The organism is Tsukamurella sp. M9C (assembly GCF_020169415.1).
In the GTDB taxonomy this organism is placed as follows: Bacteria; Actinomycetota; Actinomycetes; order Mycobacteriales; family Mycobacteriaceae; genus Tsukamurella.
Genome location: NZ_JAIULG010000007.1, coordinates 1 through 53,489, shown reverse-complemented (window position 1 = coordinate 53,489; position 53,489 = coordinate 1). Strand labels below are relative to the sequence as shown.

Sequence of the window (53,489 nt, the reverse complement as noted above, 5' to 3'; positions counted from 1 at the left end):
TCACCACGCGTCCCGGGCGGGCGCTCATCACCAGCACGCGGGTGCTCAGGAACACCGCCTCCTCCACCGAGTGGGTGATGAAGACGATGGTCTTGCCCGCCTCCCGCCAGATCTTGAGCAGGTCCACCTGCAGCCGCTCGCGGGTCAGCGCGTCGAGCGCGCCGTAGGGCTCGTCCATGAGCACGATCGCGGGATCGTTGACCAGGACGCGGGCGATCTGCGCGCGCTGCTGCATGCCGCCGGAGAGCTCGTAGGGCCGCTTGTCGCCGAAGTCGCCGAGGCCCACGAGGTCCAGCAGCTTCTGCGCCTGCTCACGCCGCTCGGCCTTGCCCACGCCACTCACCTTGGGCCCGAACTCGACGTTGCCGCGCACCGTCAGCCAGGGGTACAGGGTGGGGGCCTGGAAGACCACGCCCCGGTCGGCCGACGGTGCCGTCACCCGCGCGCCGCCGACCTCGACGACGCCCTCGGTCGGGTCCTCGAAGCCGGCGACGAGCCGCAGCAGCGTCGTCTTGCCGCAGCCCGAAGGGCCGACGATGGAGACGAACTCGCCCGGCTCGATCGTGAGGTCCGTCGGCTGCAGCGCGATGGTCTGCCCGCTCGCGGTGTCGTAGGTCTTGCCGACCCCCGTCAGCTCGACGCGTTCGGTCCCGGTCACTTGGAAACCCCCTGTGCGGCGGCGGCGTAGACGCCGTCGGTGTAGTGCTGCGCCGGAGCGACGCCCTGGACCTGGCCCTGCTGGAGCAGGAACTCGGCGGTCCGGCGGATGTCGGCGCCGAGCTGCCCGCCGAGATGGTCGGGGCCGCCCTGCGTCTTCGCGTCGAAGTAGGCGTAGCCCTTGATCTGCGTGAGGACCTGGTCCAGCGGCACGCCGAGCTGGCCCGCGATGTGCTCGGCCGCCTTGTTCGGATCGGTGTTCAGCAGGTTCGCCGCCCAGCCCTGCGCGGCGGTCCAGATCTTGAGGAAGGCCGGGTTGTTCTTCACGAAGTCGCCGCGGGCGCCCTCGAGATCGTAGGTCGGCGCGCCCTGCTCGGCGACCTGGGCGCTCGTGGTGAGCACGGTGCCCTTGAGCTGGCTCAGCGTCGGCTCCCAGATGTACGTGGCGTCGATCTGCCCGCCGCCCCACGCGCCGCGGATGGCGTCCGGGGCCAGGTTGATGACCTGCGCGTCGGTGACGCCCGCCTTGTCCAGGGCGGTGAGCAGGCTGTAGTGCGCGGTCGACGCGAAGGGCACGGCGATGCGCTTGCCCTTGAGGTCGGCGACGGTCTTGATGCCGTCGCCGCGGGCGACGAGCGACTCCGCGGCCCCGATCCGGTCCTGGATCCAGATGACCTTCATGTCGATGTTCAGCGGCGCGCTGAGCGCCTTCGCGGCGGGCGCGCTGCCGAGCAGGCCGACGTCGAGGCTGTTGGCGCCGAACGCCTGGATCACGTCGCCGCCGGAGGCGAACTTGCTCCACACGACGTTCACGTTGGGCAGGCAGGTCTTGAGCAGGCCGGTGTCCTTGACGACGAGGTCGCCGTTCGGGATCTCCTGCCAGCCGATCCGGACGGTGCCCGTCACCGTCGGGTCCGGGTCGACGGGGCACGCCGTGGTCCCGCCGATGGAGCGGGACTGTTCGGCGCGGCCGGATTCGACGATGCAGCCGGTCAGGGTGAGGCCGACGGTGCCGACCACGAGCGCCGTGCGCGCGAGGCGCTTCAGGCGGTTCATGCCTTCCCCTTCCACGGGACGGCCAGCAGGCCGATCCACTTGATGAGCGAGTCCAGCAGCAGCGCGGTGACGCCGATGACGATGATGCAGGCGATCGTCAGCGGGGTGTTGAGCTGCTGGCCGGCGAGGTAGGCGAGGCCGCCGATGCCGGGGATGCCGTTGTTGAGCTCGGCCGCGACGACGGTGGTCCACGCGAAGCCGACGGCGATGCGGATGCCGTTGATGACCTCGGGCAGCGTCGCCGGGACGATGACGCCGCGGATGGTCTGCAGCCGGTTCGCGCCGAGCGCGCGGGCGGCGTTGATCTGATCGATGCTCACGCCCTGCACGCCGTTGACGGTGGAGATCGCGATCGCGGGGAAGGCGGCCAGGAAGAGCAGCCAGATCTTCGACGTGTCGCCGATGCCGAACCACACGATGAGCAGGCCGATGTAGCCCAGTGGCGGCAGCGCGCGCAGGAAGTTCAGGTAGGGCTCGATGATCGTGTTGATCGTCTTCGAGGTGCCCATGGCGAAGCCGAGCAGCGGGCCGATGATGATCGCGGCGCCGACGCCGGCGAAGATCCGCTGCAGGCTGGCGACCAGGTGCTCCCAGAGGAAGTAGTTCTGTTCGCCGAGCACCTCGCGCGGCACGCCCGGCGCCACCTGGTGCCACGTGCTCGCGCGCACCGCGGCGTCCCAGACGGCCTTCGGCGTGGGCAGGAAGGTCTCGTCGATCAGGCGCAGCCCGCTCACCAGCCACCAGGCGGCGACGAAGACGAGCAGCGCGATGATGCGGACGAGCCACGACCTGACCGCCAGCGGCAGCGGTTCGATGACGGCGTTCTTGACCCTCAGTAGCGGGGGCTCCCCGGCCATGAATTCCTCTCCGGCGCCCCAGTGGGCACACGAACAGGAAACTCTGTCAGGCCGCGGTTCGCATCGGAACCGTTCGAATCGTGGTGATCGTTAGGTGCGGTGCACGTTGCGGGCGGCTATCTGTCGGGAGGCATCGGGGTGGCTCAGACGTTCCTCCGGTGCACATTGCGAGCGGCTACTTGGTCCCGGGGCATGATCTGGATCGAGTCGATGTTCACGTGCGGCGGGCGGGTGACGGTCCAGGTCACGGCGTCGGCGATGTCGTCGGCCGTGAGGTTGTCGACGCCCTCGTAGATCTTGTCGGCCGCGGCCCGGTCGCCGCCGAGCCGGACCACGGAGAACTCGGTCTCCACGAGGCCGGGATCGATCTCGATGACGCGGATCGGCTCGCCCTTGAGCTCCAGGCGCAGCACGCGGGTCACCGCGCGGGCGCCGTGCTTGGCGGCGTTGTAGCCGGCGCCGGTCTCGTAGGCCTCGAGCGCGGCGACGGACCCGATGGTCACGACGCTCGCGGCCGGCGACGCCCGCAGTTTGGGCAGCAGCGCCTGGGTGACGCGCAGGATCGACAGGACGTTGATGTCGTACATGCGGGACCAGTCGGCCTCGTCGGCGGTCTCGATCCGGTCGACGCCGAGCGCGCCGCCGGCGTTGTTGACCAGCACGTCGACCTTCTCGATCGCGTCGGTGAAGGTCTTCACCGAGTCCACGTCGGAGACGTCGAGTGGCAGCGCGGTGACGATCCGCTCGGGGTACTCGGCCTCGAGCTGCCGCTTGAGGTCTTCCAGCCGCTCCACGCGACGGGCTCCGATCACCACGTCGAACCCCGCGCGCACCAGGTGCCGCGCGGTGGCGGCCCCGATCCCGCTGCTCGCTCCGGTGACGACGGCGATTTCAGCCATGCGTGTTCTCCATTCCCACGTCGATGCGGTGGTGTTCCAGGTCGTGCAGGGCGTAGACGGCGAAGGACTCGACGGTGAACGCGGAGCCGTTGGAGCGCAGGCCCGTCCGCGCCCAGTCCTCCTCGCCGACGGTGGCGTAGGCCTGCGCGAACGCCGCCGCCGCGTCCGCGAGCTCGTCGGCGACGGTGCTCGGGTCCTGGGTGTCGTACTCGTCCTCGACCGCGGTCACGTCCTGATCCCAGTTCGCGAAGGTCGCGCCGTCGCGGGCGAGCATGAGGTTCAGCCGTTCGCGCATGATGAGGTGCACGTCGCGCAGGTGGCAGCCGTATTCGAGCACCGACCAGGTCTGCTCGTCGGGCCGGACCCGCGCATCGGGCCGCGCCAGCGCGGCGTCCCAGCCGACGGCCGACCGCGCGATGCGATCGGCGACGTCCTCGCGACGGACCGTCGACGGGTCGAATCCGCAGGCCGGGCAGGCCCGCTCGATGACCCACGTCCAGTCCTTGGTGTCCGGTGTGATCGCCACGGGATTCAATCTACTTCGGCCCCGGTTTCCTGTCGGATCCGCCCGCTATCGTCCGAGAGTGCTCACTGCGTGGGGAGACGAGAGCGGGTCCAGGCCCGACCTTGATCCGGGCGCGTACCTGCTCGCCGCGGCGTTGATCGAAGAGGCCGATCTGCCCGTCGTTCGATCCACGATGCTGGAACAGCAGGGCAACGAGGACAAGGTCCATTGGTACTCCCGGGACGCAGCTCGCCGATCGGAGCTGGTCGAGGTTGTGGCATCGCTGCCCGTCGCAGCCTTCTGCGTCGTCCATGAAGAGATCGGGGCGACCGATCGACGACACCGCCGAAAGTGCTTGGAGTTCCTGCTCCCACATCTCGCCGCGATGCCGTGCGCAGCGATGACCTTCGAATCACGGGCGAATCTGGACGCCAGCGACATCGCGACGCTGCAGCTACTGCGATCACGCCGGGCAATCGAGTCCAATCTGCGGATCAGTCACGTGGTCGGACGAGACGAGCCCGCACTCTGGGTGGCAGACGCAGTTTGTGGCGCGATCGTTCAGAGCCGCATCGGCCAGCCGAAACACCTGACTCGTCTGGGTGGCTCCGTCGAGGTGCACGTGATCTGAGCACGGCATCACATGCGCGAGCCGCAGGCCTCACCATACGGCGAGTAATCCTGCGGCTCACTTCCAACCCCACCGCGATGGGGCGGCTACATCTCCACGATACGACCACCGCGAGCAGCGTGCAACGCCGTTCCAACGGCTCACGATTTCGGGGTCTGCGCAGGTACACCTGCTCTGGCGCACGCGTACCGCGCTAGAACGCGAATTCGTGAGCCATCCCCTCAGCGCAGCGCGGCGGCGAGGTCGTGTAGCACCGAATCGGAGGTGGCGAAGTCCATGCACTTGTCGGTGACGGACTGGCCGTAGACCAGCGGGCCGGGGCCGGGCTGCTGCGCGCCGGCGACGAGGAAGGACTCGAGCATCACGCCGGAGATCCCCTTCTCCCCCGCGGCGAGGCGGCCTGCGATCTCGCGCGCGACCTCGGCCTGACGGACGTGGTCCTTGCCCGAGTTGGCGTGCGAGCAGTCCACCATCACCGACGGGGCGAGGCCGGCCTTCTCCAGCGCGCCGACGGCGGCGGAGACGGAGGCGGCGTCGAAGTTCGGCCCACCGCGGCCGCCGCGCAGGATGACGTGGCAGTTGTCGTTGCCGACGGTCTCGACCACGGCGGCGGCGCCCTCGTCATCGGTGCCGAAGAAGACGTGCCGGGCGGCGGCCGCCTGCACCCCGTCGATCGCGACGGAGACGTTTCCGTCGGTGGCGTTCTTGAAGCCGATCGGCATCGACAGCCCGGACGCGAGCTGGCGGTGCACCTGCGACTCCGTGGTACGAGCGCCGATCGCGCCCCAGGCGACGGTGTCGGCGATGTACTGCGGGCTGGTCGGCTCGAGGAACTCGCAGCCCACGGGCAGGCCGATCTCCAGGATGTCGAGCAGCAGCTGCCGGGCGGTGCGCAGGCCGCGGGGCACGTCGTAGCTCTCGTCCATGCCGGGGTCGTTGATGAGGCCTTTCCACCCGACGGTGGTGCGCGGCTTCTCGAAGTACACGCGCATCACGACGAGCAACTCGTCGGCCAGCTCGTCCGCGATCGGCTTGAGCCGGCGGGCGTAGTCGAGCGCGGCCTCGGGGTCGTGCACGGAGCAGGGGCCGACCACGACGAGGAGCCGCTGGTCACGGCCCGCGATGACGTCGGCGACCGCGGCGCGATCGGCCTCGACCTGCGCGGCCAGACGGGGTGCGAGCGGCAGCTCGTCGCGCAGCTGCGCGGGCGAGGGGATCGCGTGGAACGCCGAAACCCGACGGTTCGATGTCGACGCCGGTGTATCGAGTTCGATGGTCATGAGAAACCTTCCTGGTGGCGGCACCAGATCCCTTCCGGTGCCATAGAAAAAGGCAGCGAGTGATCTCGCTGCCTTCGGCTCCGGGTTCGTACGGTCGGGATTATCCGCGCATGCGCGCATCACCGCCGGCTCCACCCGGAGCCTCGGTAAAGCGCCAATACGCGTTCATACCCACGAGCCGAACATAGCACAGCTATCGCGCGATCTCTGTGGCGAGCGTCTCACCGTCGGTGACCGGCAGGGAGCAGACGGTGCCGTGGCAGACGTACGCCGCCGCCCGACCGTCGACGGGGCCGCGCCCCTCCAGCAGCGGATGCGAATCCTTAGCTCCGGCAATGACTACCGCGCCGCCTGGGGCGAGGCGGCGCGCCTCCGCCACCAGGGCGGCGGCGCCCGTCCCGTCGGCGACGGCGATCTGGAGCCCCGCCGCGGCCTGCTCGGCGACGGCGAGGTGGTGCCCCGCCCCGCGCGGCACCCGGCGGATCAGCTCCCCGGAGCGGGCCCGGGTGGCGGCGGCGAGCGGGGCGTAGCGCTCCCCGAGCAGCGCCTCGGCGTAGGTGAGGGCCTCGGCGACGATGCTCGCGCCGGCGGGGGTGGCGCCGTCCGCGGGGTCGCGCGGGCGGGTCAACAGCGTCTCGCCGTCCGACGGTGCGTCGTACCAGCTCCCGTCCGCCGCGGGGTCGGCGAAGCGCACGATCGCGGCGTCGAGGATCGCGGCTGCCGCTGCGGCCCAATGCGACTCGTCCGTGTCGGCGGCGCCCGCGTGCTGCGCCAGCGCGAGCAGGCCGGTGACGAGGGCGGCGTAGTCCTCCAGCATGCCGTCGGCTTCGCCGACCGCGCCGCCGAGTGAGCTGCGGCGCAGTCGCGCACCGTCCCAATGGGTTCCGAGGACGTAGCGCGCGACGGACGCGGCCTCGTCGACCCGGCCGGCCTCCGCCAGCGCGGTGATCGCGAGGCCGTTCCAGACGGTGACCACCTTGTCGTCGCGGCCGGGCTGCGGGCGCCGTGCCCGGACGTCGTAGAGCCGGCGTCGCACGTCGGCGAGGCGCACCGGGTCGGGCTCGCCCTGCAGCTGCAGCGTGGACGTTCCGTGCTCGAAGGTGCCGCCCGCGGTGACCGCGAAAACCTCGGCGGCCCAGGCGCCGTCGGCTTCGCCGAGCACCTCGACGAGCTGCGCCGGCGTCCACACGTAGGTGGCGCCCTCGACGCCGTGCCCGTCGACGACGGTGTCCGCGTCGAGCGAGGAGGCGAGCCCGCCACCGTCGACGCCGAGGTCGCGGATCAGGAAGTCGGCGGTCTCGTCGGCCACCCGCAGCGCCAGGGGTGAGCCGGTGCGGCGCCCGAGGTGGGCGTAGAAGCGGAGCAGAAGGGCGTTGTCGTACAACATCTTCTCGAAATGCGGCACCACCCAGTCGGCGTCCACGGCGTAGCGGGCGAAGCCGCCGGCGAGCTGGTCGTAGATGCCGCCGCGGGCCATCGCCTCGGCGCACCGCACGGCGACGCCGTAGGAGGCCGGGTCCCCGGTGCGCTCGTGGTGCCGCAGCAGGGCCTCGACGGTGGCCGACGGCGGGAACTTCGGCGCGCGGCCGAAGCCGCCCGACGGGTCCTCGTCGGCGCAGATCGCGCGCACCGCCCCGGCCAGGTCCTCGGCGGAGGGGGCGGCACCGTCGGGCAGGCCGGCGGAGGCCTGCCGCAGGTGCGCGGCCACCTGCCCGGAGACGCGGCTCACCTCGTCGCGCCGGTCGCGCCAGGTGTCGGTGATGGCCTCGAGGAGCTGCGGGAAGCTCGCCTGCCCGTTGCGAGGCTCCGGCGGGTAGTAGGTGCCGCAGTAGAAGGGCTCGCCGGACGGGGTGAGGAAGCAGGTCATGGGCCAGCCGCCCTGGCCGGTCATGGCGACGGTGGCGTTCATGTAGATCGCGTCGAGGTCGGGGCGCTCCTCGCGGTCGACCTTGATGCACACGAAGCCGGCGTTCATCTGCGCCGCGATGGCCTCGTTCTCGAAGGACTCGTGCGCCATCACGTGGCACCAGTGGCACGCGGCGTAGCCGATGGACAACAGGACGGGCACATCCCGCTCCGCCGCCTCCGCCAGCGCGGCCTCGCTCCACTCCTGCCAGTGCACGGGGTTGTCCGCGTGCTGGCGCAGGTAGGGGCTGGTCGACTCGCCGAGACGGTTCATGATTTCCATCATGCCCTCAGGCTCCCCGGAGCCGAACCCCTGCAGCCCCGAGGCCACGGCTCACCCCTTCACCGCGGTCAGCCCCGCCGCCGGACCGCCAGAACCTGACCGGTCCGGGCCACGTGCACTTCCTGATCGGAGTACAGATCGACCTGCACGAAGACGAGCGACTCCCCCTCCTTCGTCACGGACCCTCGCGCGACGAGGAACTCGCCCTTGCCCGCCTTCAAGAAGTACGTCGTCGATTCGACGGTCGTCCACAGATCACCGTCGTTCAAGCTGAGCGCGGCGGTCACCGCTCCGACCACGTCGGATGCGCCCATGATCGCGCCGCCATGCAGCCCGCCTCCCATGGTCGACAACTCCCCGCGATAGGGCAGTCTCGCCTCGACGCTCCCATCGGAGATGGACGTGAACTCCATCCCCAAGGTCCGGGCGAACGGCACCATGTCGAGGATCTGGTCGGACGTGAACTTCATGGTCGAGCTCCTTCGTTGCGGACGATCTCGCCGACGCCTACTCCACCCCCACACCGGTAGGTTTACATCTGTATGCTTACACCTGTCAATGACTCCGACGACCTTATCCACTACGGAGAAGCGCACATGGACACCGACCGGACGCAGCGCCCACGATCACCGCGCGGCGAAGGTGAGAGCCTTCGCGGCGACATCCTCGCCGCCGCCGATGAACTGATCACCGAAGCCGGAAGCGGGTCCGACCTGTCCCTGAGGGCGATCGCTCGACGCACGGGTGTCAGCCCCATGACCCTGTACCGACATTTCGACACGCTCGAAGCGATCGTCGACGAGGTGCAGCGACGGCACTATCTCGAGCTCGTCGAGGTACTGAGGGACCACGTCGAGAACAGCGACGACGGACTGTCGGCGTTCGCTCAAACCTTCGTCGGATACGGGCTGTCGAACCCCGGCCGATTCCGTCTGATGTTCGCGATGCCCCTCAACCCCGAGCGCGTCGTGCCCGACGACAAGCAGATACTCGGAACCCCGGCCCTCGAGCTGTTGGTCGGCACCATGCGCGCTCACCTGACTAAGCATCGACTCGAGCGCGACCCGTGGCGGGCGGCTACCACGCTCTGGGCGACGCTCCACGGCATCGTGCACCTGCGCCTCTCAGTCGGCATGCGCGGCGACTACGCCTGGCCGCCCGTTGAGACTCAGATCGCCGACGCGCTCGCCCCCTTCACCGTCGCCACCGCATGACACCGCAGTCACACTCGTCGAATCCGCGAAGCGACTACCGTCCAAGGTCATGAAGTGCACGACCTCGATCGAGATCGCGCTGCCACTGCAGCAGGTCGCGCAGCTGCTCTCCGACCCGGCGCACCTGCCGATGTGGCTGCGGGGCATGGAGGTCCACGAACCGGTGAGCGGGACGCACGGCGAGGTCGGGACGGTCTCGCGCGTCGTACTGCGGTCGGGGAAGCAGACGATGGAGCTCACCGAGACCATCACCCGCCGTGAACCGGCGGACCTGCGCACGCTCCCCGCAGGGACCGTCGTGCGGTACGAGCGGGAGATCGAGGGCGCGGGGATGTGGAACGCCGCGCGCGAGCGGCTGACGGAGGCCGGCCCGGACCGGACGTTATGGGAGAGCGAGAACGGGTACCGCTTCCGCAATCCCCTGATGCGCCTGATGGCGCTCCTGATTCCCGGCGTCTTCCGCAAGCAGCAACTGCAGCACATGGAGGACTTCAAGGCCTTCGCCGAGCAGGGAACGGACGTCCGCGACCACGGGGCCTGATCGTCAGGTGGGCGGGTAGCGGTCCGCGAGGACGATCGCCCGAGCACGCAGGGCGGCCCGCAACTCCTCGGGCGCGAGAGCCTCGGCGGCGGTGTCCAGCTGCCACACAGCCCACACCGCGTGACGCAGGTCCTCGAAGGAGACGTCGAGGCGGATGCGCCCGTCGGGCTCGGTGACTTCGGCGCGCACCGCGCGCGCGTGGTTCAGCAGTTCGTCGCGCCGCGCCGCCTCGACGCGGACGAGGACCGGAAGGTGGTTCTCGGAGAGGAACTGCGCGCTCCGCTCGGCCCAGATCCGGTCGAGGTCGACCTGCGCCGGTCGCTGCGCGGAGTCCGCGAGCGCCTCGGCCGCGAGCATCCGCGACACCCGGTACGTGCGGTCGTCACCCGCCTTCGCCGCGAGCAGGTACGTGCGCCCGCGCACCGTGACCAGGCCGATCGGATCGACGGTGTGCCACCGCGGTTCCTTCTCCGGCGCGGCGTACCGGAAGCGGAGCACGCGCCCCGCGAGGACGGCGCGACGGACCTCGCCCATGACCGCCGGGTCGAACTCCTCGGCCGCCGCGCGCCGGGACAGCAGGTCCGTCTCGGGCTCGACGAGGAAGCGTGACGCGGCCCGATCCAAGTCCGCGCGGTTCCCCTCCGGCAGCGCGTCGACGACCTTGCGCATCGCTGAGGCGAGGGCAGCGTTGAGGCCGAACACCTTCCGGCCCGTGCCCGACCCGGCGGTGAGCAGAGCGAGGGCCTCGTCGTGGGTCAGGCCCGTCAGCTCGGTACGGAAGCCCGGCAGGAGGGAGTAGCCGCCACGGCGCCCGCGATCGGCGTAGACGGGGACCCCGGCGGTCGAGAGCGCGTCGATGTCGCGCTGCACGGTGCGCGGCGACACCTCCAGCTCCGCGGCCAGTTCGTCTGCCGTCATCCGTCCGCGCCGGCGCAGGAGGAGCACCAGCGAAACCAGTCGATCGGCGCGCATGGCTCGATTGTCTCCGAAAATCACGACATGAGGTGACGTGATTCGCTGCGAGCCTGGTCCGTACGGGTATCGACGGATGGCCACGGGGCCGCCGCACGCCCGCCGAACCGAACGGAGAAGTGCCATGGAACGCACGGCGATCAACCCGGTGTCCTGGTCGCAGGAAATCGGATTCAACCAGGGCGAACTGGTCACCGGACAGTCCCGGACCCTGTACGTCTCGGGGCAGACCGCGATGAGCCCCGACGGCCGGCCGAAGCACGAGGACGACGTCGCGGCGCAGCTCGCGCTCGCGGTCGACAACCTCGAGGCCGTGCTCGACGCGGCCGGGATGTCGCTCGCGAACCTGGTGCGCCTGAACGTCTACAGCACCGACATCGACGAGCTGTTCTCGCACTACGGCGTCCTCGCGGCGCGCCTCGGCGCCGCGGGGGTCGCCCCCACCACCACGATGCTCGGGGTGACCCGGCTCGCGATCCCGGGGCAGAAGGTCGAGCTGGAGGGCACCGCCGTCGGTTAGCCCGACGGTGCCGCCCGCGCCGGTCCCACCGGCGCGGGCGCCTGTCCGGCGTGACCGCCGCTCATCTCCCCCGCGGACCGCTCCGGGCCGCGGTTGATTCGGCCCTCGACCGACGTATCCTCGAAGTAGTCGCATTTCATCCGCGAAGGAGGCGCTCGTGACGGAACTTGTCGCGCCGTCGTGGATGCGCTCGCAGATCAGTGCCGAGCAATACGACTCCTGGTCCGAGGAGCAGTGCGCGGGCATCGAGATCGTGGACGGGATGGTCGTCGTGAGCCCGAGCGCATCGAAACGCCACAACCGCCTCGCTCGCCTGTTGGCGAACGCCCTTGATGCCGCGGCGGGCGAGGAGTGGAACGCCGACACTGATTTCGACGTCCGCCTGCAGGACGTACCGCTGACCAATCGGCGCCCCGACGTGATCGTCTACCGCGCGGAGTCGATCGACGTCTCCCCGACCCGGCCCCGTGACGTCCTACTCGTGGTGGAGGTCGTCTCCCCGGGTTCGGAGACAACGGACCGCGTCGTCAAGGCGGATCAGTACGCCAAGGCCGGAATCCGGTTCTACTGGCGCGTCGAGCAGGCCGCCGACGAACCCCCGATCGTGTACACCTACGTGCTCGACCCGGCGGCCCAGGCCTACCGCGACGGAGACGTGTTCACCGGCACGGTGAGCACCGCTGTCCCCTTCCCGGTATCCATCGATCTCCATGCATGACTACGTCACCAACTCGTAGACCGTCGCGCCCCCGACCTTGGTGGCGGTGAAGCTCTTCTCCACCCAGCTCTGGATCTCGGACTTCCCGCCGCCGGGGCGGAAGCCGCCGGAGGAGACGTAGTACGAGATCTTCCCGTCCTTCACCCACTGCTGGAACTGCGCGAGCGTGGGCGCGGGGTCGGAGCCGCTGAACCCGCCGATCGCGATCACCGGCCGCCCGGAGTTCAGCTGCAGCGAACCCTGGCTCTGCGCTCCGTTGACCGCGGCCGCCCACTGCGTGGTGGTGTCCTTGAGCAGGGCGATGAGCTCGGGGTCGGCCTTCTGCTCGCCGGGCCCCTTGCCGGCCTTGATGTCGTCGGCGCTCACGCCCTCCGGGAGCTCCACGCCCGCGGGCAGCTCGACCTTCGCTCCGCCGCCCGACGATGCCTTCCCCTCACGCCCACTCGGCCCGCCGAACATGTCGCCAGACTTCGCGGTCTTCACGGCCGTCGGCACGCCGCCGCTGTGCGCGGTGCTCGCCGTCGAGACCGAGAACGCCGCCGTCGCAACGCCACCGGCGAGCAGCGCGAGCACCAGCGCGGCGGCGACCGCCCGACCGGAACCGCGCCGGGTCACGACCAGCGCGACGATCGCCGCCGCCATCAGGACGCCGACGACGATCCCCAGCCATGGCCAGGCATACCCGGCTCGCCACGCGCGGACGATGCCCCAGCCACCAGCGGCCACCACCAGAGAGGCGAGCGCGAGCGTGCCCGGCACCGTCGACCTGCGGCTCCACGCGACGGCGGCGCCGCCGCCCACGAGCACCGCGATCGCCGGGACGAGTGCCACGGTGTAGTACGGGTGCACGGTGCCGCTCATGTACGAGAAGACCACGCCGGTCACCACGAGCCAGGTGCCGAAGACGGTGAGCCCCAGCGCGAGATCACGATCCAAGCGACGCCGCGCCACCAGCACGAGACCGATCACCAGCACCAGCAGCGCAGCCGGCAGCAGCCACGAGATCTCGTTGCCGAACTCGTTGCTGAACAGGCGCGCGAGGCTCGGCGTGCCGCCGAAGGACGTGCCCGTGGCGCCGTTTCCGCCCGGCCCGCCGCCGCCGAAGCCGCCGGAACCGGAGCCGCCGCTGTTCCCGACGATCCGTGCGAGACCGTTGTAGCCGAGCACCAGATCCATGAAGGTGCCGTCCTTCGACCCGCCGATGTACGGCCGCGACGACGCGGGCCACAGCACCGTCAGCAGCACGTACCAGCCGGCCGAAACGACCACGGCGACAACACCCAGCGCCAGATCCCGAGCCCGCCGCAGCCAGGAGGTCTGCGCGAACAACAGGTACGCGAGCCCGAACCCGGGCAGCACCAGCAGGCCCTGCAGCATCTTGGTGAGGAAGGCGAAGCCGAGCAGCGCGCCGCACGCCACGAGCCAGCGCCACGACGCCGCCTGGCATGCCCGCACGGTGCAGTAGGCCGCGGCGGTCATGAGCAGTACCAGCAGCGCATCGGGGTTGTTGAACCGGAAGATCAGCACCGCCGCGGGGGTCAGCGCGCACACGGCGCCCGCCAGCAGCGCCCCTCCGATCGCGATCCGCGACGGAAGCGAGCCGAGGAGCCGGCGGGTCGTCAGGTACACCAGCCCGACGGTGCCGACCCCCATCAGCGCCTGCGGTAGGAGGATCGACCAGGACGAGAGACCGAGGACCCGCACGAACAGGCCGGTCACCCACAGCGCCGCGGGCGGCTTGTCGACGGTGATCACGTTGCCCGGGTCGAGCGAGCCGAACAGCCAGGCCTTCCAGCTCAGCCCGCCGGCCTGCGCCGCGGCGGCGTAGAAGTCGTTGCCGTAGCCGCTGATCGACAGGTTCCAGCAGTACAGCAGCGCCGTGGCGGCGAGCAGTGCGGTCACGGCACAGCGCCGCGGAGTCATGTACTTCACGGAAGCCACCGTCGCGGGCGGAACTGCGCGCCCCCGGCCCTGAGCCTGGGAAGTCGCTGTGAGGTCCCCTACCGGGGCTCGTCGGCCCCGGCACCGTCGGATCCGCCCGACGGTCCGCCGCGTGCGGGGGTGGGCGCGGGGTCGCGCGTGTAGGCCGACCGGTTCATCGGCGCGCCGCCGTCGGGCGCTGCTCCGCAGCGCCCGCACCGAACGGCCCGTAGGTCTCGGCTCCGAGTCGCGCAGCCTCGTCTATGTAGTGCGCGAGCGCCGCTCGTGATCGGGTCAGCGTGCCGATCTGATCGTCCAGGCGGTCCAGTCGGCCTCGCATGGCCTCGATCAGCTCCGGGCAGCCGAAGAGCTGCGGGGCCTCACCCCTGGCGCAAGGCAGGAGGTAGGCGATGTCGTCCGTCGAGAGACCGGCGGCGAGCAGGTGCCGGATCTGCCGCACCGTGACGACGTCGTCTTCGCTGTAGACCCGGTACCCCGCGGCGGTGCGCCCCGGATCCAGCAGTGCCTGCGCCTCGTAGTACCGCAGCTGGTGGGCGTTGACACCCGTTCGGCGACTCAGATCTCCGATGTGCATTCGTCAGCCCCTTGACCTTCAGACCGGCCTCAACGTTCACCATGGTCGCATGAACTCCTACACACCCTCCCCAGGTGACCGGACGCCCGATGAGAACGACGGCTTCGCCGCACTCGTCGCGGCGTACCTCGCGATGTGGAACGAACGCGACCCGCGGGCCCGGCATGCGCTGGCTGCCGCGGTGTTCACGCCCGACGCGTACTACGTGGACCCGAACTCCGCGGCGCGGGGAATCGCTGCCATCGATGCCTACGTGGCCGGCTGGCAGGCCCAGTTCCCCGATTCCGAGTTCACGCGTGGCGCGCTGCACGGCCATCACCACGTCGTGTACTTCGAGTGGAGCTTCGGGTCGCCCGGGAACCCGCCGGCGGGGAACGGCCGCGATGTGGCCGTCGTCGAGAACGGCCGGATCAGCACCGTCTACGGATTCTTCCAGTAGTAGCGGGCGAACCGCCCCGCCGATCCGGCGGCGTGCGTCGAGCTACCGGGGCTCGTCGCCCCCGGCACCGTCAGCACTGTTCGACGGTCCGCCGTCGCCCTTGGTGAGCGAGGCCCCGTCGGCCTCGATCCCCGCGTGGTCGGTGCCGCCGGCCTCGTCGCCCTCGCCGGGCGCCTCGTCGTCGAAGGACTCGGGGAGGTTCTTGACGTGCTTGTTCATCGAGCGGATGAGCAGGAAGGTCACCGCCAGAAGCGCGACGATCACGGCCAGGCCGAGCGGGCCCGACTTGCCGAACTCCGGCCCCTTGGGCTTCTGCGGGTCCTGCGCGAGGATCGCGACGTCGGTGGCGAGCTGCAGTAGCGGTCCCATCACTTCTCGATCCCGCTGAACAGGTCCTTCTCAGGCATCCTGCTGCTCACAGTGGTCTTCGCCAACTCGTACTCCTCGGTCGGCCACAGGCGCTGCTGCCACTCCATCGGCACCGCGAAGAACGGCCCGTTGGGGTCGATCTGGGTGGCGTGCGCGCGCAGCGCGTCATCACGCACGGGGAAGTACTCGCCGCATTCGACCTGCGTGGTCACGCGGGCCATCATGTCGTTCTTCTCGTCCTTCCACCGCGCGAGCCACTCGGTGTAGGGGTTCTCGAGGCCGTTCTTCTCGAACTCGTCCGCGAAGGCCTGGAACTTGCCGCGCAGGAAGCCGTGGCTGTAGTAGACCTTCGAGATCTGCCAGGGCTCGCCGGCGTCGGGGAACTGCGCGGGATCGGCGGCGGCCTCGTAGGCCGCCATCGAGACGGTGTGGGTCATGATGTGGTCGGGGTGCGGGTAGCCGCCGTTCTCGTCGTACGTGATCATCACGTGCGGGCGGAACTCGCGGATCAGGCGCACCAGCGTCTCCGTGGGCACCTCCACCGGCTCCAGCGCGAAGCAGCCGTCCGGGAGCGGGGGCAGCGGGTCGCCCTCGGGCAGCCCCGAGTCGACGAAGCCGAGCCAGCGGTGCTCGACGCCCAGGATGGCGGCGGCCTTGGCCATCTCCTCGCGGCGCACCTCGGGCAGGCGGTCCTTGACGCCCGCGACGTCCATCGCGGGGTTGAGGATGTCGCCCCGTTCGCCGCCCGTGAACGTCGCGACCAGCACGTCGTTCCCCTCGGCCGCGTACCGCGCCATGGTGGCGGCGCCCTTGCTCGACTCGTCGTCCGGGTGCGCGTGAACGGCGAGGAGGCGGTATCCGGTCATGACCCCCAGTGTTCCACGATCGGGCGCGGGCCCGCCGCGCCGGGTGTGCTTCGATGGAAGCATGTCGACCGCCCCTGTCCGCCCCTCCGATCGCTACCCCGACGAGCGCGATCCCGCGCGCACCCGTCGTATCGGACTCATCGGGCTGGTGGTGGTCGTGATCCTCGGCGTGGGCCTCGCGTGGATGGGCTATCAGAAGTTCTCGCGGCAGCCGGTCACCGGCGAGACCGCGGGCTACGAGGTGCTGTCCGATTCGGCGGTGGATGTGCAGGTCACCGTGACCCGCACCGACCCGCAGCAGGCGGTCAGCTGCATCGTCTACGCCAAGAACAAGGCGGGCGACGAGATCGGCCGCCGCGAGTTCTACGTCGCCCCGTCACCGGACCCCGTCGTGGTGGTCAGCAGCGAGGTGCGCACCACGGAACCGCCCGCCGTCGGCGACGTCTTCGGTTGCGGGACGAACGTGCCCGCGTATCTTGACCGTGCGTGAGCACTGACAACTCCCCCACCCCGAAGTCTGGGCAGCCGGCCCGCAACCGCGGTCCGGCCTTCGCCACAGTCAGCAGTTACTACTTCCCCATGCTCGTCGGCCTGTTCGTCGGCGTCATGATCATCAGCAACATCACCGGCACCAAGGCCGTGCTGTTCGCCCCGTCGTTGCACGTCGAGATCCTCGGCCTGCAGATCGACGGCATCGCCACCGACGGCGCCTTCTACCTCTTCCCCCTCGCGTACGTCCTCGGCGACGTGATCTCCGAGGTGTACGGCTTCCGGGCCATGCGTCGCGTGATCCTCACCGGGTTCGCGATCCTCGCGCTCGCGGCGCTGTGCTTCTGGGTGACCACGCTGCTGCCGCCCGCCCCGGGCTGGCCCAACGACGAGGCCTTCAAGACCGTCGCGGGTGTGGTCCCGCGGTTCCTGATCGCCGGCCTCGCGGGCTACCTGGTGGGCGAGTTCATGAACTCCTGGGTCCTGGTGCGCATGAAGGCCTGGACTGGTGAGAAGCACCTGTGGTCGCGGCTGCTCGGCTCCACGGTCGTCGGCGAGTTCTTCGACACCCTGGTCTTCTGCTCCATCGCCGCGCCCGCGCTCGGCTTCACCACCCCGGGTCAGTTCCTCAACTACCTGATCCTGGGATTCGTGTGGAAGACGCTGGTCGAGATCCTCATCATGCCGCTGAGCTACGCGCTGTGCGGCTTCCTCAAACGCCGGGAGCCCACCTACCAGCAGGCGCTCCAGGCCGCCTGATCCGAATACCCGTTTCCGTTTCCCATGCTAGAATCAGCGGATACACGGTTCCGGATGGAGCCGTGTATTGCTGCATTTACGGGCCCCGGGCACCGTTTCGGGGCCGGCCGGCTGTGGGATGGTGAAGCCGCAGCGGGCCGCCGACTACGACGAAGGACGAAGAAATGACGGACACTCAGGTGACGTGGTTGACCCCCGAGTCCCACGAGCGCCTCAAGCACGAGTTGGACGCCTTGATCGCCAACCGCCCCGTCATCGCCGCCGAGATCAATGAGCGTCGCGAAGAGGGCGATCTCAAGGAGAACGGTGGCTACCACGCCGCGCGCGACGAGCAGGGCCAGCAGGAGGCGCGTATCCGCCAGCTGCAGGAGCTCCTCAACAACGCGAAGGTCGGCGAGGCCCCCACGCAGTCCGGCGTGGCGCTCCCCGGCTCGGTCGTGAAGGTCTACTACGACGGCGACGAGAAGGACACCGAGACCTTCCTCATCGCCACGCGCGAGGAGGGCGGGGGCGACGGTGAACTGGAGATCTACTCCCCCAACTCCCCGCTCGGCGCGGCCCTGATCGACGCGAAGGTCGGCGAGACCCGCGAGTACACGATCCCCAGCGGCGCGGTCGTCAAGGTGACCCTGGTCAGCGCGGAGCCGTACCACTCCTGAGCTCCCCGGCACCGTCGAAAGCGGGCCCGCCCCCAGTGGGGACGGGCCCGCTTTCGCGTGTCGGCGTCGCTGCTATCCGGCGCGGCTGCTCTGGAGCTGGCTGACGGTGACGAAGGCGTAGCCCTGGTCGCCGAGCTGCGTCATCATGCGGTCCATCGCCGTCGCCGACGAGACGAAGGTGTCGTGCAGCATCACGATCTGTCCCGGCTTCACCTTCAGCAGCACCTGCGTCAGGCCGTCAGGATCACCCTGGTAGTTGTAGTCCATCGAATCCAGGTCCCAGAGGACCTGGGTGAGGCCCAGCCGCTTGCCGGCGTCCACGACGGACGGCGACGTGTGCCCGCCCATCGGTCGGAACAGCGTGGGCGCGCTTCCCACGGAGCTGCGGATCGCGTCGTTGGTCTGCTGCAACTGCGCGGTGCTGTCGGTCTCGGACAGCGTCGTCATGTCGGGCTGGGTCCAGGTGCCGTTGGCGACCTCGTTCCCGGTGCCGGCGATCGCCGTCATGATGTCGGGGTTGAGGTTGACCTGCGCGCCGGTCACGAAGAACGTGCCCTTGGCGCCGTGATTGTCGAGGATCTGCAGGAACTGCCTGGTCGCGGGCCCGGGGCCGCCGGAGAAGGTGAGCGCGACGCACTTGCTCTTGGCGCAGTCGACGCTGCCGTCCGGCAGGTACACGGGCTTGGTCACCGGCTTCGCCGCCGCCTGCGGGGCGGGCGCGGGGGTCGACGTGCCGCCGCCCTGGCCCGACGGTCCGCCCTCGCCCCGGTTCGCGTCGCCGCCCGCCCCCGCGACGGCAGCCGCGATCACGAGGGCACTCCCCGCGACCGCGTAGTTGCGGACCTTCCGGCTCTGCTTCGGCCTCAAGAACTCACTCCAGCCACTTGTGTCATGTTCTACAACAAGAGCCACTTTAGTCCCACGAACCCTGAAGGGGAAGTCGAAGGTTCAGATGGTGACCGAGTCGTTACTCCGGGCGACCACCTGTGCGGTCGCGGATCGGACATCTTTCGAGGCGGCCGCGCCCACCTAAGGCGCGAACAAGGAGCCGACAAGGACGGCAGCGGACCATCGTGCCGTGCATCCGAACTACTTCGAGCCGTGGCATCGGCGCCACCCCGCCGCCTTCGTCGTCCTGACCGTGACGGCGATCGTCCTGGTCATCCTCACGGTGGGCGCCGGCCTGCTCCTCGGACTGGCCGTGCTGTTCGTGCACGCGCTGTCCGACCCGGTCCCCGTCGACGCCCATGACGAGCGCACGGTGCGAGCGCGGTTCAGCATCTACGCCGACGACGTCGACGCGTCGCGCGACGTGTCGGGCATGTGGTGCACGCGGCTGAAGAACGGTGCCGGGAGCACCCGTTGGTTCCCGCCCGGCCCCCGATCCACCGGCGACGTCACCGTCGACGGCGAGGCCGCCACGATGGTCGTGCACTACTCGCCGCAGGGTGTCCCGAGCGACCCGGACGAGGACCCCGTCCGGGCGAAGACGCTGCTGCAGTTCCGCTACGAGTCCGGGATGTGGCGGTACTGCGGCGTCAGCTGAACGCGTTCTCCAGGTCGGCGACCAGGTCGCCGATGTCCTCGATGCCGACGGACAGCCGCACCAGGTCCTCGGGGACCTCGAGCTGCGAGCCGGCGGTGGACGCGTGGGTCATCGCGGCGGGGTGCTCGATGAGCGACTCGATGCCGCCCAGCGACTCGGCGAGCGTGAAGATCTCGGTCCGCGCGCAGAACCGCTGCGCCGCTTCGCGTCCGCCGGCGAGGCGGACGGAGATCATGCCGCCGAAGCGCTTCATCTGCTTGGCCGCGACCGCGTGGTTCGGGTGGCTCTCGAGGCCCGGGTACAGCACCGTCGACACCTCGGGACGGCCGGAGAGGAACTCGACGATCTTCTCCGCGTTGTCGCAGTGCCGGTCCATCCGGACGCCGAGCGTCTTGATGCCGCGCAGGGCGAGGTAGACGTCGAACGGGCCGGGCACCGCGCCCGCGCCGTTCTGCAGGAAGGCGAAGTCGGTGTCGAGCTGCTCGTCGTTGGTCACCAGCGCGCCACCGACGGTGTCGCTGTGCCCGCCGAGGTACTTGGTCACCGAGTGGAGCACCACGTCGGCGCCGAGGGCCAGCGGGGTCTGCAGGTACGGGCTGGCGAAGGTGTTGTCCACCACCAGCTTCGCGCCGCCGGCGTGGGCCACCTCGGCGAGGGCCTCGATGTCGCCGATGTTGAGCAGCGGGTTGGTCGGCGTCTCGATCCACACCAGCTTGGTGTTGGGGCGGATCGCCGCCCGCACGGCGTCGACGTCGGTGACGGGCGCCGGGGTGTGCTCGATCCCCCACTGCGAGAAGACCTTGTCGATGAGACGGAAGGTCCCGCCGTAGGCGTCATCGGGGATGATCAGGTGATCGCCCGGGCGCAGGGTGGCGCGCAGCAGGCAGTCGGTGGCGGCCATGCCGGAGGCGAAGCCGCGGCCGAAGGTGCCCTCCTCGATCGCGGCGAGGTTGGCCTCGTAGGCGCGCCGGGTCGGGTTGCCGGTGCGGGCGTACTCGAAGCCGCCGCGCATGCCGCCGACGCCGTCCTGGGCGAAGGTGGAGCTGGCGTAGATCGGCACGTTGACGGCGCCGGTCAGCGGGTCGGGCTCGTAGCCGGCGTGGATCGCGCGGGTCGAGAAACCCTGCGCCGCATGCTTGTCGATGGCGCTCTTCTGCTCACTCATGTCGCTGGCCCTTCTACTTGCCGTGGGAGAGGAAGTTCAGCACGTCGTGCCGGGTGATCACGCCGACGGGCTTGCCGTCGTCGATGACCATGAGGGCGTCGGACTCCCGCAGCGCCGTATTGGCGGCCGAGATCGGCTCGCCCGCACCGATCAGCGGGAACGCCGGGCCCATGTGCTTGCTCACCGGGTCGGCGAGGTTCGCGCGGCCCTCGAAGACGGCCGAGAGCAGCTCGCGCTCGGTGACGGCGCCCGCCACCTCGCCCGCCATGATCGGGGGCTCGGCGCCGACGACCGGCATCTGCGAGACGTTGTACTCGGCGAGGATCTCGATGGCGTCGCGGATGGTCTCCGACGGGTGCGTGTGCACCAGGTCGGGCAGCTCGCCCTTCTTGCCGCGCAGGATGTCGCCGACGAGGGCCTCCTGCTCGTTGGGGTCGAGCGGGGCGCGCAGGAAGCCGTAGCTCGACATCCACTTGTCGTTGAAGATCTTCGACAGGTAGCCGCGGCCACCGTCGGGCAGCAGCACGACGACAACGGCGTCGGGGTCGCGCTCGGCGACGCGCAGCGCGGCGACGACGGCCATGCCGCACGAGCCGCCGACGAGCAGGCCCTCCTCGCGCGCGAGGCGGCGGGTCATCTCGAAGGAGTCGGCGTCGGAGACGGCGATGATCTCGTCCGGGATGTCGGGGTCGTAGGCGGTGGGCCAGAAGTCCTCGCCCACGCCCTCGACGAGGTACGGGCGGCCGGTGCCGCCGGAGTATACGGAGCCCTCGGGATCGGCGCCGACGACCTTGACCTTCCCGCCGGAGATCTCCTTGAGGTAGCGGCCGGTGCCGGTGATGGTGCCGCCGGTGCCGACGCCCGCCACGAAATGGGTGATCTTGCCCTCGGTGTCGCGCCAGATCTCCGGGCCGGTGGTCTCGTAATGCGAGGCCGGGCCGTTGGGGTTGGAGTACTGGTTCGGCTTCCAGGCGCCGGGGATCTCGCGGGTGAGCCGGTCGGAGACGTTGTAGTACGAGTCCGGGTGCTCGGGCGCGACGGCGGTCGGACACACGACGACCTCGGCGCCGTAGGCCTTGAGCACGTTGCGCTTGTCCTCGCTGACCTTGTCCGGGCAGACGAAGACGCACTTGTAGCCGCGCTGCTGCGCGACGATCGCGAGCCCCACGCCGGTGTTGCCGGACGTCGGCTCGACGATGGTGCCGCCGGGCTTGAGCTCGCCCGACTTCTCCGCGGCGTCGATCATCTTCACCGCGATCCGGTCCTTGCTGGACCCGCCGGGGTTGAGGTACTCGATCTTGGCCGCGACCAGGCCCGATCCGGGCTTCACCACGGAGTTCAGTCGAACCAGTGGGGTGTCGCCGATCAACTCGCTGACGTGTCCTGCGATACGCATGCCTCCATCGTCCCAGAGCGCCCGGTACGCCTCACGCCCGGTCCACGCCAGGCCGTCTAGATTGGTCTCATGGGGTACTCCCGAAACCGGCTCGCCCGTGACGCGCTGTACACCTCGGCCGCCGCCGTCAGCGGCGCCGGAGCCACCTGGGGCGCCTACGCGCTCCTCACCAAGCAGGCGCGCACCGCGCGCACCGTCATCCCCCACCGCACCGACAAGGCACCGTCGAAGGACGGCGTCTACGTCCCCGGCACCACCGTCGTCGAGCGGCCCGGGCCGCATCATCCCGCCGACGTGAGCCTCATGGTCTTCGGGGACTCCACCGCCGCCGGCCTTGGGGTCGACGATGCCGAGCACACGCCCGGCGTGCTGCTCGCGCGCGGCGTCGTGGCGGAGACGGGGCGCACCGTGCGGCTCGCGGTGAAGGCGATCGTGGGCGCGACGTCGAAGGGGCTGGCCGCGCAGATCGAGGCGGCGTTCATCGCGAAGCAGATCCCGGACGTGGCGGTGATCATCGTCGGCGCGAACGACGTGACGGCGCTCAACTCGATCGAGCCCTCCGCGCGGCGCCTCGGCGCTGCCGTGGCCCAGCTGCGCGGCGCGGGCGCCGAGGTGGTCGTCGGCACGTGCCCGGACATCGGCGTCGTGCAGTCCATCCCCCAGCCCCTGCGGTCGGTGATCCGCCGGTACGGGCTGCAGCTGGCGGCGCGGCAGCGCGCGCACGTGCTCGCCGCGGGCGGACACCCCGTGCCCTTCGCCGACACCCTGACGCCGGAGTTCCTGGAGGCGCCCGAGCGGATGTTCTCGCCGGACAACTTCCACCCGTCGGCCGCGGGCTACGAGCTGGCTGCGCGGCTGCTGCTCCCCGAGGTGCTGGCCGCGCTCGGCGAGTGGCACGGGCCGCTCCCGTCGCCGCCCGAGGTGTCCGAGGCGGCCGACGCGAACCGCCTCACGGTGCGCCTGGCCCGGGCCCTGCACCGGGACTGAACCGGCCGCGAACGCCGAACGCCCCGCAGCCGGGGCTGCGGGGCGTTCGGACGGTGGTGACTAGTCGCTGCTGTAGAAGTAGCTCAGCAGGCGCAGGATCTCGACGTACAGCCAGACGAGCGTGACGGTCAGGCCCAGGGCCACGCCCCACGCCGCCTTCGAAGGTGCGCCGGCGCGGATCAGCTGATCCGCCTGGTCGAAGTCCAGCAGGAAGCTGAACGCCGCGATCGCGATGACGACCAGCGAGAAGCCGACCGCGATGACCGGGTTCTCCTGGAAGTTGCGCAGCGGGCCGGGGCCCGATCCGAACATGCCGATGACGGCGCTGCCCAGCATCATGACCAGGACACCGATCATGGCCGCGAAGAGCATGCGGGTGAAGCGCGGGGTCACGCGGATGGCGCCGGTCTTGTAGACCACGAGCATGCCGATGAACACGCCGACCGTGGCGAGCACGGCCTGACCGATGAGGGCGCCGGCGCTGATGCCGCTGACCATGTAGTTCGCGAAGACGAACGAGATGGCACCGACGAACAGACCCTCGAGCGCCGCGTACGACAGCACGATGGCCGGGTTGTCCTGCTTGCGGCCGAAGCTCGCGACCATCACCAGGATGAAGCCGCCGATACCGCCGACGAGCGCCAAGGGCATCGGACCGACGATGCCGCCGGCGACGAGTGCGTACGCCGCGACCGCGAAGGCGATGAGCACGCCGAGCGTGGCACCGGTCTTCGTGACCACGTCGTCGATGGTCATGGTGCCGCCGGTCGTGCCCTGCTGGTACGGGGCCTGCGGCGGCTGCTGGTACTGCTGGAACTGCATGCCCTGGGCGGCGCCTGCGGCACCCATCCCCAGGTTCATGCCCTGCGGGTATCCCTGCTGCTGACCGTAGCCCTGCTGCGGGTAGCCCTGCTGATAGCCGGCGGGCGCCTGCTGGCGGGTCTCCTTGGTCAGCCCGCGGAAGATCGGGTTGCTGCTTTCGCGCACCGTGGGGTCCTTTCCCTGGTCGTGCACCTGTACATACTCTTCAACGCTCGAGCCCGCGGCCGAAGTTCCCAGTTTCGGCAACGTTCTTTACGAACAGCTTAACCGTGTCGCGGCGGACGTGCAGAAACTTATGCCGCGGGACGATCCAGCAGGTCGTAGAGGCGCCGGCGCAGCTCGTCGCGGGGGACGACGGATTCCACCGCGGCCAGGGAGTCGGCGTCGTCGCTGCGCAGCACACCGAGCAGCATGTGGGCGCTCTCGATGCTCCGATCCTTGCGGTGCGCCGCCTCCCGCACGGCGAGCTGCAGCGTCTTCTTCGATTCGGGGTCGAACGGGATGTGGCCGGCGCGGAACTTCTTGCGGATGGGCCGCAGGATGTCGAAGCCGAAGCGCTTCTCGATCGCGTCCGCGACGGCGCCCACGTCGATGCCGATGCCGCGCAGGGCCTCGGCGTCCCTGTCCGTGAGCACGCGGCCGGCGGCGGAGGCGCGGACCGCTTCGGGCGTGAGCCCCACGTCGGTCAGCTCGTGCTGCAGCGGACCGTCGACGGTGCCGAGCACGCCGAGCAGTAGGTGAGTGGGGGTGATCTTGTCGGCGCCGTTCTCCCGCGCCTCCTCCTGGGCGAGCACGACCGCGACGCGGGCGCTCTTGGTGAACCGTTCGAACACAGCAATCCTGTTCCCGGCTTACTTGCCGTACTTCTTGTGCACCGCCTGGCGGCTGACCGCGAGGTGTTCCGCGATGTCCTGCCAGGACCAGCCGAGATTCCTGGCGTTGGACACCTGGACCGCCTCGAGTTGGTCGGCCAGCTTCCGCAGTGCGACGACGGCCCGGAGCCCCTCCGCGGGGTCCTCCGATGCCGCCGATCCGACGAGGGTGGGTGGTGAGCTCACGCATGTCAATCTACGTTGACACACTCGGTCTGTCAACGCATGTTGACAGGCTCGACGGTACGTCGCCGCGCTAGGCTTCCCCACGCGCCCCTATAGCCCAATTGGCAGAGGCAGCGGACTTAAAATCCGCCGAGTGTCGGTTCGAGTCCGACTGGGGGCACCGATCAGCGCAGGACGCGATAGTGCACGAAATCGACACCGCAGTCGAAGGATCGGCCGCCCACCCGCTCCAGCGCTGTAGCTGTCCCCTGCTGGGGGAAGTACGGGATGCCCCCGCCCACGAGCACGGGATAGACGCGCACGCGGTACTCGTCGATCAGGCCGAGCCGCGCCGCCTCCGCCGCGAGGCCGGCGCCGCCGATGCCGATGTTCCCCTCGCCGGATGCTGCCCGCAGGCGTGCGACCTCCTCGGACAGGTCACCGTCGGCGAGGCGGGTGTTGGCGCCCTGAACCTCGCTGAGCGTGGTGGAGAAGACGACCTTGGGAAGGTCCTTCCACAGCGCGGCGAAGACGCGCTCGTCGGCGTCCAGGGGCTGAGTCTCCGCGGCGGTGTCCCAGTAGAGCATCGTCTCGTAGAGCTTCCGCCCCATCAGGTGCACATCCAACCCGCGCACCTCGTCGGTGGCGAAGCGGAACACCTCCTCGTCGGGCTGCGACCAGTCGAACGCCCCGTCCGGCCCCACGATGTACCCGTCCGCCGATGTGCTCAGGGAGTACGTGACACTGCGCATCCGTCCATGATGACCGAATCGTCCGGTCCCCGCGGCACTCCCGGTAGAGACCCAGGTCAGTCCTGCACCCCGGCGGCCACCGGGAGTCCGCTCCGGTAGGGCGGGGCGATGTCGTGCTCGTCGAAGGCCCGCAGGATCCGGCGGCGCAGCTCGCGCTCCACCGCCCACTGGCGGTTGGCGCGCACCCGCACGGTGAGCCGGATACTCACCCGGTCGGCGGTGGCACCGTCGACGCCCAGCATGTCGGGCGCGCCCAGGACGTCCTCGGACAAAGGCTCCTCCGCGACGGCCTCGAGGGCAGCCTCGAGGGCGACGCGGCACGCGAGATCCACGTCGGCGGAGTACGAGATGGGCAGTTGCAGGAAGGCCACCGCGTAGTCCTGGCTGAAGTTGGCGACCCGCATGATCTCGCCGTTGCGGACGTACCAGAGCGTGCCCTGCACGTCGCGCACCGTCGTGATCCGCATGCCCACCGTCTCGACGGTGCCGGTGACCTCCCCGAGGTCCACGACGTCGCCCACGCCGTACTGGTCCTCGATCAGCATGAAGATGCCGGAGATGAAGTCCCGCACCAGGTTCTGCGCGCCGAACCCCAAGGCCACGCCCACGACGCCGGCGGAGGCGATGAGCGGCGCCACGTTCACCCCGACGATCGCGAGCGACTGGATCACCACCCAGATCAGCACCAGGAAGGACACCGCGGACTTGAGCACCGAGCCGATGGTCTCGGCCCGCTGCGCCCGCCGGGCCCGGGCCTCCCGGTCGCGCTGCGCCTTCGCCGGATCGTCGACGGTGCGCCGCCGCACGGCCGGCAGTCGACTACCGTTGAGCCGGCCACCGAGTCTGCCGAGGCCGAATCGCCGTGGGGCCGAATCGCCGTCGCGCCGGTTGCCGCGGACCAGCCGATCGATGCCGCGGTGCAGCAGATATCGGACGACGACGGCGAGGACGACGTAGAGGCCTATCTCCAGGGGCGTGTGGATCAGCCACTGTCGTCCGTTCTCATTGAGCTGGAAGGCTAGATCGGACATGCCTCCGACGGTACGGACGACTGCCACACGCGCAAGTTCCCGAAACCGGGGATGCGCGGCGAACCGGTCAACGAATCACGTCGTAGATCACCTTGAGCACGCCGTTGGGATACGCCTGCGATTCCCGCAGCCGCAGTGCCGTGGCGTCCCGATCCTCGCGGCCGAAGATGCTCTTGCCCGCGCCGAGCAGGTACGGGAAGACCAACAGGTTGTACCGGTCGATGAGGCCGGCGTCGGCGAGGTTGCGCGCGAGCTCGCAACTGCCGTGGATGAAGATCGCGCCGCCGTCGGTCTCCTTGAGTGCGGCGACGTCGTCCGCCGACCGCAGGATCGTCGTACCGCCCCAGCCGTCGACGAGGTCGCCCTCGCCGATCGTCGTGGAGGCGACGTACTTCGGCAGTTCGCGGTAGGCGGCGTGGTCCTCGGATTGCGGCCACACCGCGCCGAAGGCCTCGTAACTGCGGCGCCCGAAGAGCAGCGCCGTCGTCTCCCCCAGCTCCTCGCCCTTGAGCCAGAAGGCCTCGGGGAGGAAGTCGTGCCGCGCCACCCAGCCGCCGCTGCGATGCCCCTCGACGGTCCCGCCGGGCGAGTCAGCCACCCCGTCGAGCGAGATGAATCCCGTGTACACCAGTTCGCGCGTCATGCAGCTCACCCTAGTGCGCGGGTCAGATTCGTCACCGTCACTTGACCATCGAACTCCGTCGAGTACCGTAAGTGGCGTCGCAAAGGACATCCGGACGAGGCGCACCGTACCCGGCGAGCGAAAAGACGGTGCGAACCTGAGGAGGTTCGCATCATGGCATGGATCGTTCTGATCGTTTCCGGCGTTCTCGAGGCCATCTGGGCCACCGCACTCGGCAAGTCCGAGGGCTTCTCCAAGCTCACCCCGTCGATCGTGTTCGGCGTCGCGCTCGTCGCCAGCATGGCCGGCCTGGCCTACGCCATGCGCGATCTGCCCACCGGTACCGCCTACGCGGTCTGGGTCGGCATCGGCGCCACGCTCACCGTGGTCTACGCGATGGCGACCGGCGAGGAGACCGCATCGCTGGTCAAGGTCGTCTGCATCATGGCGATCGTCGGCGGTGTCGTCGGGCTCAAGCTGGCCCACTGACCGTCGCGCGGGCGTGCTCCCGCATCCGGGCGGTGCCGCCGTACGTCGCCACCCGCAGCACCCATTCGACGGGGCCGTACCGGAACCGCCCGGTGTACCAGCGCGCGACGACGAGTTGCAGGACGAAGACGGCCGCGGCGAAGGCGAGCACCGCACCGTCGGACCACCTTCCGGCCTGCGCGAACCCGTAGCCCGTGAAGGCGAGGGCCGCGATCAGCGACTGCGAGAGGTACACCGTGGCGCTGATCCGGCCCGCCGGCGCGAAGACCTCGGACACCACCGGGCGGGCGTGGATGATCCGCAGGAAGGTGGCGCCGTACGCGCCGGCGAGTAGGGGGCCGGAGACGTAGCCGAGCGCCTCGGTGTGCGGGATGTGCAGCAGCACCGGGAGAATCGAGAGCGGTAGGCCGAGTCCGAATCCGATCGCCTGCACCCCCGGCAGGTACGGGAGGTAGCGGGCCGGGTCCTCGAACAGGCGCACCTTTCCGGCGGCGAGGCCGACGAGGAACAGCGGCAGCACGTTGAGGGTCCCGAACGCGACCGTCGGCCCCAAGCGGCCGACCCAGTCGCTCCACCGATAGGCGACGGCCTCGCCCCAGCCCGCGCGGACGGCGTCGAGGGCCGCGGCGTTGTCGGTCGCCGTCTGCGCGGCATCTGCCGGGGACTGGGTCATCCGCGCGACGGTGAGCGCCACGAACAGGAGGAGGCACGCTCCGTACAGGACACCGGCGAGGCGGAGCGCCGACCGCGGCCCCAGCCCCCGCAACGCGAGCAGTGCCAGGCCGATCAGGCCGTAGCCGAAGAGGACGTCGCCCGTGAACAGGAAAACGGTGTGCAGCAGCCCGATCGCGAGCAGCGCGAGTAGGCGACGCACGGTGCGGGCCGTGGCGTTCGCGCCGTCGCGCTCCGCGGAGCGGAACTGCAGGGTCAGCGAGTACCCGAACAGGAAGGAGAACAGCACGTAGAAGCGGTTGTGCAGGAAGATCTCCTCGAAGGACCGCACCGGGCCCTCCGCGAATCCCGCCGGGTTCGCCATGATCGCGATGTTCACCGCGAAGATGCCCCCGAGCGCGAAGCCGCGCAGGGCGTCGAGCGCCTCGATCCGCGGCACCGACGGGATCGTCGTCGTCATGCGGCAAAGCTATGACGGTTCGACCGGGCCCGCCTCCGTGAAAGCCCGGATATCCTCCCCTATTCCAGGGGTACGACGGTGCGGGTCAGGCGGCGGATGCGGCCAGCCGGCCGGCCGGGTCGAGCACGGTGTCGATGGTGCCGTGGCGCGCCTCGGCGCGGTCGACGGCCGTCGCCCACTGCTCCGGATCGGCGAGGTCCGCCACGAGCGCGTAGACGTCACCGGAGAGCACGGAGACCACGTCCCGGAAGTTGGTGCCCACCGCGGTCACCCGGTTGCCCGCCGCGGAGAGCTCAGCGACCAGTCGTGCCGTCGCGTCGGTGCCGTCCAGCACCACGATCACGCATTCGGTTGCCTTCGTCATCATCGACTTCCTTTCGCCGTCTGACGAAGACGTTAGGCTGCGAAACCGCTTCGTGCGCTGCCGAAAGGCTGTGAGTTCGTCAACAGTGCGTTAATTCCCGGGTTCGGCGAGCCCCATGGCCACGCCGTCGAGGATGTCGTGCTCGGAAACGGTGAGCTCGGTCACGCCGACGGCGGCCAGCCGCTCGGCCAGCCGCATCGCCACCAGCGCGCCGCCGCCGATCACGTCCGCGCGACCGGGGTGCATCGGGCCCAGCGCCAGGCGCTCCGCCGACGTCATCGCGACCAGTCGGCGGCACAGCGCGACGAGATCGCCCAGCGGCACCCGCGAGCCGTGGATCAGTGCGGGGTCGTACTCGGTGAGGCCGTGTGCCAGCGCGGCTAACGTCGTGAAGGTCCCGGCCACGCCGATCCAGGTGCGGACGCCGTCCAGCGGTACGAGGGCGGTGGCCTCGTCGAGGGCGGCGTCGATGTGGAAGGTCGCCTCCGCCACCTCGGCGGCGGTCGGCGGGTCCGAACGCAACGCACGCTCGGTGATCCGCACGCAGCCGATGTCGGCCGAATAGGCGTGCGCGACGGCGCCTCCGGATCCGACGACGAGCTCCGTCGAGCCTCCGCCGAGGTCGACCACGAGGGCCGGGTCGTCGGCCGACAGCCCGGCGGTGGCGCCGCGGTAGGAGAGCTCCGCCTCCTCGGTGCCGGCGATCACCTCGGCACGCGCACCCGGCGTGATCCGGCCCAGCGCGGCGGCGGTGAGGTCGAGGAACGCATCGCGGTTGGACACGTCGCGGGCGGCGGAGGTGGCGACCATGCGGACCCGGGTCGCACCCAGTTCCAGTGCCGTGGAGACGTAGTCGGCGAGCGCCACCCGGACGCGCTCGAGTGCCTCGGCGGCGAACTCGCCCGTGGCGTCCACGCCCTGACCGAGCCGGACGATCCGCATGTCGCGGTGCAGCTCCACGAGTCCCGCGTCGGAGGCGCGCGCGACGTACAGGCGGATACTGTTGGTACCGCAGTCGATCGCCGCGACGATCAGGGGATTCACTCACCGCCCCAGGGGAACCGGGGCTCCGGCCAGTCGGCCGGGATCGCGCTGCCGCGCAGGCCCGCTGCCGCGGCGAGGGCGACGGCCTCGTCGCCAAGCCGGACGACCCCGGGGCCCTCGGCGAGCGCGTAGGCGATGAGCACGTGCAGGCACTTCACCCGGTCCGGCATGCCGCCGCCGGTGAAGTCGGTGCCCAGATCCTCCAGGGCGTTGCGGGATTCGAGGTAGTGCCGGTGCGCCGCGCGGTAGTTCTCGGCGATGGCCTCGTCGGAGGCGAGCAGCGCCTCCATCTCGCGCATGACTCCCGCGCTCTCCTGCCGGCTGGCCTCGGCGGTGAGCCGCGGGTCCGTGAGGTAGTAGAGCGTGGGGAAGGGCGTGCCGTCGGGCAGCCGCGGCGCGGTCTTGACCACCGCGGGCTCGCCGTCCGGGGTGCGGTAGGCGATGGCGAGCACGCCGCGGGGCTCCCGGCCCAGCTGCGCGGCGACCCGGTCCAGATCCTCCTGAGCTACTGCGTCACTCATCAGTGCGGCACCGCGATCGTGCGCCAGACATTGGTGTACCAGGGGTTCTGCTTCGCCTGCTCGGCCTCCACCTGCTCCGGCGTCGGCTTCGGCGCACCGGGCACCTGCACGCGGTAGGGCGTCTCACCGGGCATCACGTACTGCAGCCGGATCCGGGCCTGCGCCTTGACGTACTCCGGGTCGTCCTGCAGGCGCTTCTGCTCCTCGAGCCGCGCGATGTCGGCGAGCAACTGGGCGTGCTCGGCCGCCACCTTCTCCTCGCGGGCCTGCTCGGACATGTACGTCCGGACCGGCACGGCGAGGGTGAGGGCGAGGACGCACAGCACGAGGAACAGCACGACGGTCCGCCCCGCGCTCCGTCCGTCCGCACGGGCATCGCCGCCCGACGGGCTGCGCACGAGGCGGGACCTACTGCTCACTTCGGCTGTGCTCCTTCGACTCTCGGTGTGCTACGGCGACTAGCTGGTGAACTCGAAGCGGGGGAAGGCGGTATCGCCGGCGTACCGCGCGGCGTCGCCCAGCTCCTCCTCGATGCGCAGCAGCTGGTTGTACTTCGCCACCCGCTCCGACCTCGCCGGGGCGCCGGTCTTGATCTGCCCCGAGCCCACCGCCACGGCCAGGTCGGCGATGGTGGTGTCCTCCGTCTCACCCGAGCGATGACTCATCATCGACTTGTAGCCGTTGTTGTGCGCCAACGCCACCGCATCCAGCGTCTCCGTCAGCGTGCCGATCTGATTGACCTTCACCAACAGCGCGTTCGCGGCACCCCGGGCGATGCCATCCTCCAGCCGCTCGGGGTTGGTGACAAACAGATCGTCGCCGACGAGCTGGATCTTGTCGCCGATCGCATCCGTCAGGTCGACCCACCCCTCCCAGTCGTCCTCCGAGAGCGGATCCTCGATCGAGACCAGCGGGAACTCACCGATCAGCTCGGCGTAGAACTCACCCATCTGCGCCGCGGTGAGCACCTTGCCCTCGAACTTGTACCCCTCAGGGCTGTAGAACTCCGTCGCCGCCACATCCAGCGCCAACGCCACGTCCGAGCCCAGCTTCAGCCCGGTCTTGCCGACGGCCTCCGAGATCAGCTCCAGCGCCTCCCGAGTGCCCGCGACCGACGGGGCGAAACCACCCTCATCGCCCAGGCCGGTGTTCAGCCCCTTGCTCTTGAGCACCGACTTGAGCGAGTGGTACACCTCGGTACCCCAGCGCAGCGACTCCTTGAACGTCTCCGCCCCGATCGGCGCGACCATGAACTCCTGCACATCCACACCGCTATCCGCATGCGCGCCGCCGTTGAGAATGTTCATCATCGGCACCGGCAGGATGTGCGCGTTCGGGCCACCCAGGTACCGGAACAGCGGCAGCGCCGCCGACTCGGCGGCGGCCTTCGACGCCGCCAGCGACACACCCAACAGGGCGTTCGCACCCAGGCGGCTCTTGTCCGGGGTGCCGTCCAGATCCAGCAGGGTCTGATCGATGATCCGCTGCTCGTCAGCGGGGATACCGATCACCTCAGGCGCGACGACATCCAGCACACCCTCGACGGCCTTCGTGACGCCCTTGCCGCCATACCGCTCGCCACCATCCCGCAGCTCCACGGCCTCGTGCTCACCGGTCGACGCACCCGACGGCACCGCCGCACGAGCGAAGCTGCCATCGGCCAGCACGATCTCCACCTCCACCGTCGGGTTACCACGGGAATCGAGGATCTCGCGGGCGCCTACCTGGATGATTTCGGACACGGTCTCTCCTTATGCACTGGCCGAGCTCGGGGGCAACTCAGGAGCCAGCCTAGTGCCCGGCACCCGCGACACGAAGCCCGGCGCGCACGAAGTCCCGATCACACTGATCGGATCCGCTCATACCTGGAGCCGACGGCGCTACCCTGCGGTCATGTCCGTCCCGGTGCTCGACCTCGCCCTCCTCGACACCGACCCCGCGCAGTTCGACGGTGCCGTCCGCGCCGCCGCGCACGACGTCGGCTTCTTCTACCTGACGGGCCACGGCCTGCCGCCGGAACGCATCGAGGAGGTGCTCGGCGTCGCCCGCGACTTCTTCGCGCTGCCGCAGGCCGAGAAGGACGCCATCGCGATGACGAACTCGCCGCACTTCCGCGGCTACACGCGCCTGGGCGGCGAGTTCACCCGCGGCGAGGTCGACTGGCGTGAGCAGATCGACCTGGGTCGGGAGGATCCGGCACCGTCGGGCCCGGGGCCGGACTACCGGAACCTGCTCGGCCCGAACCAGTGGCCGGAGCACCTGCCTGCGCTGCGCGCGGTGATGGAGCGGTGGGACGCGGACCTGTCGCGGATCTCGCTCGCGCTGCTGCGGGCGTGGGCCCGATCGCTCGGCGCCGATCCGCACGTCTTCGACGAGGCCTTCGCCGATCAGCCGGCGACGCTGATCAAGATCGTCCGCTACCCCGCGGGGACGGATTCCGAGCAGGGTGTGGGCGCCCACAAGGACTCGGGCGTGCTGACGCTCCTGCTCGTGGACCCCGCGTCGCAGGGCCTGCAGGTGCTGCCACCCGGCGCGGCCGAGTGGGTGGACGTGCCGCCGCTGCCCGGTGCCTTCATCGTCAACCTGGGCGAGATGCTGGAGGTGGGCACCGACGGCTACCTGCACGCCACCGAGCACCGGGTGCTGAACCGGAGCACCGGCGCCGACCGGATCTCGGTGCCCTATTTTTTCAACCCCTCCGTCACGGCGCGGATGCCGCATCTGCCACTCCCCGCGGACCTGCGGACGGGCGTCACCGTCGACCCGGACAATCCGATCTTCGACACCTACGGCGCGAACGCCTGGAAGAGCCGCCTGCGGGCGCACCCGGACGTCGCGGCGCGGCACTACCCGCAATCCGCTTCGTAACCCGACCGGCGTCCCTAGTGTGGGGACCATGACCGGCGCAGCCCCGCTCGTCCTCGTCTACAGCTCCAACGCGCGCCACCGCGCGGAGATCACCGCCGCCCTGGGCTCCCGCCCGGCCCCGGACAGACCCCCGATCACCGTCCTCGAGGTCGCGACCGCGCCCGCCGTCATCGCCCGGCTCGACGAGGGTGGGGTCGCCCTGGTCGTGCTCGACGGCGAAGCCGCCCCCGCGGGCGGGCTGGGCCTGGCCCGGCAGGTGCGCGACGAGATCGAGCCGTGCCCGCCCCTGCTGGTCATCACAGCCCGCCGCGCCGACGGCTGGTTGGCACGGTGGTCCCAAGCCGACGACTGGGTGAGCCATCCGCTGGACCCGTTCGAGTTGGCGGGCGCCGCCGGGCAGCTGCTCGCCACCGCGACGCTCTGAGAAACAGACACGCTCGCCCCAAAAGCCCACCCCGATCAAACGTTGGACATATAGTCGTGATGTAGCTCACAACTTCACTCAGGGGAACCTAACCGGTTCTGCTGACTGGGATTTCGCATACGCCGCGAAGGGAGCACCGCCGTGAACCTGTACGTGCCCATCCTGGTACTCGGGGCGATCGCGGCCGCCTTCGCGGTGTTCTCCGTGGGCGTCGCCCGGTTCGTCGGGCCGCGCCGGATCAATCGCGCGAAGCTCGAGGCCTACGAGTGCGGCATCGACCCCTCGCCCACGCCGGCCTCGGGCGGCGGCCGGTTCCCGGTGAAGTTCTACCTGACGGCCATGTTGTTCATCATCTTCGACATCGAGATCGTCTTCCTCTATCCGTGGGCGGTGCACTTCGACGTGCTGGGCACGTACGGCCTGCTCGCGATGGCGCTGTTCCTGGTGAACGTCACGGTCGCCTATGTCTACGAGTGGCGTCGAGGGGGACTGAGTTGGGACTAGAAGACAAGGTTCCCGGTGGTTTTCTGCTGACGACGCTCGAGGGCGTGGCGGGGTACGCGCGGAAGGGATCGCTGTGGCCGGCCACGTTCGGCCTGGCCTGCTGCGCCATCGAGATGATGGCCACCACCGGTCCCCGCTTCGACATCGCCCGGTTCGGCATGGAGGCCTTCCGCGCCTCGCCCCGGCAGGCCGACCTGATGATCGTCGCCGGCCGCGTCAGCCAGAAGATGGCGCCGGTGCTGCGGCAGGTGTACGACCAGATGGCGGAGCCGAAATGGGTCCTCGCCATGGGGGTCTGCGCCAGCTCGGGCGGCATGTTCAACAACTACGCCGTGGTGCAGGGCGTCGACCACGTGGTGCCCGTGGATATCTATCTGCCCGGTTGCCCGCCGCGCCCGGAGATGCTGCTCAACGCCCTGCTGGCCCTGCACGAGAAGGTCGCGGAGACGCCGATGGGCGTGAACCGCGAGGCCGCGCGCCGCGCAGCGGAGGAGGCCGCTCTCGCCGCGCGTCCCACCATCGAATTCAAGGGCCTGCTGCGATGACCGACTCCCCCGAGCTGCCCGAGCCCGGCCGGACCGACGAATCCGGCACCGTCGAACCCGCTGCGTCGCAGTCCGACGTCGTCCGCACGCGCACCGGCATGTTCAGCGGCGGCACCGGTGACACCTCCGGCTACGGGCGGATCAGCCGTCCGGTCGCGATGCCCGGGCCCGGCGAGGAGCCCCTGCCCGCGGGCTACGACGGGGTCGTCGCGGTCCTGCGGTCGGCGCTGGACCGGTCCGACGGTGCGTCCTCCGAGGAGGCCGTCCGCGCGGTGGTCGTGTTCCGCGGCGAGGTCACGCTGAGGGTGCCGCGCGAGCATGTGGTGGCGGTGGCGCGGCTGCTGCGCGACGAGCCCGCGCTGCGGTTCGAGATGTGTCTGGGCACCTCGGGCGTGCACTTCCCCGAGGACGCCGGCGCGGAACTGCGCGCGGTCACGCACCTGCAGTCGATCACGCACGGGCGCCGGCTGCGCCTCGAAACCTCCTGCCCCGACGCCGATCCGCACATCCCGTCGCTGTTCCCCGTCTACCCGACGACGGATTGGCACGAGCGGGAGACCTACGACTTCTTCGGCATCGTCTTCGACGGGCACCCCTCGCTCACCAGGATCGAGATGCCGGACGACTGGGAGGGTCACCCCCAGCGCAAGGACTACCCGCTGGGCGGGATCGGCGTCGAGTTCCACGGCGCCGAGGTCTCCGCGCCCGACACCCGGAGGTCGTACTCGTGACCACCGACTACACCGAGTTCACCGCCATGGGCTCCGACTGGGACGACATCGCCGCCGAGGCGATCGGCCAGGAGCGGATCGTGGTGAACATGGGCCCGCAGCACCCGTCGACGCACGGCGTGCTGCGCCTGATCCTCGAGCTCGACGGCGAGACGGTGACGGAGGCACGGTGCGGGATCGGCTTCCTGCACACCGGCATCGAGAAGAACCTCGAGTTCCGCACCTGGACGCAGGGCACCACCTTCGTCACCCGGATGGACTACCTGGCACCGCTGTTCAACGAGACCGCCTACTGCCTGGCCGTGGAGAAGCTGCTCGGCATCACCGAGGAGATCCCCGAGCGCGCGACGGTCATCCGCGTGCTGCTCATGGAACTCAACCGCGTCACGAGTCACCTCGTGGCGCTGGCCACGGGCGGCATGGAGCTGGGGGCGGTCTCCCCCATGCTGCGCGGCTTCGAGATCCGCGAGCAGATCCTGGACGTCTTCGAGACCATCACCGGACTGCGGATGAACCACGCCTACATCCGTCCCGGCGGCGTCGCGGCCGACCTGCCGGACGAGGCGATCCCACAGATCCGCGAGCTGCTGCGGACGCTGCCGCCGCAGCTGGCGTCCATGGCGTCGATGCTCACCGAGAACCCGATCTGGATCGCGCGCACCAAGAACATCGGCTACCTCGACCTCACCGGCTGCATGGCGCTGGGCATCACGGGCCCGGTACTGCGGTCGACGGGCCTGCCGCACGACCTGCGCCGCAGCGAACCGTATTGCGGCTACGAGGACTACGAGTTCGACGTGATCACCGACAGCGGCTGCGACTGCTACGGCCGCTATCTGATCCGGGTGCTGGAGATGACCCAGTCGCTGCGCATCGTCGAGCAGTGCCTGGACAAGCTGACGCCCGGGCCGGTGATGGTCGAGGACGCCCGGCTCGGCTGGCCCGCGGACCTGAAGGTCGGCCCCGACGGCCTTGGAAACTCGCGCGCTCACATCGCGGAGATCATGGGCGAGTCCATGGAGTCGCTGATCCACCACTTCAAGCTGGTGACCGAGGGCTTCGCGGTCCCCGCCGGACAGGTGGCCGTCTCCGTCGAGGCGCCGCGGGGCGAGCTCCTGGTGCACGCCGTGAGCGACGGCGGCACCCGCCCGTACCGCGTCCACTTCCGCGATCCGTCGTTCACGAATCTGCAGGCGGTGGCGGCGATGTGCGAGGGCGGCATGGTCTCCGACGTCATCGCGGCCGTGGCCAGCATCGACCCGGTGATGGGAGGGGTGGACCGATGAGCGAGCCCGTCTTCCTCGAGTTCGGCGCGCGGCCGCAGGAGAAGGTGCAGCTGTACCGGCCCGGTGCGCCCACCGCGTACCCCGCGGCCGTCGCGGAGCGCCTCGCCGCCGACGCCGCACAGCTCATCGCCCGGTACCCCGAGAAGCGGTCCGCGCTGCTGCCCCTGCTCCACCTGGTGCAGTCCGAGGACGGCTACATCACCCCCGCCGGCATCGAATTCTGCTCGGGCGCACTGGACCTCACCGCGGCCGAGGTGGTCTCCGTCGCCACCTTCTACTCGATGTACCGGCGCGGACCCACCGGCGAGTACCTGGTCGGCGTCTGCACCACCACCTTGTGCGCGGTCCTCGGCGGCGACGCGATCCTCTCCTCCCTGTGCGATCACCTCGGGATCGCCCCCGGCGGCACCACGGCCGACGGGCGGGTCACCGTCGAGCGGATCGAGTGCAACGCGGCGTGCGACTACGCCCCCGTCGTCATGGTCAACTGGGAGTTCTTCGACGACCAGACGGTGGCGAGCGCCCGCGACCTCGTCGACGCGCTGCGCTCCGGCCGGCCGCCGTCGCCGACGCGGGGCGCACCGCTCGTCTCCTTCCGCGAGACCGCCCGCCTGCTGGCCGGTTTCGATGACGCCCGGCCGGGCGCCGTGTCCGCCTCCGGTGCCGGCGGCGCCCCGACGATGGCCGGCCTGCAGGCCGTGCGGGAGGCGGAGTCATGACCGCGCACCTCACCCCCGTGCTCTCCGCCCGCTGGGGCGACCCCGAGCCCTGGACCCTCGCCTCCTACCGTGCGGCGGGCGGGTACGAGGGTCTCGACCGCGCGCTCGCGATGGCGCCCGACGACGTGATCGGGCTGGTGAAGGACGCGGGCCTGCGGGGCCGCGGCGGCGCCGGCTTCCCGACGGGCCTGAAGTGGAGCTTCATCCCCCAGCTGCGCGACGGCGAGGCCCCCAAGCCCGGCGCCGACAAGCCGCACTACCTCGTGGTGAACGCCGACGAATCCGAGCCCGGCACCTGCAAGGACATGCCGCTCATGTTCGCCACGCCGCACACGCTGATCGAGGGCGTCATCATCGCCTCGTACGCGATCCGAGCACGTCAGGCGTTCATCTACGTCCGCGGCGAGGTGCTGGGCGTGCAGCGACGGCTGCGCGCCGCCGTCGCCGAGGCGTACGCGGCGGGCTACCTCGGCAAGCCGATGGGCCCCAGCGGATTCAGCCTGGACCTCGTCGTTCACGGTGGCGCGGGCGCGTACATCTGCGGCGAGGAGACGGCGCTGCTGGACTCGTTGGAGGGCCGTCGCGGGCAGCCGCGGCTGCGGCCGCCCTTCCCCGCCGTCGCGGGTCTCTACGCCTCGCCGACGTGCGTGAACAACGTCGAGTCGATCGCCAGCGTGCCGGCGATCCTCGCCCGCGGCGCCGAGTGGTTCCGCACCATGGGCAGCGAGAAGTCGCCCGGGTTCACGCTGTACTCGGTCTCGGGGCACGTGGTGCGGCCCGGGCAGTACGAGGCGGCGCTCGGGGTCACGCTGCGCGAGATGCTGGAGCTCGCAGGCGGCGTGCGCCCCGGGCACGAGCTGAAGTTCTGGACGCCCGGCGGATCGTCGACGCCGCTGCTCACGGCGGAGCACCTCGACGTGCCGCTCGACTACGAGGGCGTGGCCGGCGCCGGATCGATGCTGGGCACCAAGGCCCTCCAGATCTTCGACGACACCGTCTGCGTCGTCCGGGCGGTGCTGCGCTGGCTGGAGTTCTACGCGCACGAGTCGTGCGGCAAGTGCACGCCGTGCCGCGAGGGTACCTACTGGCTGGTGCGGCTCCTGCGCCGGCTGGAGGAGGGCGAGGGACGCGTGGAGGACCTGGACACGCTCGCCGAGGTGGCCGACGGCGTGCTCGGCAAGGCCTTCTGCGCCTTGGGCGACGGTGCCGCCAGCCCCATCCAGAGCTCGCTGCAGTACTTCCGCGAGGAGTACGAACGGCACGTCGCCGAGGGCGGCTGCCCCTTCGACCCCGCGGCCTCGATGCGCGAGGCCCCGGTCCCGGGAGGTGCCCGATGACCGCCCCGGAGCCCGTGAAGGCCACCATCGACGGCATCGAGATCGAGGTCCCGCCGGGTACTCTCGTGATCCGCGCTGCCGAGGACCTCGGCATCGCCATCCCCCGGTTCTGCGATCACCCGCTGCTCGCACCCGCGGGCGCGTGCCGACAGTGCCTCGTGGACGTGGAGGGCCAGCGCAAGCCGCTGGCCTCGTGCACCACGACGGTGACCGACGGCATGATCGTGCGCACGCAGGCCACCTCCGCCGCCGCTGCCGGCGCGCAGCGCAGCGTGATGGAGCTGCTGCTCGTGAACCACCCGTTGGACTGCCCGGTGTGCGACAAGGGGGGCGAGTGCCCGCTGCAGAACCAGGCCATGTCCGCCGGCCGCGCCACGTCGCGCTTCCCGGCCGCCGACAAGCGCACGTACCCCAAGCCCATCCCGCTCTCGGCGGAGATCGTGCTCGACCGCGAGCGCTGCGTGCTGTGCGCCCGGTGCACCCGCTTCTCCGACGAGATCGCCGGCGACGACTTCATCGAACTCATGGATCGCGGTGCGCTGCAACAGGTGGGCGTCGCGGGCGATCAGCCGCTCGACTCGTACTTCTCCGGCAACACGGTGCAGATCTGCCCCGTCGGCGCGCTCACCAACACCTCCTACCGATTCCGGGCCCGCCCCTTCGACCTGACCTCCACCCCGTCGGCGTGCGAGCACTGCGCCAGCGGCTGCGACCTACGGGTGGACCACCGCCGCGGCGAGGTGCTGCGCCGCCTCGCCGGCGACGATCCCGCGGTCAACGAGGAGTGGAGCTGCGACAAGGGCCGCTGGGCCTTCGCCTACGCCGCGGCGCCGGATCGCCTGACCACGCCGCTGGTCCGCGGGGCCGACGGCACCCTCGTCTCCGCCTCGTGGCCGGAGGCGATCGCCGCCGCCGCAGAGGGGCTGACCGGCCGGGCCGCGGGCGTCCTCGCCGGCGGGCGCGGCACGGTCGAGGACCTGTACGCCTACTCCGCCTTCGCACGGATCGCCCTGCACACCAACGACATCGACTTCCGGGTCCGGCCGCACAGCGCGGAGGAGGCGGCGTTCCTGGCCTCCGGCGTGGTGGGCGGGGTGACCTACGCCGATCTCGAGGCGGCGCCGGTCGTGCTGCTCGCGGGTTTCGAGCCCGAGGAGGAGTCGCCCATCGTGCACCTGCGGCTGCGGAAGTCGGTGCGCGCCGGCAGCACCCGGGTGCTGTCGATCGCCCCGTTCGCCTCCCGCGGCCTGGGCCGCCTCGACGGCACACTCCTCGGGTGCGCCCCCGGCGGCGAGGCCGCCGCGCTCGCCGACCCCGACCTGGCGCAGCGGCTCTCCGTGCCCGGAGCGGTCATCCTCGTCGGCGAGCGACTCGCCGAGACCCCCGAGGCCCTCGCCGCGGCGGCGGCGCTCGCGGGCACCACCGGTGCCCGGCTGGCGTGGATCCCGCGCCGCGCGGGCGAGCCCGGCGCGATCGCGGCGGGGGCGCTGGCCGGGATGCTGCCCGGCGGCCGCCTCACCGCGAACTACGCCCACCGCATGGAGGTCGAGGCGCTGTGGGGCGTCACCCTTCCCGACGGCCCCGGCCGCGACACCGCCGGAATCCTCGCCGCCGCCGCGTCCGGCGACCTGCCCGCCCTGGTGTGCGGCGCGGTCGACATCGGCGATCTGCCCGACCCCGACGCCGCGCGCCGCGCCCTCGACGCCGCCTTCGTGGTGAGCCTCGAGCAGCGGGAGTCCGAGGTCACCGCCCGCGCCGACGTGGTGCTCCCCGTCGCCACCGTGACGCAGCGCGCGGGCACCTTCCGCAACTGGGAGGGCCGCGACCGCTCCTTCGCCGCGGCGCTCCCCTCGCCCGGCGCCCTCGCGGACGCGCGGGTCCTCGCCGTCCTCGCGCAGTCGATGCGCGCCGACCTCGGCTTCACCGACGCAGACGGTGCCGCCGCCGCGCTCCGCGCGCTGGGCTCGGTCCGGCCGCCGCGCCGCCCCGTCGCCGGGCGCCCCGGCACCGTCGCCGTCCCGGGCGACGGCGAGGCCCTGCTCGCGACGTGGCGACAGCTGCTCGACCTGGGTCGCGGACAGGACGGCGAGCCCGATCTGGCGGCGACGGCGCGGCGGCCCGTCGCGCGGATGTCCGCGGCCACCGCGACGGGGATCCTCGCCGCGGACGGCGCCGACGTGTCGATCTCGACCGACCGCGGCACGATCACCCTGCCGCTCCAGGTGACCGACATGCCCGACGGCGTGGTGTGGGTTCCCCGGAACTCGCCCGGCAGCACCGTCGGCGAGACGCTGGGGGTCGGCTGGGGCGCCGTGGTCGGGATCGGGGTGGCCCGATGATGCTCGCCCTCGGACCGCACGACCCCGTCGACCTCTCCGCGTTCGGCCGGGACCCGTGGTGGCTGATCCTGATCAAGGCCGTCGCGGTCTTCGCCTTCCTGGTCGTGACGGTGCTCGCCGCGATCCTCATCGAGCGCAAGGTGATGGCTCGGATGCAGCACCGGTACGGGCCGAACAGGGTGGGGCCCTTCGGCATCCTGCAGTCCCTCGCGGACGGCATCAAGCTGGCGCTCAAGGAGGGGATCACGCCCGCGGGCGTCGACAAGCCCGTGTACCTGCTGGCGCCTATCATCGCCACCATCCCGGCGTTCATGGCCTTCGCCGTGATCCCGTTCGGGCCGCAGGTGTCGGTGTTCGGGACGTGGACGCCGCTGCAGCTCACCGATCTTCCCGTCGCGGTGTTGTACGTCCTCGCGATCACCAGCATCGGCGTGTACGGCATCGTGTTGGCCGGCTGGTCCTCCGGCTCCACGTACCCGTTGCTCGGCGGCCTGCGTTCCACGGCCCAGGTGATCAGCTACGAGGTCGCGATGGGCCTGAGCTTCGCCGCCGTCTTCCTGTACGCGGGCACGATGGCCACGTCGGGCATCGTCGGGCGGCAGGAGGGCACCTGGTACGTCTTCCTGCTGCTGCCCTCGTTCGTCGTGTACGTGGTCTCGATGGTCGGCGAGACGAACCGCGCGCCCTTCGACCTGCCCGAGGCCGAGGGCGAGCTGGTGGGCGGCTTCCACACCGAGTACAGCTCGCTGAAGTTCGCGATGTTCATGCTCGCGGAGTACGTGAACATGACCACGGTCTCGGCGCTCGCCACCACCTTGTTCCTCGGCGGCTGGCACGCGCCGTGGCCGCTGAACATGTGGGAGGGCGCGAATTCCGGCTGGTGGCCGGTGATCTGGTTCGTGGGCAAGGTGTGGTGTTTCCTGTTCGCCTTCATCTGGCTGCGCACCACGCTGCCGCGGCTGCGCTACGACCAGTTCATGCGGTTCGGCTGGCAGCTGCTGATCCCGACCGCGCTGGCCTGGGTGCTGGTCGCCGGCGCGGTGCAGGCGTGGGCCCTCGCCGGGCACTCGACGACGGTGCTGGCGCCCGTCGTCTCGCTGCTCTTCACCCTCGCCGTGCTCGCCGTCCTGGTGGCGCGGCACCGTCGGCAGAAGGCCCCCGAGCCCGGCCCCGATCCCGAGACCTTCTCGCTGCCCTTCGATCCGATGGCCGGCGGCTTCCCCGTGCCGCCCATGCCGGGCCAGTACCTGTCCGAGCCCGCCCGACGTGCCCTGCCGCGCGAGGCCGAAGCGAAGGAGGCGTCCCATGGCTGATCCCCTCGGCCTCGCCGGATTCGGCGTGACCCTACGGACCATGTTCACCAAGCCGGTCACGGAGAACTACCCGGAGGAGCCCTCGCCCACCGCCGGCCGGTATCACGGGCGGCACCAACTGAACCGGTACGCCGACGGGCTGGAGAAGTGCATCGGCTGCGAGCTGTGCGCGTGGAGCTGCCCCGCGGACGCGATCTACGTGGAGGGCGCCGACAACACCGAGGAGGAGCGGTACTCCCCCGGCGAGCGCTACGGCCGGACCTATCAGATCAACTACCTGCGGTGCATCGGCTGCGGCCTGTGCGTGGAGGCCTGCCCGACGCGCGCGCTCACCATGACGAACGACTACGAGATGGCCGACCGCGATCGCGGCGCGCTGATCTACGACAAGGACGATCTGCTCGCCCCGCTGCACGAGGGTGAGGTGCCGCCGCCGCACGCGATGCGCGAGGGCCTCACCGCCACCGACTACTACAAGGGGGCGGTGGACGAATGACCGGGGAGGAGTGGGCGTTCTGGATCGTCGCGGTGCCCGCGGTGGTCTTCGCCCTGGGCGTCGTGCTGGCCTCCAAGGCCGTCTACTCGGCCCTGTGCCTGGCCGCCACCATGATCCTGCTCGCGATCCTCTACATCTCCCAGTGCGCGACCTTCCTCGGCGTCGTGCAGATCGTGGTCTACACCGGCGCCGTGATGATGCTTTTCCTCTTCGTGGTCATGCTGGTGGGCGTCGACTCCTCGGACTCCCTCGTCGAGACCCTGCGCGGGCACCGGATCGGCGCCGCCGTCGCGGGTCTCGCCTTCGGAATGCTGCTCATCGGCCTCGTGGCCCGGGCCTCGCTCCGGGACGTCGGCGCCGGGGCCGCGCAGGGAGCGGGATCGGGCGAGTACCCGCCGAACTCCGTGGAGGCCCTGGCCGACACCGTCTTCGTCCGCTACCTGTGGGCCTTCGAGCTCACCGCCGCGCTGCTGATCACCGCCACGCTGGGCGCGATGATCCTCGCCCACCGGGAGAAGCTCGCCACCGCGCTCAGCCAGCGCGAGCAGTCGATCCGCCGGTTCCGCGAGGGCCGCCGCGCCACGCCGCTGCCCAACCCCGGCGTCTACGCGCTGGGCAACGCCGTCGACCTGCCCGGTCGGCTGCCCGACGGGTCGCCCGCGCTCGACTCCGTGAACCACACGCTGACACCGCGCGTGCCGGGCGAGCGGCGGGCGCTCCCCGACCGCGCCCCGTCGCTCGACGACGACGTTCCGCACGCGCTCCGCGACGAGGAGGTGACGCCGTGAACCCGCACCTCTACCTGTACCTCGCCGCGCTGCTGTTCGCGATCGGCTCCGCCGGGGTGCTGCTGCGCCGCAACGCCATCGTGGTGTTCATGTGCGTGGAGCTGATGCTCAACGCCGCGAACCTCGCGCTCGTCACCGCGGGCCGCATGCACGCCGTGCCGCACGGACAGGTGCTCGCCTTCTTCACCATGGTGGTGGCCGCCGCCGAGGTAGTGGTGGGCCTGGCGATCATCATCGCGATCTTCCGGGTCCGCAAGTCCGTGTCCGTCGACGAGCCGCACCTGCTGAGGCGGTGACCGGTGACCGTACTCGTCGCGGCTCTGCCGCTGATCCCCCTCGCCGGAGCGGCGGTGCTGCTGCTCGGCGGGCGCCGGACGAACGCCTGGGGGCACCTGTTCGGGACCGCGGTCGCGGCGCTGTCCTTCGCGGTCGCGGCCGTCGCCTTCGGCCTGCTCCTGGCCCGGGACGGCGCGGACAGGTCGGTGGGCACCGTTCTCTACCACTGGTTCTCGGGCGGCGACCTCTCGGTGGACCTGGCCTTCCGGCTCGACCAACTGTCGGTGTGCTTCGCGCTGCTGATCACGGGCGTCGGCACGCTGATCCACGTCTACTCGATCGGCTACATGGAGGCCGATCCGGGCCGGCGACGGTTCTTCGGCTACCTCAACCTGTTCCTGGGCGCGATGCTGGTGCTGGTCCTCGCGGACGACCTCGTGGTGCTCTACCTCGGTTGGGAGGGCGTGGGTCTCGCGTCCTACCTGCTCATCGGCTTCTGGCAGCACAAGCCCTCGGCCGCGACCGCCGCGCGGAAGGCCTTCATCGTCAACCGCGTCGGCGACATGGGCCTCGCGCTCGCGGTCGCGGTCACCCTCATGACCTTCGGCACCACCACGTTCGGCGAGTTCCTCCCCCGGTCCGGTGAGGCCGGCGAGGGCGTGCTCACCTGGCTCGGGCTGCTGCTCCTGCTGGCGGCCTGCGCCAAATCGGCGCAGGTACCGCTGCAGAGCTGGCTCGGCGACGCGATGGAGGGCCCCACCCCCGTCTCCGCCCTCATCCACGCCGCGACGATGGTCACCGCGGGCGTCTACCTGATCGTGCGCACCGGCCCCGTCTTCGAGGCGGCACCGGTGGCGCAGGGCGTCGTGCTCGCCGTCGGCGCGGTGACGCTGCTCTTCGGCGCCGTGATCGGCTGCGCGAAGGACGACATCAAGAAGGCCCTCGCAGCGTCGACCATGAGCCAGATCGGCTACATGGTGCTCGCCGCCGGGCTCGGTCCCGCGGGTTACGCCCTGGCGATCGCGCACCTGTTGGCGCACGGCTGCTTCAAGGCCGGTCTCTTCCTGGGCGCGGGCTCGGTGATGCACGGGATGAACGATGAGACGGACATGCGCCGGTACGGCGGCCTGGCGAAGGTCATGCCGGTCACCGCGGTCACCTTCGGCCTGGGCTACCTCGCGATCATCGGCGTCCCGCCGCTGTCGGGCTTCTTCACCAAGGACGGGATCATCGAGGCCGCGCTGGGCCGCGGCGGATTCCAGGGCGCCGTGCTGGGCGGCGCCGCGATCCTCGGCGCGGGGATCACGGGCTTCTACATGACGAGGGTGATGGTGCTGACCTTCTTCGGCGCGCGCCGCTGGCGCGAGGGCACGCATCCGCACGAGTCGCCGCGGGTGATGACGGCGCCCATGGTCGTGCTGGCGCTGGGCAGCGTCGGCGCGGGCGCGCTCCTGGTGATCGGCGGCACGCTGTCCGACTTCCTCGCGCCCGCCGTCGGATCCGCGCCCGAGGCGCACCACGCGATCCCCGCCTGGGCGGTCACACTGCTGGTCCTCGGCGCCGTCGCGATCGGCGTCGCGGTGGCGGTCCGCCTGACGCGGACGGTGCCCGTGGAGGCACCGTCGGCGGTGAGCGCCCTGACGCGCGCGGCCCGGCAGGACCTGTACGGCGACGCCCTCAACGAGGCCGTCTTCATGCGCCCCGGACAGGCCGCCACGGAGGCGTTGCTCGTGGCCGAGCGCAAGGGCATCGACGGTGCGGTCGACGCGATCCCCGCCGGAGTGCACCTCGGCTCGCTCCTGCTGCGGCGCTCGCAGACCGGGTACGCGCGCAGCTACGCGCTGGCCATGCTGGCCGGGACGGCGGTGCTCATCGGCGCCGCGGCGGTGTGGCTCTCATGAGCGGGCCGTGGCTGACGCTGCTGTGGGCGGCGCCCGCGGTCGGTGCCGTCGCCGCCGCGGCCGTGCCCCGCGCCGCGCGGTGGATCGGGCTGGCGGCCGCGCTCGTAGCGCTGCTGATCGGCATCGGTCTGGCGTTCGCCTTCGACCCCGCGGGCGGCTTCCAGTTCGTCGAATCGCATTCCTGGATACCGTCCTTCGGCGCGGGCTACCGCCTCGGGCTCGACGGCACCGGGCTGGTGCTGGTGCTGCTCACCACCGCCCTGCTGCCGGTCCTGCTGCTCGCCGCCTGGCGCGAGACCGCGCCGGAGAGCGAACGCGCCGGCACCTACGTCGCGCTCACCCTCGCGGTCGAGGCGATGGTGCTCGTCAGCTTCGTCACCACCGACGTGCTGCTGTTCTACCTGGTCTTCGAGGCCATGCTGATCCCGCTGTACTTCCTCCTGGCCGGGTTCGGCGGCACGGGAAGCGATGCCGCGGTCCGCACGCACGCCGCCGTGAAGTTCCTGCTCTACAACCTCGCCGGCGGGCTCGTGATGCTGGCCGCCGTGGTCGGGCTGTACGCCGCGTCCGGCACCTTCGACCTGCGCGCGCTGCTCGACGGTGCGCGGCCCGGCCCCGGCATCGCGCAGGACCTGATGTTCCTGGGATTCCTGTTCGCCTTCGCGGTGAAGGCGCCGCTGTGGCCGCTGCACACCTGGCTGCCGGGCGCGGCGGTGCAGACGAATCCCCCGACGGCCGTGCTGATGATGGCGATCGTCGACAAGGTGGGCACCTTCGCGATGCTGCGCTACTGCCTCACACTGTTCCCCGACGCGGCGGCCCGCTTCGCGCCGTGGGTCGCGGCGCTCGCGGTGATCGGCATCGTCTACGGCGCGATCCTCGCGATCGGGCAGTCCGACGTGATGTCGCTCATCGCGTACACGTCGATCAGCCACTTCGGCTTCATCATCCTCGGCGTCTTCGCGCGCACCGGCGACTCGCAGGCCGGTTCGGTGCTCTACATGGTCAACCACGGCGTCGCGACGGCGGCGCTGTTCCTCACCGCAGGGGTCCTGGTGGCGCGCCGTGGGAGTCGCCGGATCGGCGATTTCGGCGGCGCCTGGTCGCGGGCGCCGAAGCTGGGCGCGATCTTCCTCATCGCGGGCCTGGCGACCCTCTCGCTGCCGGGCCTCGGCCCCTTCGTCTCCGAGCTCCTGGTGGTGGTCGGCACCTACCCGCGGTGGGCGGTCGCCGCGATCGTCGCGGTGGTCGCGCTGGTGCTGTCGGCGATGTACGTGCTGTGGACCTACCAGCGCATGTTCACGGGGCCCGTGCCGGAGGAGGTGGAGCGCACCGTCGACGACGCACGGCCGCGCGAGCTGCTCGTGCTCGTGCCGCTGGTCGTCGCCCTGTTCGTGCTGGGCTTCTTCCCCGCTCCCGCGCTGGACGCGATCAACCCGTCGGTCTCGCCCACTGTCGCGGAGGTCGCCCGATGAACCCGTCGATCGAGTACGCGCAGATCGCGCCGGCGCTCATCGTCTTCGTGGCCGCGATCGTCGGCGTGATGGTCGAGTCGTTCGCGCCCGCGGCGCTCCGCGCCCGGGTGCACGCGGTGCTCGGCGGGGGCGCCGTGCTGGCTGCGCTGATCGCCGTGGCGGTGCTCGCGGACACCGGCGAGCGCCCGCGCGCGGTACTGGCGGGCGCGGTCGCGGACGACGGCCTCTCCCTCGCGCTGCAGGGGCTGCTCCTGATCTCGACGCTCCCGGCGCTCGCGCTGATGGTGGCGCGCTACGACTCGCTGACGCACACCGAGGCGGTGCCGCTGACGCTGTTCGCGCTCGGCGGCATGCTGGCCTTCGTCTCGGCGCAGGACTGGCTGACGCTGTTCGTCGCGCTCGAGGTCTTCTCGCTGCCGCTGTACCTGCTGTGCGCGTTGGCGAAACGGCGCGGGCTGCTGCCGCTCGAGGCGGCGCTGAAGTATTTCCTGCTGGGCGCGTTCAGCTCGGCGATCCTCCTGTTCGGCATCGCCCTGCGCTTCGCGGCGACCGGCTCCACGTCGATCGCGGCGGTCCCGCAGGACGCGGTGTTCGGCACCCTCGGGGCCGCACTGATCGGCGTGGGCCTGCTGTTCAAGGCCGGCGCCGTGCCCTTCCACTCCTGGGTTCCCGACGTCTACCAGGGCGCGCCGACGCCCGTGACCGCGTTCATGGCGGCGGCGACGAAGATCGCGGCGTTCGGCGTGATCGTGCGGCTCACCCTGGTCGCCTTCCGGGACGTGCCGTGGCGTCCGGTGATCGCGGCGGTCGCCGTGGTCACCGTCGTCGTGGGTTCGGTCATCGCGGTCACGCAGTCGGACGTCAAGCGCCTGCTCGCCTATTCGGCGATCGCGCACACGGGCTTCCTGCTCATCGGCGTCTTCGCGGGGACGGTCCGCGGCACGGGCGCGGTCTGCTTCTACCTCGCGGTGTACGGGCTCAGCACGGTCGGCGGGTTCGCGGTGGCCGCCGCCGTCCGCGAGACGCGGGCCGACGGCACGACCGCGGAGGTGGCCGACCTGGACCGGTGGGCCGGGCTGGGCCGGACCCGCCCGCTCCTCGCGGGTGCCATGGCCCTGTTCCTGCTCTCCTTCGCCGGAATCCCCCTGACAGGCGGTTTCGCGGGCAAGTTCGCGGTGTTCACGGCGGCCGCACAGCGCGGCGGAGGATGGCTGGTCGTGGTCGGCGTGCTCGCCAGCGCGCTGGCCGCGGTCTTCTACATCCGGGTCCTGATGACGATGTACTTCGCGCCCGCCCACGAGTTCGCGCCCGACGTTCCCCGGGTGGATCCGCTCACCGGTTTCGCGATCGCGCTCGGTGTGGTGGCCGTGGTCGCGCTGGGCGTCTTCCCACAGCCCCTGCTGGACCTGTTCGCCGATCTCACGGTGTTCACCGGGCGGTAAGTAGAATCGTCACTCATGAGTGACAAGCCGCTTCCGTTCAGCAACGGCCTGCAGTTGAAGCCGATGGGTGCCGTCCTGCTGCTGGTGCTCGGCGTACTGATCTGGCGGCTGACCGATGCCACCACGACGACGGCACGGGTGCTGTACGTCGCGGCCATCGTCTTCGAGCTGCTGTTCTTCGTGGGCCTGATCTTCGCGAGCCGGTTCATCAAGAAGCAGCACGACCGGGCCGAGGCCGCGTACCGGGCGCAGGTGGCCGCGCAGGCCGAGGCCGCGCGCAAGCCCGCCGACGACGCCGACGATGCCGCGCCCGAGCCCGGCGCGACGGACACACCGTGACCTCCTCCGCCAAGCCGAATCGCGCGCCCGGCGCGCCGGCGCGGAAGCGGATGCCCGCGGCCGAGCGCCGCAACCAGCTGGTCGACACCGCGCGCTCGGTGTTCGCCGACCGCGGCTACGAGGCGGCGACCATCGAGGAGGTCGCGTCGAAGGCCGGCGTCTCCAAGCCCGTTGTCTACGAGCACTTCGGCGGCAAGGAGGGCCTCTACGCGGTGGTCGTGGACCGCGAGATGGAGATGGTCCTCGAGGTCTTCTCCCGGGCACTGCTCGAGGACCGCTCCAAGACGCGGATCGAGCAGATCACCCTCGCACTGCTCACGTACGTCGAGGAGCGGGCCGACGGTTTCCGGATCCTCACCCGTAACAGCTCGGCGGAGCACACCGGCGGCTACTCGACGCTGCTCAACGACCTGGTCAGCCAGGTCGAGATCCACCTCGAGAGCGAGTTCGAGAACAAGAACCTCGACCCCGAGCTGGCCCCGCTCTACGCGCAGGCACTCGTCGGCATGGTCGCCATGACCGCGCAGTGGTGGCTGGAGGTGCGCAACCCGCCCAAGGAGGCGGTGGCCGCCCACATCGTGAACCTCTCCTGGTACGGCCTCATCGGCCTCAAGGAGAACCCCGTCGCCATCGAGCCGAGCCAGCTGGGCGAGCCCGACGGCACCGTCGAGCCCGCCCCCGGCGACTGACTACCTGGGCCCGGCCCCGATCGGCGCGCCGACCAGCGAGGCGAGGACGGTACCGATCGCCTGGCCGAAGGTGCCGATCGCCGCGGGCTCGAGCCCGCTGCTGAAGACGTTCCGGATGTCGCAGCCCGACGGTGCCGGACCGGTCGAGTCCATCCGCTGCTTGAGCCAGTCGAACGCGCCGCCCGCGCCGGTCACCACGACGGTGCCGTGGGTGGTCATGAGCTGCTTGACCGGGTTCGGCGGGAACTCCTCGCGGCGGTAGGTCACGGACGCGCCGCCCTTGCAGTACGAGTCCACGAGCTTGTCGGTCCCCGTGATCGGGGCGACCTCCTCGGTGATGCCGTTGTAGACGTAGGCGGGCACCGTCGGGACCCGGCCGCTCACGCCGCGCTCGCGAATGGTCTTGGCGATGATCGGAATCCGCAGCACCTCGTCGACCGGCTTGGTGAGCATCCGGTTGTAGTCGAACCACAGGTTGGCCACGACGTTCTGCGGCATGCAGTGCCGGCGGGTCTCGTTCACGCGTGCCCGGCCCTCGGGGGTGAGCACCTTGTCGAGGGCGCCGCGGAACTCCTCTGAGTCCTTGCCGAGCGCGGAGAGGGCGAGCGGGATGAGGCCCGCGAGCAGCGAGGTGTTCACGGCCTTGAGCGAGGCCGCGAGGTCGCGCTCCGGCGCACCGAAGGCGGCGCCGCGGATGTTGAGCTCGGGCGCGTAGGTCGGGTGCTCCTCGATGGTCCAGCTGCTGGCGATCGCGCCGCCCGAGTAGCCCCACAGCGTGACGGGGGTCTTCGCGTTCAGTCCGAGGCGGGAGAAGTTCTCCACCGCCCGGATGCCGTCCAGCACGGCCCATCCCGGCTGGCGCGGGGTGAGGAAGCGGTCGTCGCCGCCGCCGTGGTCGGGCATAGCGACGGCCCAGCCCTCCTGCACGCCGAGGCCGGCGAACAGCAGCTCCGCGGCGGGCATACCGAACGTGAGCGGGCCCTCCTTTGCGGCCAGGTCGATGGGGCCGCCCTTGGTGGTCGAGTACGAGGACTGGCAGATGCGCAGCGTCGAGTCCGCAGCCGCCTGGTAGGAGAGCAGCTTGGTGGGCTTCTTGCCGCGCGGCACCATCACGGTGGTGACGCTGAGGTCGGGCTCGCCGTTCATGCCCGTGGTCCGGTAGGCGAGCTGCCAGGCGTCCACGTTGAGGGGCATCACCTGCAGCGAGCGGATCGACGTGGTGCGGGTGCGCACGATCTCGCCGGGCTTGAGTGACGCCAGGTCCGCGGGGCGGTCGTAGAAGGCGTCGGCGGGCGGTGCCGGTTCGACGAGGGGCGGCAGCGCCCGGGCGCTCGGGGCCGTCGCGATCCCGGTCGCGATCACGAGGACGGCGCCGATCAGCGCCGCGAGGACACGCGATCCCATCCGGAACGCTGATGTTTCATTCACCATAAGAAGGAACTTAAAGTGACCCCCGTCACCTGTCAAGGGGTGCTGTGACTCAGCTCAGGCGGCGCTCGAGGTGGACCGTGATCGCGTCGCCCTCCTCCTTGCCGATCTCGCGGCGGATCTTCGCGGCGACCGGGAGCTTGTGCGTCCCGTCGCCGAGGGCCATGAAGGAGCTGGTGAACGGGACCCCGTCCATGGTCCCGGAGACCTTGACGAGGCCACGGGTGCCGAAGAACTCGGCGGACCCGTCGAGCACGACGTACGTCCACCCGCCCTTGGCCTCGCTCCGCCGGAGCACGGCGGTGAAGGTGGTGTCGAGCGGACCTGCGGTGGCGGACATGGCGTTTCCCTTCGATCAGTGGAGAAGGCCCAGCGCGACGGCGATGAGCACGAGCTTGAGGAGCCAGTCGCCCGCGTGGATCGCCGCGGTCTGCCACGGCACGCGCTCCCAGATGATCGATCCGGTGAGCAGCACGACGGGGAACGCGACCCAGAGCACGAGGGCGAGCGAGAGGGAGGCCGGAAGGGAGAGGAGACCGGCCCAGTCGGCGACCCAGGCGAATCCCGCCGCGACCACGGCCGTGCGGACAAGTTCCGCGGCGACCTTCGCCGGCCCGGGCTTCCCGCGGTCGAGCGCCCGCTCCCCGAGCGCCCGCTGCTCCACCGGAGAGAGGAGCGCGTAGTAGACGGAGCTGAGCACGAATGCCGCGAACGCGGCGACGGCGATACCTGCGACGATCATGACGTCCTCCTTTTAGTACTAATGAGTACCCTACGCCCGCATCTGAGTACTGTCCAGTACTATTTCGGCATGAACACCGCACAGGGCACACCCCGGCTCCGCGGCCGCCCGGGCGGCCGCAGCGGCGCCGACCTGCTCGCCGTCGCGCGGGACCTGCTCCTCGACCGCGGCTTCGCGGGCACGACGATGGACGCCGTCGCCGCCGGTGCCCGCATCTCCAAGCAGACCCTCTACCGGCAGTACCCGTCGAAGGACGACCTGTACGCGGCCGTCGTCCGGGATTGGGTGGACCGCGGCCGCGACGCGATGCGGCCGCACCTCGACGCACTCATCGCGACCGACGACGCCGCCCGCGGGCTGCGCGCCCTCGCCGGCACGCTGCAGGCGGGCGTCCTCAGCGGCCCCGTCCTGCGGATGCGCGCCCTGGTCGCGGCCGAGGCGGAGCGCTTCCCCGAGGTCGCCGACGACTACGTGCGGCGCAGCTGGGATCGCAATCAGGAGCTCCTCGCCGGCGCCTTCGCACGCCTGGCCGCCCGCGGCCTGCTGCGCATCGACGATCCCGCCGCCGCGGCCGAGCAGTTCACCTGGCTCGTCCTGGCGGCGCCGCTCAACCGGCTCACCCTCACCGGCGGCCGGTCGCGCCCTACGCAGCAGGAATCGGACGCCGTCGCCGACGAGGCGGTCGCCACGTTCCTGGCCCGCCACGCGCCGGCCGGCGCCGGTGCCTGATCGGGCGCTCGGGCCCGTCGGCGCGTGTCGGACCGCGCCAATACACTGGATCGGTGCCTGACGCCGCCCCCTCCCC

Annotated in this window: 62 protein-coding genes, 1 tRNA gene and 1 riboswitch (1 of these 64 running past the window's edge); of the genes, 32 read left to right on the top strand and 31 right to left on the bottom strand. The window is 70.7% G+C overall.

Annotated elements, in window-relative coordinates; genetic code table 11:
• The 5 genes from LB823_RS05995 to LB823_RS05975 form a co-directional block, all read right to left on the bottom strand.
• On the bottom strand, positions 1 to 658 hold the 5' portion of the coding sequence (locus tag LB823_RS05995) for an ABC transporter ATP-binding protein (protein ID WP_224645850.1). 128 nt of this gene lie to the left of the window's left edge; the window shows 658 of its 786 coding nt (coding positions 1-658); the start codon lies at positions 656 to 658; the stop codon falls past the left edge of the window.
• Entirely contained in the window at positions 655 to 1,713 is a 1,059-nt protein-coding gene (locus tag LB823_RS05990; RefSeq protein WP_224645849.1) for an ABC transporter substrate-binding protein, read from the bottom strand. Before LB823_RS05990 ends, LB823_RS05995 begins: the two co-directional genes overlap by 4 nt.
• Positions 1,710 to 2,570, bottom strand: a complete 861-nt coding sequence (locus LB823_RS05985) for an ABC transporter permease (RefSeq protein WP_224645848.1) — start codon at positions 2,568 to 2,570, stop codon at positions 1,710 to 1,712. Before LB823_RS05985 ends, LB823_RS05990 begins: the two co-directional genes overlap by 4 nt.
• A gap of 143 nt (positions 2,571 to 2,713) precedes the next feature.
• A complete protein-coding gene (locus tag LB823_RS05980; protein WP_224645847.1) occupies positions 2,714 to 3,469 on the bottom strand; it encodes an SDR family NAD(P)-dependent oxidoreductase in 756 nt (251 codons plus the stop codon).
• The gene (locus LB823_RS05975; protein WP_224645846.1) at positions 3,462 to 3,995 is read right to left on the bottom strand and encodes a DinB family protein; all 534 of its coding nucleotides are present in this window, start codon (positions 3,993 to 3,995) and stop codon (positions 3,462 to 3,464) included. Before LB823_RS05975 ends, LB823_RS05980 begins: the two co-directional genes overlap by 8 nt.
• A 58-nt stretch (positions 3,996 to 4,053) precedes the next feature.
• Here LB823_RS05975 and LB823_RS05970 point away from each other — a divergent pair, with 58 nt between their 5' ends.
• Complete coding sequence (locus tag LB823_RS05970; RefSeq protein WP_224645845.1) at positions 4,054 to 4,605, top strand: hypothetical protein; 552 nt, start codon at positions 4,054 to 4,056, stop codon at positions 4,603 to 4,605.
• Positions 4,606 to 4,826: 221 nt separating this feature from the next.
• On the opposite strand, the gene LB823_RS05965 is transcribed toward LB823_RS05970, so the two are convergent.
• The 3 genes from LB823_RS05965 to LB823_RS05955 all read right to left on the bottom strand — a co-directional run bounded on the left by LB823_RS05965 (position 4,827) and on the right by LB823_RS05955 (position 8,543).
• Entirely contained in the window at positions 4,827 to 5,885 is a 1,059-nt protein-coding gene (locus tag LB823_RS05965) for a 3-deoxy-7-phosphoheptulonate synthase (RefSeq protein WP_224645844.1), read from the bottom strand.
• 193 nt (positions 5,886 to 6,078) lie between these two features.
• The gene (locus LB823_RS05960; protein ID WP_374201279.1) at positions 6,079 to 8,076 is read right to left on the bottom strand and encodes a thioredoxin domain-containing protein; all 1,998 of its coding nucleotides are present in this window, start codon (positions 8,074 to 8,076) and stop codon (positions 6,079 to 6,081) included.
• Between the two features lie 65 nt (positions 8,077 to 8,141).
• Positions 8,142 to 8,543, bottom strand: a complete 402-nt coding sequence (locus tag LB823_RS05955; protein ID WP_224645843.1) for a PaaI family thioesterase — start codon at positions 8,541 to 8,543, stop codon at positions 8,142 to 8,144.
• Between the two features lie 126 nt (positions 8,544 to 8,669).
• Here LB823_RS05955 and LB823_RS05950 point away from each other — a divergent pair, with 126 nt between their 5' ends.
• Both LB823_RS05950 and LB823_RS05945 read left to right on the top strand, forming a co-directional pair.
• Positions 8,670 to 9,287: a TetR/AcrR family transcriptional regulator gene (locus tag LB823_RS05950; protein ID WP_224645842.1), complete on the top strand. Its 618-nt coding sequence runs from the start codon at positions 8,670 to 8,672 to the stop codon at positions 9,285 to 9,287.
• A 49-nt stretch (positions 9,288 to 9,336) separates the two neighbouring features.
• Entirely contained in the window at positions 9,337 to 9,828 is a 492-nt protein-coding gene (locus tag LB823_RS05945) for an SRPBCC family protein (RefSeq protein ID WP_224645841.1), read from the top strand.
• A gap of 3 nt (positions 9,829 to 9,831) precedes the next feature.
• Here the strand turns inward: LB823_RS05945 and LB823_RS05940 are convergent, their stop codons facing one another.
• The gene (locus LB823_RS05940; protein ID WP_224645840.1) at positions 9,832 to 10,800 is read right to left on the bottom strand and encodes a YafY family protein; all 969 of its coding nucleotides are present in this window, start codon (positions 10,798 to 10,800) and stop codon (positions 9,832 to 9,834) included.
• A 124-nt stretch (positions 10,801 to 10,924) separates the two neighbouring features.
• Here LB823_RS05940 and LB823_RS05935 point away from each other — a divergent pair, with 124 nt between their 5' ends.
• Both LB823_RS05935 and LB823_RS05930 read left to right on the top strand, forming a co-directional pair.
• Positions 10,925 to 11,320: a RidA family protein gene (locus LB823_RS05935; RefSeq protein ID WP_224645839.1), complete on the top strand. Its 396-nt coding sequence runs from the start codon at positions 10,925 to 10,927 to the stop codon at positions 11,318 to 11,320.
• Positions 11,321 to 11,477: 157 nt separating this feature from the next.
• Positions 11,478 to 12,038, top strand: coding sequence for a Uma2 family endonuclease (locus LB823_RS05930; RefSeq protein WP_224645838.1), 561 nt, complete (start codon positions 11,478 to 11,480; stop codon positions 12,036 to 12,038).
• On the opposite strand, the gene LB823_RS05925 is transcribed toward LB823_RS05930, so the two are convergent.
• Positions 12,039 to 13,961, bottom strand: coding sequence for a glycosyltransferase family 39 protein (locus tag LB823_RS05925; protein WP_224645923.1), 1,923 nt, complete (start codon positions 13,959 to 13,961; stop codon positions 12,039 to 12,041).
• A 172-nt stretch (positions 13,962 to 14,133) separates the two neighbouring features.
• On the bottom strand, positions 14,134 to 14,553 hold the full coding sequence (locus LB823_RS05920) for a MerR family transcriptional regulator (RefSeq protein WP_224645837.1): 420 nt from the start codon (positions 14,551 to 14,553) through the stop codon (positions 14,134 to 14,136).
• Positions 14,554 to 14,602: 49 nt separating this feature from the next.
• Here LB823_RS05920 and LB823_RS05915 point away from each other — a divergent pair, with 49 nt between their 5' ends.
• Positions 14,603 to 14,992, top strand: a complete 390-nt coding sequence (locus tag LB823_RS05915) for a nuclear transport factor 2 family protein (protein WP_224645836.1) — start codon at positions 14,603 to 14,605, stop codon at positions 14,990 to 14,992.
• A gap of 42 nt (positions 14,993 to 15,034) precedes the next feature.
• Here LB823_RS05915 and LB823_RS05910 read toward each other — a convergent pair whose 3' ends face one another.
• Both LB823_RS05910 and mca read right to left on the bottom strand, forming a co-directional pair.
• Positions 15,035 to 15,361, bottom strand: coding sequence for a hypothetical protein (locus LB823_RS05910; protein ID WP_224645835.1), 327 nt, complete (start codon positions 15,359 to 15,361; stop codon positions 15,035 to 15,037).
• Positions 15,361 to 16,227 carry a mycothiol conjugate amidase Mca gene (mca, locus tag LB823_RS05905; RefSeq protein ID WP_224645834.1) on the bottom strand — a complete coding sequence of 289 codons (867 nt, stop codon included), beginning with the start codon at positions 16,225 to 16,227 and terminating at the stop codon, positions 15,361 to 15,363. The genes LB823_RS05910 and mca overlap by 1 nt, the downstream gene beginning before the upstream one ends.
• Positions 16,228 to 16,288: 61 nt before the next feature.
• Between mca and LB823_RS05900 the strand changes: the two genes are divergently transcribed.
• From LB823_RS05900 to greA, 3 genes are all read left to right on the top strand, one after another.
• Positions 16,289 to 16,717 carry a DUF4307 domain-containing protein gene (locus tag LB823_RS05900; RefSeq protein WP_224645833.1) on the top strand — a complete coding sequence of 143 codons (429 nt, stop codon included), beginning with the start codon at positions 16,289 to 16,291 and terminating at the stop codon, positions 16,715 to 16,717.
• Positions 16,718 to 16,806: 89 nt separating this feature from the next.
• Positions 16,807 to 17,475: a queuosine precursor transporter gene (locus tag LB823_RS05895; protein ID WP_374201280.1), complete on the top strand. Its 669-nt coding sequence runs from the start codon at positions 16,807 to 16,809 to the stop codon at positions 17,473 to 17,475.
• A gap of 164 nt (positions 17,476 to 17,639) precedes the next feature.
• Entirely contained in the window at positions 17,640 to 18,134 is a 495-nt protein-coding gene (gene greA, locus LB823_RS05890) for a transcription elongation factor GreA (protein WP_068524412.1), read from the top strand.
• Between the two features lie 72 nt (positions 18,135 to 18,206).
• Here the strand turns inward: greA and LB823_RS05885 are convergent, their stop codons facing one another.
• Positions 18,207 to 19,001: a polysaccharide deacetylase family protein gene (locus LB823_RS05885; protein ID WP_224645831.1), complete on the bottom strand. Its 795-nt coding sequence runs from the start codon at positions 18,999 to 19,001 to the stop codon at positions 18,207 to 18,209.
• A 211-nt stretch (positions 19,002 to 19,212) separates the two neighbouring features.
• On the opposite strand from LB823_RS05885, the gene LB823_RS05880 reads away from it, so the two are divergent.
• The gene (locus tag LB823_RS05880) at positions 19,213 to 19,680 is read left to right on the top strand and encodes a hypothetical protein (protein WP_224645830.1); all 468 of its coding nucleotides are present in this window, start codon (positions 19,213 to 19,215) and stop codon (positions 19,678 to 19,680) included.
• Here the strand turns inward: LB823_RS05880 and LB823_RS05875 are convergent.
• Together LB823_RS05875 and LB823_RS05870 are read right to left on the bottom strand one after the other, a co-directional pair.
• Positions 19,673 to 20,845, bottom strand: coding sequence for a cystathionine gamma-synthase (locus LB823_RS05875; protein ID WP_224645829.1), 1,173 nt, complete (start codon positions 20,843 to 20,845; stop codon positions 19,673 to 19,675). The two genes, LB823_RS05880 and LB823_RS05875, sit on opposite strands and share 8 nt — an antisense overlap.
• Before the next feature lie 13 nt (positions 20,846 to 20,858).
• Positions 20,859 to 22,241, bottom strand: coding sequence for a cystathionine beta-synthase (locus tag LB823_RS05870; RefSeq protein ID WP_224645828.1), 1,383 nt, complete (start codon positions 22,239 to 22,241; stop codon positions 20,859 to 20,861).
• A 69-nt stretch (positions 22,242 to 22,310) separates the two neighbouring features.
• Here LB823_RS05870 and LB823_RS05865 point away from each other — a divergent pair, with 69 nt between their 5' ends.
• Entirely contained in the window at positions 22,311 to 23,228 is a 918-nt protein-coding gene (locus tag LB823_RS05865) for an SGNH/GDSL hydrolase family protein (RefSeq protein WP_224645827.1), read from the top strand.
• A 60-nt stretch (positions 23,229 to 23,288) separates the two neighbouring features.
• Here the strand turns inward: LB823_RS05865 and LB823_RS05860 are convergent, their stop codons facing one another.
• The 3 genes from LB823_RS05860 to LB823_RS05850 form a co-directional block, all read right to left on the bottom strand.
• Entirely contained in the window at positions 23,289 to 24,215 is a 927-nt protein-coding gene (locus tag LB823_RS05860) for a Bax inhibitor-1/YccA family protein (protein WP_224645922.1), read from the bottom strand.
• A gap of 128 nt (positions 24,216 to 24,343) precedes the next feature.
• Positions 24,344 to 24,883 carry a Clp protease N-terminal domain-containing protein gene (locus tag LB823_RS23985; protein ID WP_224645826.1) on the bottom strand — a complete coding sequence of 180 codons (540 nt, stop codon included), beginning with the start codon at positions 24,881 to 24,883 and terminating at the stop codon, positions 24,344 to 24,346.
• An 18-nt stretch (positions 24,884 to 24,901) separates the two neighbouring features.
• On the bottom strand, positions 24,902 to 25,108 hold the full coding sequence (locus tag LB823_RS05850; RefSeq protein ID WP_068524404.1) for an RNA polymerase subunit sigma-70: 207 nt from the start codon (positions 25,106 to 25,108) through the stop codon (positions 24,902 to 24,904).
• 86 nt (positions 25,109 to 25,194) lie between these two features.
• Between LB823_RS05850 and LB823_RS05845 the strand changes: the two genes are divergently transcribed.
• Positions 25,195 to 25,268: transfer RNA gene (locus LB823_RS05845), tRNA-Leu, on the top strand.
• A 4-nt stretch (positions 25,269 to 25,272) separates the two neighbouring features.
• On the opposite strand, the gene LB823_RS05840 is transcribed toward LB823_RS05845, so the two are convergent.
• From LB823_RS05840 to LB823_RS05830, 3 genes are all read right to left on the bottom strand, one after another.
• On the bottom strand, positions 25,273 to 25,839 hold the full coding sequence (locus LB823_RS05840; RefSeq protein WP_224645825.1) for a dihydrofolate reductase family protein: 567 nt from the start codon (positions 25,837 to 25,839) through the stop codon (positions 25,273 to 25,275).
• Positions 25,840 to 25,895: 56 nt separating this feature from the next.
• Entirely contained in the window at positions 25,896 to 26,870 is a 975-nt protein-coding gene (locus tag LB823_RS05835) for a mechanosensitive ion channel family protein (RefSeq protein WP_224645824.1), read from the bottom strand.
• A 67-nt stretch (positions 26,871 to 26,937) separates the two neighbouring features.
• Positions 26,938 to 27,513 carry a dihydrofolate reductase family protein gene (locus LB823_RS05830; protein WP_224645823.1) on the bottom strand — a complete coding sequence of 192 codons (576 nt, stop codon included), beginning with the start codon at positions 27,511 to 27,513 and terminating at the stop codon, positions 26,938 to 26,940.
• A 71-nt stretch (positions 27,514 to 27,584) separates the two neighbouring features.
• A riboswitch (guanidine-III (ykkC-III) riboswitch) is annotated at positions 27,585 to 27,648 on the top strand.
• A gap of 18 nt (positions 27,649 to 27,666) precedes the next feature.
• On the opposite strand from LB823_RS05830, the gene LB823_RS05825 reads away from it, so the two are divergent.
• On the top strand, positions 27,667 to 27,981 hold the full coding sequence (locus tag LB823_RS05825) for a multidrug efflux SMR transporter (RefSeq protein ID WP_224645822.1): 315 nt from the start codon (positions 27,667 to 27,669) through the stop codon (positions 27,979 to 27,981).
• Here the strand turns inward: LB823_RS05825 and LB823_RS05820 are convergent.
• The 6 genes from LB823_RS05820 to eno all read right to left on the bottom strand — a co-directional run bounded on the left by LB823_RS05820 (position 27,965) and on the right by eno (position 32,784).
• A complete protein-coding gene (locus LB823_RS05820) occupies positions 27,965 to 29,113 on the bottom strand; it encodes a DUF418 domain-containing protein (protein ID WP_224645821.1) in 1,149 nt (382 codons plus the stop codon). The two genes, LB823_RS05825 and LB823_RS05820, sit on opposite strands and share 17 nt — an antisense overlap.
• Before the next feature lie 85 nt (positions 29,114 to 29,198).
• On the bottom strand, positions 29,199 to 29,477 hold the full coding sequence (locus LB823_RS05815) for a hypothetical protein (RefSeq protein ID WP_224645820.1): 279 nt from the start codon (positions 29,475 to 29,477) through the stop codon (positions 29,199 to 29,201).
• A 90-nt stretch (positions 29,478 to 29,567) separates the two neighbouring features.
• Entirely contained in the window at positions 29,568 to 30,521 is a 954-nt protein-coding gene (locus LB823_RS05810; RefSeq protein ID WP_224645819.1) for a Ppx/GppA phosphatase family protein, read from the bottom strand.
• Complete coding sequence (locus tag LB823_RS05805) at positions 30,518 to 31,042, bottom strand: DUF501 domain-containing protein (RefSeq protein ID WP_224645818.1); 525 nt, start codon at positions 31,040 to 31,042, stop codon at positions 30,518 to 30,520. Before LB823_RS05805 ends, LB823_RS05810 begins: the two co-directional genes overlap by 4 nt.
• A complete protein-coding gene (locus LB823_RS05800; RefSeq protein WP_224645817.1) occupies positions 31,042 to 31,461 on the bottom strand; it encodes a septum formation initiator family protein in 420 nt (139 codons plus the stop codon). Before LB823_RS05800 ends, LB823_RS05805 begins: the two co-directional genes overlap by 1 nt.
• Before the next feature lie 39 nt (positions 31,462 to 31,500).
• The gene (gene eno, locus LB823_RS05795; RefSeq protein ID WP_224645816.1) at positions 31,501 to 32,784 is read right to left on the bottom strand and encodes a phosphopyruvate hydratase; all 1,284 of its coding nucleotides are present in this window, start codon (positions 32,782 to 32,784) and stop codon (positions 31,501 to 31,503) included.
• A gap of 151 nt (positions 32,785 to 32,935) precedes the next feature.
• Here eno and LB823_RS05790 point away from each other — a divergent pair, with 151 nt between their 5' ends.
• The 18 genes from LB823_RS05790 to LB823_RS05705 all read left to right on the top strand — a co-directional run bounded on the left by LB823_RS05790 (position 32,936) and on the right by LB823_RS05705 (position 50,514).
• Positions 32,936 to 33,910, top strand: coding sequence for an isopenicillin N synthase family oxygenase (locus LB823_RS05790; protein ID WP_224645815.1), 975 nt, complete (start codon positions 32,936 to 32,938; stop codon positions 33,908 to 33,910).
• A 28-nt stretch (positions 33,911 to 33,938) separates the two neighbouring features.
• Positions 33,939 to 34,334 (top strand): hypothetical protein, encoded by a 396-nt coding sequence (locus LB823_RS05785; RefSeq protein WP_224645814.1) that lies wholly within the window; start codon positions 33,939 to 33,941, stop codon positions 34,332 to 34,334.
• A gap of 141 nt (positions 34,335 to 34,475) precedes the next feature.
• Positions 34,476 to 34,838 carry an NADH-quinone oxidoreductase subunit A gene (locus tag LB823_RS05780; protein ID WP_068524392.1) on the top strand — a complete coding sequence of 121 codons (363 nt, stop codon included), beginning with the start codon at positions 34,476 to 34,478 and terminating at the stop codon, positions 34,836 to 34,838.
• Positions 34,829 to 35,383, top strand: coding sequence for an NADH-quinone oxidoreductase subunit B family protein (locus LB823_RS05775; protein ID WP_224645813.1), 555 nt, complete (start codon positions 34,829 to 34,831; stop codon positions 35,381 to 35,383). Before LB823_RS05780 ends, LB823_RS05775 begins: the two co-directional genes overlap by 10 nt.
• Complete coding sequence (locus tag LB823_RS05770) at positions 35,380 to 36,114, top strand: NADH-quinone oxidoreductase subunit C (RefSeq protein WP_224645812.1); 735 nt, start codon at positions 35,380 to 35,382, stop codon at positions 36,112 to 36,114. Before LB823_RS05775 ends, LB823_RS05770 begins: the two co-directional genes overlap by 4 nt.
• 26 nt (positions 36,115 to 36,140) lie before the next feature.
• Entirely contained in the window at positions 36,141 to 37,400 is a 1,260-nt protein-coding gene (locus LB823_RS05765; protein WP_224645921.1) for an NADH-quinone oxidoreductase subunit D, read from the top strand.
• Positions 37,397 to 38,119 (top strand): NADH-quinone oxidoreductase subunit NuoE, encoded by a 723-nt coding sequence (gene nuoE / locus LB823_RS05760; RefSeq protein ID WP_224645811.1) that lies wholly within the window; start codon positions 37,397 to 37,399, stop codon positions 38,117 to 38,119. The genes LB823_RS05765 and nuoE overlap by 4 nt, the downstream gene beginning before the upstream one ends.
• Positions 38,116 to 39,456: an NADH-quinone oxidoreductase subunit NuoF gene (nuoF, locus tag LB823_RS05755; RefSeq protein ID WP_224645810.1), complete on the top strand. Its 1,341-nt coding sequence runs from the start codon at positions 38,116 to 38,118 to the stop codon at positions 39,454 to 39,456. Before nuoE ends, nuoF begins: the two co-directional genes overlap by 4 nt.
• Complete coding sequence (locus LB823_RS05750; RefSeq protein WP_224645809.1) at positions 39,453 to 41,795, top strand: NADH-quinone oxidoreductase subunit G; 2,343 nt, start codon at positions 39,453 to 39,455, stop codon at positions 41,793 to 41,795. Before nuoF ends, LB823_RS05750 begins: the two co-directional genes overlap by 4 nt.
• Positions 41,792 to 43,108 (top strand): NADH-quinone oxidoreductase subunit NuoH, encoded by a 1,317-nt coding sequence (nuoH, locus tag LB823_RS05745; RefSeq protein WP_224645808.1) that lies wholly within the window; start codon positions 41,792 to 41,794, stop codon positions 43,106 to 43,108. Before LB823_RS05750 ends, nuoH begins: the two co-directional genes overlap by 4 nt.
• Complete coding sequence (gene nuoI / locus LB823_RS05740) at positions 43,101 to 43,604, top strand: NADH-quinone oxidoreductase subunit NuoI (protein ID WP_224645807.1); 504 nt, start codon at positions 43,101 to 43,103, stop codon at positions 43,602 to 43,604. The genes nuoH and nuoI overlap by 8 nt, the downstream gene beginning before the upstream one ends.
• Positions 43,601 to 44,392, top strand: coding sequence for an NADH-quinone oxidoreductase subunit J (locus LB823_RS05735; RefSeq protein ID WP_224645806.1), 792 nt, complete (start codon positions 43,601 to 43,603; stop codon positions 44,390 to 44,392). Before nuoI ends, LB823_RS05735 begins: the two co-directional genes overlap by 4 nt.
• On the top strand, positions 44,389 to 44,688 hold the full coding sequence (nuoK, locus tag LB823_RS05730) for an NADH-quinone oxidoreductase subunit NuoK (protein ID WP_068741024.1): 300 nt from the start codon (positions 44,389 to 44,391) through the stop codon (positions 44,686 to 44,688). The genes LB823_RS05735 and nuoK overlap by 4 nt, the downstream gene beginning before the upstream one ends.
• Before the next feature lie 3 nt (positions 44,689 to 44,691).
• The gene (gene nuoL / locus LB823_RS05725) at positions 44,692 to 46,569 is read left to right on the top strand and encodes an NADH-quinone oxidoreductase subunit L (protein WP_224645805.1); all 1,878 of its coding nucleotides are present in this window, start codon (positions 44,692 to 44,694) and stop codon (positions 46,567 to 46,569) included.
• Positions 46,566 to 48,044 (top strand): NADH-quinone oxidoreductase subunit M, encoded by a 1,479-nt coding sequence (locus LB823_RS05720; protein WP_224645804.1) that lies wholly within the window; start codon positions 46,566 to 46,568, stop codon positions 48,042 to 48,044. Before nuoL ends, LB823_RS05720 begins: the two co-directional genes overlap by 4 nt.
• On the top strand, positions 48,041 to 49,486 hold the full coding sequence (gene nuoN, locus LB823_RS05715; protein WP_224645803.1) for an NADH-quinone oxidoreductase subunit NuoN: 1,446 nt from the start codon (positions 48,041 to 48,043) through the stop codon (positions 49,484 to 49,486). The genes LB823_RS05720 and nuoN overlap by 4 nt, the downstream gene beginning before the upstream one ends.
• A gap of 15 nt (positions 49,487 to 49,501) precedes the next feature.
• Entirely contained in the window at positions 49,502 to 49,825 is a 324-nt protein-coding gene (locus LB823_RS05710) for a hypothetical protein (RefSeq protein ID WP_224645802.1), read from the top strand.
• On the top strand, positions 49,822 to 50,514 hold the full coding sequence (locus LB823_RS05705) for a TetR family transcriptional regulator (RefSeq protein ID WP_374201278.1): 693 nt from the start codon (positions 49,822 to 49,824) through the stop codon (positions 50,512 to 50,514). Before LB823_RS05710 ends, LB823_RS05705 begins: the two co-directional genes overlap by 4 nt.
• Here the strand turns inward: LB823_RS05705 and LB823_RS05700 are convergent, their stop codons facing one another.
• The 3 genes from LB823_RS05700 to LB823_RS05690 form a co-directional block, all read right to left on the bottom strand.
• Entirely contained in the window at positions 50,515 to 51,918 is a 1,404-nt protein-coding gene (locus tag LB823_RS05700) for a lipase family protein (protein ID WP_224645801.1), read from the bottom strand. It abuts the gene before it with no gap.
• Between the two features lie 76 nt (positions 51,919 to 51,994).
• Positions 51,995 to 52,282: a DUF1905 domain-containing protein gene (locus LB823_RS05695; protein ID WP_224645800.1), complete on the bottom strand. Its 288-nt coding sequence runs from the start codon at positions 52,280 to 52,282 to the stop codon at positions 51,995 to 51,997.
• 15 nt (positions 52,283 to 52,297) lie between these two features.
• Positions 52,298 to 52,684, bottom strand: coding sequence for a DUF1761 domain-containing protein (locus LB823_RS05690; protein ID WP_224645799.1), 387 nt, complete (start codon positions 52,682 to 52,684; stop codon positions 52,298 to 52,300).
• A gap of 69 nt (positions 52,685 to 52,753) precedes the next feature.
• Between LB823_RS05690 and LB823_RS05685 the strand changes: the two genes are divergently transcribed.
• Entirely contained in the window at positions 52,754 to 53,413 is a 660-nt protein-coding gene (locus tag LB823_RS05685) for a TetR/AcrR family transcriptional regulator (protein WP_224645798.1), read from the top strand.
• Positions 53,414 to 53,489 lie beyond the last annotated feature (76 nt).

What these genes read in the sequence shown, in the direction of transcription:
- LB823_RS05990 (WP_224645849.1), bottom strand. Translation starts at nt 1,713, where the DNA reads ATGAACCGCCTGAAGCGCCTCGCGCGCACGGCGCTCGTGGTCGGCACC.
- LB823_RS05985 (WP_224645848.1), bottom strand. Translation starts at nt 2,570, where the DNA reads ATGGCCGGGGAGCCCCCGCTACTGAGGGTCAAGAACGCCGTCATCGAA.
- LB823_RS05980 (WP_224645847.1), bottom strand. Translation starts at nt 3,469, where the DNA reads ATGGCTGAAATCGCCGTCGTCACCGGAGCGAGCAGCGGGATCGGGGCC.
- LB823_RS05965 (WP_224645844.1), bottom strand. Translation starts at nt 5,885, where the DNA reads ATGACCATCGAACTCGATACACCGGCGTCGACATCGAACCGTCGGGTT.
- LB823_RS05960 (WP_374201279.1), bottom strand. Translation starts at nt 8,076, where the DNA reads ATGATGGAAATCATGAACCGTCTCGGCGAGTCGACCAGCCCCTACCTG.
- LB823_RS05955 (WP_224645843.1), bottom strand. Translation starts at nt 8,543, where the DNA reads ATGAAGTTCACGTCCGACCAGATCCTCGACATGGTGCCGTTCGCCCGG.
- LB823_RS05950 (WP_224645842.1), top strand. Translation starts at nt 8,670, where the DNA reads ATGGACACCGACCGGACGCAGCGCCCACGATCACCGCGCGGCGAAGGT.
- LB823_RS05945 (WP_224645841.1), top strand. Translation starts at nt 9,337, where the DNA reads ATGAAGTGCACGACCTCGATCGAGATCGCGCTGCCACTGCAGCAGGTC.
- LB823_RS05940 (WP_224645840.1), bottom strand. Translation starts at nt 10,800, where the DNA reads ATGCGCGCCGATCGACTGGTTTCGCTGGTGCTCCTCCTGCGCCGGCGC.
- LB823_RS05935 (WP_224645839.1), top strand. Translation starts at nt 10,925, where the DNA reads ATGGAACGCACGGCGATCAACCCGGTGTCCTGGTCGCAGGAAATCGGA.
- LB823_RS05925 (WP_224645923.1), bottom strand. Translation starts at nt 13,961, where the DNA reads ATGACTCCGCGGCGCTGTGCCGTGACCGCACTGCTCGCCGCCACGGCG.
- LB823_RS05920 (WP_224645837.1), bottom strand. Translation starts at nt 14,553, where the DNA reads ATGCACATCGGAGATCTGAGTCGCCGAACGGGTGTCAACGCCCACCAG.
- LB823_RS05915 (WP_224645836.1), top strand. Translation starts at nt 14,603, where the DNA reads ATGAACTCCTACACACCCTCCCCAGGTGACCGGACGCCCGATGAGAAC.
- LB823_RS05910 (WP_224645835.1), bottom strand. Translation starts at nt 15,361, where the DNA reads ATGGGACCGCTACTGCAGCTCGCCACCGACGTCGCGATCCTCGCGCAG.
- mca (WP_224645834.1), bottom strand. Translation starts at nt 16,227, where the DNA reads ATGACCGGATACCGCCTCCTCGCCGTTCACGCGCACCCGGACGACGAG.
- LB823_RS05900 (WP_224645833.1), top strand. Translation starts at nt 16,289, where the DNA reads ATGTCGACCGCCCCTGTCCGCCCCTCCGATCGCTACCCCGACGAGCGC.
- LB823_RS05895 (WP_374201280.1), top strand. Translation starts at nt 16,807, where the DNA reads ATGCTCGTCGGCCTGTTCGTCGGCGTCATGATCATCAGCAACATCACC.
- greA (WP_068524412.1), top strand. Translation starts at nt 17,640, where the DNA reads ATGACGGACACTCAGGTGACGTGGTTGACCCCCGAGTCCCACGAGCGC.
- LB823_RS05875 (WP_224645829.1), bottom strand. Translation starts at nt 20,845, where the DNA reads ATGAGTGAGCAGAAGAGCGCCATCGACAAGCATGCGGCGCAGGGTTTC.
- LB823_RS05870 (WP_224645828.1), bottom strand. Translation starts at nt 22,241, where the DNA reads ATGCGTATCGCAGGACACGTCAGCGAGTTGATCGGCGACACCCCACTG.
- LB823_RS05865 (WP_224645827.1), top strand. Translation starts at nt 22,311, where the DNA reads ATGGGGTACTCCCGAAACCGGCTCGCCCGTGACGCGCTGTACACCTCG.
- LB823_RS05840 (WP_224645825.1), bottom strand. Translation starts at nt 25,839, where the DNA reads ATGCGCAGTGTCACGTACTCCCTGAGCACATCGGCGGACGGGTACATC.
- LB823_RS05835 (WP_224645824.1), bottom strand. Translation starts at nt 26,870, where the DNA reads ATGTCCGATCTAGCCTTCCAGCTCAATGAGAACGGACGACAGTGGCTG.
- LB823_RS05830 (WP_224645823.1), bottom strand. Translation starts at nt 27,513, where the DNA reads ATGACGCGCGAACTGGTGTACACGGGATTCATCTCGCTCGACGGGGTG.
- LB823_RS05825 (WP_224645822.1), top strand. Translation starts at nt 27,667, where the DNA reads ATGGCATGGATCGTTCTGATCGTTTCCGGCGTTCTCGAGGCCATCTGG.
- LB823_RS05820 (WP_224645821.1), bottom strand. Translation starts at nt 29,113, where the DNA reads ATGACGACGACGATCCCGTCGGTGCCGCGGATCGAGGCGCTCGACGCC.
- LB823_RS05815 (WP_224645820.1), bottom strand. Translation starts at nt 29,477, where the DNA reads ATGACGAAGGCAACCGAATGCGTGATCGTGGTGCTGGACGGCACCGAC.
- LB823_RS05805 (WP_224645818.1), bottom strand. Translation starts at nt 31,042, where the DNA reads ATGAGTGACGCAGTAGCTCAGGAGGATCTGGACCGGGTCGCCGCGCAG.
- LB823_RS05790 (WP_224645815.1), top strand. Translation starts at nt 32,936, where the DNA reads ATGTCCGTCCCGGTGCTCGACCTCGCCCTCCTCGACACCGACCCCGCG.
- LB823_RS05785 (WP_224645814.1), top strand. Translation starts at nt 33,939, where the DNA reads ATGACCGGCGCAGCCCCGCTCGTCCTCGTCTACAGCTCCAACGCGCGC.
- LB823_RS05770 (WP_224645812.1), top strand. Translation starts at nt 35,380, where the DNA reads ATGACCGACTCCCCCGAGCTGCCCGAGCCCGGCCGGACCGACGAATCC.
- LB823_RS05765 (WP_224645921.1), top strand. Translation starts at nt 36,141, where the DNA reads ATGGGCTCCGACTGGGACGACATCGCCGCCGAGGCGATCGGCCAGGAG.
- nuoE (WP_224645811.1), top strand. Translation starts at nt 37,397, where the DNA reads ATGAGCGAGCCCGTCTTCCTCGAGTTCGGCGCGCGGCCGCAGGAGAAG.
- nuoF (WP_224645810.1), top strand. Translation starts at nt 38,116, where the DNA reads ATGACCGCGCACCTCACCCCCGTGCTCTCCGCCCGCTGGGGCGACCCC.
- LB823_RS05750 (WP_224645809.1), top strand. Translation starts at nt 39,453, where the DNA reads ATGACCGCCCCGGAGCCCGTGAAGGCCACCATCGACGGCATCGAGATC.
- nuoH (WP_224645808.1), top strand. Translation starts at nt 41,792, where the DNA reads ATGATGCTCGCCCTCGGACCGCACGACCCCGTCGACCTCTCCGCGTTC.
- nuoI (WP_224645807.1), top strand. Translation starts at nt 43,101, where the DNA reads ATGGCTGATCCCCTCGGCCTCGCCGGATTCGGCGTGACCCTACGGACC.
- LB823_RS05735 (WP_224645806.1), top strand. Translation starts at nt 43,601, where the DNA reads ATGACCGGGGAGGAGTGGGCGTTCTGGATCGTCGCGGTGCCCGCGGTG.
- LB823_RS05720 (WP_224645804.1), top strand. Translation starts at nt 46,566, where the DNA reads ATGAGCGGGCCGTGGCTGACGCTGCTGTGGGCGGCGCCCGCGGTCGGT.
- nuoN (WP_224645803.1), top strand. Translation starts at nt 48,041, where the DNA reads ATGAACCCGTCGATCGAGTACGCGCAGATCGCGCCGGCGCTCATCGTC.
- LB823_RS05710 (WP_224645802.1), top strand. Translation starts at nt 49,502, where the DNA reads ATGAGTGACAAGCCGCTTCCGTTCAGCAACGGCCTGCAGTTGAAGCCG.
- LB823_RS05700 (WP_224645801.1), bottom strand. Translation starts at nt 51,918, where the DNA reads ATGGGATCGCGTGTCCTCGCGGCGCTGATCGGCGCCGTCCTCGTGATC.
- LB823_RS05695 (WP_224645800.1), bottom strand. Translation starts at nt 52,282, where the DNA reads ATGTCCGCCACCGCAGGTCCGCTCGACACCACCTTCACCGCCGTGCTC.
- LB823_RS05690 (WP_224645799.1), bottom strand. Translation starts at nt 52,684, where the DNA reads ATGATCGTCGCAGGTATCGCCGTCGCCGCGTTCGCGGCATTCGTGCTC.
- LB823_RS05685 (WP_224645798.1), top strand. Translation starts at nt 52,754, where the DNA reads ATGAACACCGCACAGGGCACACCCCGGCTCCGCGGCCGCCCGGGCGGC.